Source organism: Bacillus sp. HNG (genome assembly GCF_003400205.1).
Lineage (GTDB): Bacteria > Bacillota > Bacilli > Bacillales > Bacillaceae_L > Ferdinandcohnia.
This window is the reverse complement of the sequence record NZ_QUQV01000004.1, coordinates 1-57,671: the sequence shown is the minus strand read 5'-3', so window position 1 is coordinate 57,671 and position 57,671 is coordinate 1. Positions and strand designations below refer to the sequence as shown.

Annotated in this window: 57 protein-coding genes and 1 riboswitch (1 of these 58 running past the window's edge); of the genes, 20 read left to right on the top strand and 37 right to left on the bottom strand. The window is 39.9% G+C overall.

From position 1 onward, the window contains the following. The 4 genes from DZB84_RS09060 to DZB84_RS09040 all read right to left on the bottom strand — a co-directional run. Positions 1 to 306, bottom strand: partial view of a sugar ABC transporter substrate-binding protein gene (locus DZB84_RS09060; protein ID WP_116351934.1) — the 5' portion only. The gene continues 771 nt to the left of window position 1, outside the view; 306 of the gene's 1,077 nt are visible here — the first part of the coding sequence; the start codon lies at positions 304 to 306; its stop codon lies off the left edge, out of view. A 160-nt stretch (positions 307 to 466) separates the two neighbouring features. Further along, positions 467 to 623, bottom strand: a riboswitch (SAM riboswitch). Between the two features lie 468 nt (positions 624 to 1,091). Beyond that, positions 1,092 to 1,919 (bottom strand): octanoyl-[GcvH]:protein N-octanoyltransferase, encoded by an 828-nt coding sequence (gene lipL / locus DZB84_RS09050; protein ID WP_116351932.1) that lies wholly within the window; start codon positions 1,917 to 1,919, stop codon positions 1,092 to 1,094. 99 nt (positions 1,920 to 2,018) lie between these two features. After that, positions 2,019 to 2,558, bottom strand: a complete 540-nt coding sequence (locus DZB84_RS09045; protein WP_116351931.1) for a CarD family transcriptional regulator — start codon at positions 2,556 to 2,558, stop codon at positions 2,019 to 2,021. Positions 2,559 to 2,697: 139 nt separating this feature from the next. Continuing rightward, positions 2,698 to 3,231: a CarD family transcriptional regulator gene (locus tag DZB84_RS09040; protein WP_116351930.1), complete on the bottom strand. Its 534-nt coding sequence runs from the start codon at positions 3,229 to 3,231 to the stop codon at positions 2,698 to 2,700. Between the two features lie 141 nt (positions 3,232 to 3,372). Between DZB84_RS09040 and DZB84_RS09035 the strand changes: the two genes are divergently transcribed. Continuing rightward, positions 3,373 to 3,801 carry a MarR family winged helix-turn-helix transcriptional regulator gene (locus DZB84_RS09035; RefSeq protein ID WP_116351929.1) on the top strand — a complete coding sequence of 143 codons (429 nt, stop codon included), beginning with the start codon at positions 3,373 to 3,375 and terminating at the stop codon, positions 3,799 to 3,801. A gap of 136 nt (positions 3,802 to 3,937) precedes the next feature. Here the strand turns inward: DZB84_RS09035 and pta are convergent, their stop codons facing one another. Further along, the gene (gene pta / locus DZB84_RS09030; RefSeq protein WP_116351928.1) at positions 3,938 to 4,909 is read right to left on the bottom strand and encodes a phosphate acetyltransferase; all 972 of its coding nucleotides are present in this window, start codon (positions 4,907 to 4,909) and stop codon (positions 3,938 to 3,940) included. A 297-nt stretch (positions 4,910 to 5,206) separates the two neighbouring features. Between pta and hemQ the strand changes: the two genes are divergently transcribed. The 3 genes from hemQ (at position 5,207) to gerQ (ending at position 7,153) form a co-directional block, all read left to right on the top strand. Next, positions 5,207 to 5,959 (top strand): hydrogen peroxide-dependent heme synthase, encoded by a 753-nt coding sequence (gene hemQ, locus DZB84_RS09025; protein WP_116351927.1) that lies wholly within the window; start codon positions 5,207 to 5,209, stop codon positions 5,957 to 5,959. Positions 5,960 to 6,174: 215 nt separating this feature from the next. Then, on the top strand, positions 6,175 to 6,597 hold the full coding sequence (locus DZB84_RS09020) for a cell wall hydrolase (protein WP_116351926.1): 423 nt from the start codon (positions 6,175 to 6,177) through the stop codon (positions 6,595 to 6,597). A 52-nt stretch (positions 6,598 to 6,649) separates the two neighbouring features. After that, positions 6,650 to 7,153, top strand: coding sequence for a spore coat protein GerQ (gerQ, locus tag DZB84_RS09015; RefSeq protein WP_116351925.1), 504 nt, complete (start codon positions 6,650 to 6,652; stop codon positions 7,151 to 7,153). 37 nt (positions 7,154 to 7,190) lie between these two features. Here the strand turns inward: gerQ and DZB84_RS09010 are convergent, their stop codons facing one another. After that, the gene (locus DZB84_RS09010; RefSeq protein ID WP_116351924.1) at positions 7,191 to 7,562 is read right to left on the bottom strand and encodes a DUF423 domain-containing protein; all 372 of its coding nucleotides are present in this window, start codon (positions 7,560 to 7,562) and stop codon (positions 7,191 to 7,193) included. 81 nt (positions 7,563 to 7,643) lie between these two features. On the opposite strand from DZB84_RS09010, the gene pxpB reads away from it, so the two are divergent. Genes pxpB through DZB84_RS08995 form a run of 3 tightly spaced genes read left to right on the top strand, consistent with a single transcriptional unit; the run spans position 7,644 to position 10,043 of the window. Next, positions 7,644 to 8,366 (top strand): 5-oxoprolinase subunit PxpB, encoded by a 723-nt coding sequence (gene pxpB, locus DZB84_RS09005; protein WP_116351923.1) that lies wholly within the window; start codon positions 7,644 to 7,646, stop codon positions 8,364 to 8,366. Beyond that, a complete protein-coding gene (gene pxpA / locus DZB84_RS09000) occupies positions 8,353 to 9,111 on the top strand; it encodes a 5-oxoprolinase subunit PxpA (protein WP_116351922.1) in 759 nt (252 codons plus the stop codon). Before pxpB ends, pxpA begins: the two co-directional genes overlap by 14 nt. 5 nt (positions 9,112 to 9,116) lie before the next feature. Continuing rightward, positions 9,117 to 10,043: a 5-oxoprolinase subunit C family protein gene (locus tag DZB84_RS08995; protein WP_116351921.1), complete on the top strand. Its 927-nt coding sequence runs from the start codon at positions 9,117 to 9,119 to the stop codon at positions 10,041 to 10,043. 85 nt (positions 10,044 to 10,128) lie between these two features. Here DZB84_RS08995 and DZB84_RS08990 read toward each other — a convergent pair whose 3' ends face one another. Further along, on the bottom strand, positions 10,129 to 10,416 hold the full coding sequence (locus DZB84_RS08990) for a YwdI family protein (RefSeq protein WP_116351920.1): 288 nt from the start codon (positions 10,414 to 10,416) through the stop codon (positions 10,129 to 10,131). A gap of 386 nt (positions 10,417 to 10,802) precedes the next feature. Then, positions 10,803 to 11,081: an HU family DNA-binding protein gene (locus DZB84_RS08980; protein ID WP_116351918.1), complete on the bottom strand. Its 279-nt coding sequence runs from the start codon at positions 11,079 to 11,081 to the stop codon at positions 10,803 to 10,805. A 259-nt stretch (positions 11,082 to 11,340) separates the two neighbouring features. Here DZB84_RS08980 and DZB84_RS08975 point away from each other — a divergent pair, with 259 nt between their 5' ends. The 8 genes from DZB84_RS08975 (at position 11,341) to DZB84_RS08945 (ending at position 19,081) form a co-directional block, all read left to right on the top strand. Continuing rightward, positions 11,341 to 11,619 (top strand): alpha/beta-type small acid-soluble spore protein, encoded by a 279-nt coding sequence (locus DZB84_RS08975; protein ID WP_116351917.1) that lies wholly within the window; start codon positions 11,341 to 11,343, stop codon positions 11,617 to 11,619. A 16-nt stretch (positions 11,620 to 11,635) separates the two neighbouring features. Next, the gene (locus DZB84_RS24870) at positions 11,636 to 11,776 is read left to right on the top strand and encodes a hypothetical protein (RefSeq protein ID WP_189655198.1); all 141 of its coding nucleotides are present in this window, start codon (positions 11,636 to 11,638) and stop codon (positions 11,774 to 11,776) included. Positions 11,777 to 11,881: 105 nt separating this feature from the next. After that, a complete protein-coding gene (locus DZB84_RS08970) occupies positions 11,882 to 12,886 on the top strand; it encodes a sugar-binding protein (protein ID WP_116351916.1) in 1,005 nt (334 codons plus the stop codon). Next, on the top strand, positions 12,883 to 14,352 hold the full coding sequence (locus tag DZB84_RS08965) for a sensor histidine kinase (protein ID WP_189655197.1): 1,470 nt from the start codon (positions 12,883 to 12,885) through the stop codon (positions 14,350 to 14,352). Before DZB84_RS08970 ends, DZB84_RS08965 begins: the two co-directional genes overlap by 4 nt. After that, positions 14,345 to 15,178 (top strand): response regulator transcription factor, encoded by an 834-nt coding sequence (locus tag DZB84_RS08960; RefSeq protein ID WP_317616389.1) that lies wholly within the window; start codon positions 14,345 to 14,347, stop codon positions 15,176 to 15,178. The genes DZB84_RS08965 and DZB84_RS08960 overlap by 8 nt, the downstream gene beginning before the upstream one ends. Before the next feature lie 641 nt (positions 15,179 to 15,819). After that, a complete protein-coding gene (locus DZB84_RS08955) occupies positions 15,820 to 17,091 on the top strand; it encodes an ABC transporter substrate-binding protein (protein ID WP_116351915.1) in 1,272 nt (423 codons plus the stop codon). A gap of 191 nt (positions 17,092 to 17,282) precedes the next feature. Next, positions 17,283 to 18,263: a carbohydrate ABC transporter permease gene (locus DZB84_RS08950; RefSeq protein WP_116351914.1), complete on the top strand. Its 981-nt coding sequence runs from the start codon at positions 17,283 to 17,285 to the stop codon at positions 18,261 to 18,263. Further along, positions 18,260 to 19,081 (top strand): carbohydrate ABC transporter permease, encoded by an 822-nt coding sequence (locus DZB84_RS08945; RefSeq protein ID WP_116351913.1) that lies wholly within the window; start codon positions 18,260 to 18,262, stop codon positions 19,079 to 19,081. Before DZB84_RS08950 ends, DZB84_RS08945 begins: the two co-directional genes overlap by 4 nt. Before the next feature lie 50 nt (positions 19,082 to 19,131). On the opposite strand, the gene DZB84_RS08940 is transcribed toward DZB84_RS08945, so the two are convergent. From DZB84_RS08940 to DZB84_RS08915, 6 genes are all read right to left on the bottom strand, one after another. Next, positions 19,132 to 20,793 carry a glycoside hydrolase family 13 protein gene (locus tag DZB84_RS08940; protein WP_116351912.1) on the bottom strand — a complete coding sequence of 554 codons (1,662 nt, stop codon included), beginning with the start codon at positions 20,791 to 20,793 and terminating at the stop codon, positions 19,132 to 19,134. 30 nt (positions 20,794 to 20,823) lie between these two features. Further along, on the bottom strand, positions 20,824 to 22,509 hold the full coding sequence (locus DZB84_RS08935) for a glycoside hydrolase family 13 protein (protein ID WP_116351911.1): 1,686 nt from the start codon (positions 22,507 to 22,509) through the stop codon (positions 20,824 to 20,826). Positions 22,510 to 22,526: 17 nt separating this feature from the next. Continuing rightward, positions 22,527 to 23,546 (bottom strand): LacI family DNA-binding transcriptional regulator, encoded by a 1,020-nt coding sequence (locus tag DZB84_RS08930; RefSeq protein ID WP_116351910.1) that lies wholly within the window; start codon positions 23,544 to 23,546, stop codon positions 22,527 to 22,529. 215 nt (positions 23,547 to 23,761) lie between these two features. After that, entirely contained in the window at positions 23,762 to 24,583 is an 822-nt protein-coding gene (locus tag DZB84_RS08925) for a carbohydrate ABC transporter permease (RefSeq protein WP_116351909.1), read from the bottom strand. After that, positions 24,583 to 25,443: a carbohydrate ABC transporter permease gene (locus DZB84_RS08920; RefSeq protein ID WP_116351908.1), complete on the bottom strand. Its 861-nt coding sequence runs from the start codon at positions 25,441 to 25,443 to the stop codon at positions 24,583 to 24,585. Before DZB84_RS08920 ends, DZB84_RS08925 begins: the two co-directional genes overlap by 1 nt. 108 nt (positions 25,444 to 25,551) lie before the next feature. Beyond that, entirely contained in the window at positions 25,552 to 26,853 is a 1,302-nt protein-coding gene (locus DZB84_RS08915) for an ABC transporter substrate-binding protein (protein WP_116351907.1), read from the bottom strand. 409 nt (positions 26,854 to 27,262) lie between these two features. On the opposite strand from DZB84_RS08915, the gene DZB84_RS08910 reads away from it, so the two are divergent. Both DZB84_RS08910 and DZB84_RS08905 read left to right on the top strand, forming a co-directional pair. Next, complete coding sequence (locus tag DZB84_RS08910) at positions 27,263 to 27,835, top strand: TetR/AcrR family transcriptional regulator (RefSeq protein ID WP_189655196.1); 573 nt, start codon at positions 27,263 to 27,265, stop codon at positions 27,833 to 27,835. A 98-nt stretch (positions 27,836 to 27,933) separates the two neighbouring features. Beyond that, a complete protein-coding gene (locus tag DZB84_RS08905; protein ID WP_116351906.1) occupies positions 27,934 to 30,162 on the top strand; it encodes a YhgE/Pip domain-containing protein in 2,229 nt (742 codons plus the stop codon). A gap of 67 nt (positions 30,163 to 30,229) precedes the next feature. Here DZB84_RS08905 and DZB84_RS08900 read toward each other — a convergent pair whose 3' ends face one another. The 4 genes from DZB84_RS08900 to DZB84_RS08885 all read right to left on the bottom strand — a co-directional run bounded on the left by DZB84_RS08900 (position 30,230) and on the right by DZB84_RS08885 (position 32,434). Continuing rightward, positions 30,230 to 30,448, bottom strand: a complete 219-nt coding sequence (locus DZB84_RS08900) for a DUF896 domain-containing protein (protein WP_116351905.1) — start codon at positions 30,446 to 30,448, stop codon at positions 30,230 to 30,232. 445 nt (positions 30,449 to 30,893) lie between these two features. Further along, positions 30,894 to 31,694, bottom strand: coding sequence for a DUF817 domain-containing protein (locus DZB84_RS08895; protein WP_116351904.1), 801 nt, complete (start codon positions 31,692 to 31,694; stop codon positions 30,894 to 30,896). Positions 31,695 to 31,737: 43 nt separating this feature from the next. Next, positions 31,738 to 31,947, bottom strand: a complete 210-nt coding sequence (locus DZB84_RS08890) for a helix-turn-helix domain-containing protein (protein ID WP_116351903.1) — start codon at positions 31,945 to 31,947, stop codon at positions 31,738 to 31,740. Between the two features lie 10 nt (positions 31,948 to 31,957). Next, entirely contained in the window at positions 31,958 to 32,434 is a 477-nt protein-coding gene (locus DZB84_RS08885) for a DUF2975 domain-containing protein (RefSeq protein WP_116351902.1), read from the bottom strand. Positions 32,435 to 32,713: 279 nt separating this feature from the next. Between DZB84_RS08885 and DZB84_RS24865 the strand changes: the two genes are divergently transcribed. Together DZB84_RS24865 and DZB84_RS08880 are read left to right on the top strand one after the other, a co-directional pair. Continuing rightward, complete coding sequence (locus DZB84_RS24865) at positions 32,714 to 32,860, top strand: hypothetical protein (RefSeq protein WP_189655195.1); 147 nt, start codon at positions 32,714 to 32,716, stop codon at positions 32,858 to 32,860. Positions 32,861 to 33,047: 187 nt separating this feature from the next. Further along, the gene (locus DZB84_RS08880) at positions 33,048 to 34,208 is read left to right on the top strand and encodes an ArgE/DapE family deacylase (protein ID WP_317616404.1); all 1,161 of its coding nucleotides are present in this window, start codon (positions 33,048 to 33,050) and stop codon (positions 34,206 to 34,208) included. Positions 34,209 to 34,274: 66 nt separating this feature from the next. On the opposite strand, the gene DZB84_RS08875 is transcribed toward DZB84_RS08880, so the two are convergent. The 18 genes from DZB84_RS08875 to DZB84_RS08790 all read right to left on the bottom strand — a co-directional run bounded on the left by DZB84_RS08875 (position 34,275) and on the right by DZB84_RS08790 (position 54,292). After that, positions 34,275 to 34,901: an NUDIX hydrolase gene (locus DZB84_RS08875; RefSeq protein WP_116351900.1), complete on the bottom strand. Its 627-nt coding sequence runs from the start codon at positions 34,899 to 34,901 to the stop codon at positions 34,275 to 34,277. A gap of 30 nt (positions 34,902 to 34,931) precedes the next feature. Further along, on the bottom strand, positions 34,932 to 35,291 hold the full coding sequence (locus DZB84_RS08870) for a cupin (RefSeq protein WP_116351899.1): 360 nt from the start codon (positions 35,289 to 35,291) through the stop codon (positions 34,932 to 34,934). Between the two features lie 101 nt (positions 35,292 to 35,392). Next, positions 35,393 to 36,352 (bottom strand): L-threonine 3-dehydrogenase, encoded by a 960-nt coding sequence (locus tag DZB84_RS08865; protein WP_116351898.1) that lies wholly within the window; start codon positions 36,350 to 36,352, stop codon positions 35,393 to 35,395. A gap of 25 nt (positions 36,353 to 36,377) precedes the next feature. After that, complete coding sequence (locus DZB84_RS08860) at positions 36,378 to 37,565, bottom strand: glycine C-acetyltransferase (RefSeq protein WP_116351897.1); 1,188 nt, start codon at positions 37,563 to 37,565, stop codon at positions 36,378 to 36,380. A 799-nt stretch (positions 37,566 to 38,364) separates the two neighbouring features. Continuing rightward, the gene (locus DZB84_RS08855) at positions 38,365 to 39,201 is read right to left on the bottom strand and encodes a MurR/RpiR family transcriptional regulator (protein WP_116351896.1); all 837 of its coding nucleotides are present in this window, start codon (positions 39,199 to 39,201) and stop codon (positions 38,365 to 38,367) included. Between the two features lie 60 nt (positions 39,202 to 39,261). Next, positions 39,262 to 40,209 carry a GNAT family N-acetyltransferase gene (locus DZB84_RS08850; protein WP_116351895.1) on the bottom strand — a complete coding sequence of 316 codons (948 nt, stop codon included), beginning with the start codon at positions 40,207 to 40,209 and terminating at the stop codon, positions 39,262 to 39,264. Positions 40,210 to 40,226: 17 nt separating this feature from the next. Then, positions 40,227 to 41,378, bottom strand: coding sequence for an exo-beta-N-acetylmuramidase NamZ family protein (locus DZB84_RS08845; protein ID WP_116351894.1), 1,152 nt, complete (start codon positions 41,376 to 41,378; stop codon positions 40,227 to 40,229). A gap of 44 nt (positions 41,379 to 41,422) precedes the next feature. Beyond that, positions 41,423 to 42,391 carry a carbohydrate ABC transporter permease gene (locus DZB84_RS08840; RefSeq protein WP_116351893.1) on the bottom strand — a complete coding sequence of 323 codons (969 nt, stop codon included), beginning with the start codon at positions 42,389 to 42,391 and terminating at the stop codon, positions 41,423 to 41,425. 12 nt (positions 42,392 to 42,403) lie between these two features. Beyond that, complete coding sequence (locus DZB84_RS08835; protein WP_116351892.1) at positions 42,404 to 43,324, bottom strand: carbohydrate ABC transporter permease; 921 nt, start codon at positions 43,322 to 43,324, stop codon at positions 42,404 to 42,406. 66 nt (positions 43,325 to 43,390) lie between these two features. After that, a complete protein-coding gene (locus DZB84_RS08830; protein ID WP_116351891.1) occupies positions 43,391 to 44,728 on the bottom strand; it encodes an ABC transporter substrate-binding protein in 1,338 nt (445 codons plus the stop codon). Positions 44,729 to 44,837: 109 nt separating this feature from the next. Beyond that, positions 44,838 to 46,001: an anhydro-N-acetylmuramic acid kinase gene (locus DZB84_RS08825; protein ID WP_116351890.1), complete on the bottom strand. Its 1,164-nt coding sequence runs from the start codon at positions 45,999 to 46,001 to the stop codon at positions 44,838 to 44,840. Positions 46,002 to 46,014: 13 nt separating this feature from the next. Beyond that, entirely contained in the window at positions 46,015 to 47,592 is a 1,578-nt protein-coding gene (gene nagZ / locus DZB84_RS08820) for a beta-N-acetylhexosaminidase (RefSeq protein ID WP_116351889.1), read from the bottom strand. Between the two features lie 17 nt (positions 47,593 to 47,609). Then, positions 47,610 to 48,326 (bottom strand): PIG-L deacetylase family protein, encoded by a 717-nt coding sequence (locus tag DZB84_RS08815; protein WP_116351888.1) that lies wholly within the window; start codon positions 48,324 to 48,326, stop codon positions 47,610 to 47,612. A 5-nt stretch (positions 48,327 to 48,331) separates the two neighbouring features. Further along, entirely contained in the window at positions 48,332 to 49,375 is a 1,044-nt protein-coding gene (locus tag DZB84_RS08810) for a serine hydrolase domain-containing protein (RefSeq protein ID WP_223254418.1), read from the bottom strand. Between the two features lie 17 nt (positions 49,376 to 49,392). Then, a complete protein-coding gene (gene murQ, locus DZB84_RS08805; RefSeq protein ID WP_116351887.1) occupies positions 49,393 to 50,316 on the bottom strand; it encodes an N-acetylmuramic acid 6-phosphate etherase in 924 nt (307 codons plus the stop codon). A 44-nt stretch (positions 50,317 to 50,360) separates the two neighbouring features. Further along, the gene (locus tag DZB84_RS08800; RefSeq protein ID WP_223254400.1) at positions 50,361 to 51,311 is read right to left on the bottom strand and encodes a GNAT family N-acetyltransferase; all 951 of its coding nucleotides are present in this window, start codon (positions 51,309 to 51,311) and stop codon (positions 50,361 to 50,363) included. Positions 51,312 to 51,402: 91 nt separating this feature from the next. Further along, the gene (locus DZB84_RS08795) at positions 51,403 to 52,377 is read right to left on the bottom strand and encodes an N-acetylglucosamine kinase (RefSeq protein ID WP_116351885.1); all 975 of its coding nucleotides are present in this window, start codon (positions 52,375 to 52,377) and stop codon (positions 51,403 to 51,405) included. A gap of 142 nt (positions 52,378 to 52,519) precedes the next feature. Continuing rightward, positions 52,520 to 54,292 carry a SpoIID/LytB domain-containing protein gene (locus DZB84_RS08790; RefSeq protein WP_116351884.1) on the bottom strand — a complete coding sequence of 591 codons (1,773 nt, stop codon included), beginning with the start codon at positions 54,290 to 54,292 and terminating at the stop codon, positions 52,520 to 52,522. Between the two features lie 259 nt (positions 54,293 to 54,551). Here DZB84_RS08790 and DZB84_RS08785 point away from each other — a divergent pair, with 259 nt between their 5' ends. Further along, positions 54,552 to 55,925 (top strand): dipeptidase, encoded by a 1,374-nt coding sequence (locus tag DZB84_RS08785; RefSeq protein WP_116351883.1) that lies wholly within the window; start codon positions 54,552 to 54,554, stop codon positions 55,923 to 55,925. A gap of 156 nt (positions 55,926 to 56,081) precedes the next feature. Here DZB84_RS08785 and DZB84_RS08780 read toward each other — a convergent pair whose 3' ends face one another. Beyond that, entirely contained in the window at positions 56,082 to 57,032 is a 951-nt protein-coding gene (locus DZB84_RS08780) for an aminoimidazole riboside kinase (RefSeq protein ID WP_116351882.1), read from the bottom strand. Positions 57,033 to 57,671: the final 639 nt, after the last annotated feature.

Sequence of the window (57,671 nt, the reverse complement as noted above, 5' to 3'; positions counted from 1 at the left end):
GAAGCCTTGGTTTACTGCTGCATCTACGTTTGACGACATTTTTGCAAGGTCTCCGTCAGATGTAAAAACCGTTGTTTCGCCTGCGAACTTTTTTACTTGTTCCTCAACACCCTCAATATATTGCGCTGAGAATGTTCCTAAGTTTTGCTGCATAATTAACGCAACTTTTTTGTTTGCTAATGGATGATCAGAATTCTTTACTTCTGTGCTATCCGTTTTCGTTGTTTCTTCGGCTACTTTCGGTTGGCAGCCAACTAGTACTGCAATAATTAATAATGTCGTAAATAATAGTTTTGATAATTTCATTTGTTTTTCTCCCCTTCTTTTGTATGTAATCTTATTTTTCACATCTGTTTACTCAAGTTGAAAGCCATCACACTCCTGTTTGTTGAGGCTTCTTTTTAGAGATGTAAAAAAGCCTCTTTCTTATCAGAAAGAGGCTTGAAGCATACAAAAGTCTTCGCACCTCTTATCTACCAGAAAGAATCATCCTTCTGTTGGAATTAGCACCGTGCCTTGCGGGTTGTTCACCCGGCGAACTAAGTCGCCCCATTTCACAATGGTATTACGGTCGGTTGCTGGGCGTCATCGGGCCAAATCCCTCAGCCTACTCTTGATAAGAGAAAATACAGCATACTATTCAATTATGCCTTGGCGTAATTGCGCGATTTTAGGCCCACACGAGGTGGGTCACAAAGACGTTGCCACAGGACGTGGCGCTCTTAGTCTTTGATCTTACTGCTCGAAATTTCCTTTGAAAAATCGAGGCATCCGCCGGAGGCTAACTTTATTCAGCCGGGATTGGATCACGGCTGAATAAAGTTTGAATTATCTTACTTGACGAGAATCATATCATGGTCAAAAACAAATTTCAATATTTTTATTATAAAAAATATTTTAATAGTGAGAAGGTAAGTAATTTGCTTTTTTCGTATCATGACGCATATGTCCCCGACTTACGCGCAATTATTACATTTAATACGCATTTCCTTCGAACTAAAGCGCAATTGTCAAAATTAAAGCGCAATTACGAGCCCACCAACCCCTTTTCCAACACAAAAAAAGGACCAGGAGAACCGTCCCCTGGACCCTTATAATACTTTGTTATTCCGTTCAAGCACTCGTAAAAGGTTTTGCTCGAATACTGGCATTTCTTCTTCTGTTAGCTGTGAGGCGAAGATTTTTTCACTTTCGTTTTTTAGGGTTTTAAGTAGCAGTAACATGACGGTTTGTACAGTTAGATTAGGATCAATCAATTCTGCCAAAGACGCCATCGTCTCGGGCTTCACATCTGGATAGACAAATTTCGTCGCTACCCCTTGCAGCCCCACCTCGTAAAATTGGCGAATGATTTCTGCTCGCTCAGATCCACTCCCTGTCACGCCTAAATATATTTGGACTGCCACCCCGTTACGAAGGCGACGCTGGGAGATTCCTGCAAACTTTTTCCCGTCTATACTTAAATCATAGCTTCCTGGACAATATGAACCGACAACCTCACGTGCTACAATGTCGACTTCATAGCCTTCGAACATTTTTCGAATCAACTCAAGCATTGTATCGTAGCCACGGTTGATATCAATGCCTTTTTCCGTTTCAGGAAAGATAAGCGAGATGTTTAGCACTCCCTCATCAAGAACCACTGCTAGTCCGCCCGAATTTCGTACGATTGCACGATAGCCCATTGACTCAAGGAGATTTATCCCCTCCTCAAGAAAGGGAAGTTTCGTATCCTGAATCCCAAGCACAATGGTCTGATGATGAACCCAGGCCCTTGCAGTAGCTGGTGAATCTCCTTTTCCTACAAATGCACAAAGTGTATCATCTATCGCAAACGATTGTAATGCATCAAATTGATAGCCTAAACTCGATTGATCTATAATCCGCCAGCTTGGCTGGTGTAAAAGACTTTCGGTCATACGTCATACTCCTATTACATAAAAAGTGCTTTTTTTAAAATCGTAATTGAACCGTAAAAAACCAGGCATTGCCTGGTTTTAACATTCCCTATTTTACCTTTAATTTACGAAATTTGCTACCTCGTGATGGGAGGTCTTGCTCATTTTGTGCGCAATCATACGATTAATATCTTTCTCAATGGCCTTTACCGTCGTATCCAACGTAATGGCTAACTCTTTAAAAAGTATTTTTTGAATATGAAGGAGAAGTCTACGGTCATGTTCAGACAACTTCTTATCAATTATTTCAAATTCATATTTTTTACTCATTAATGTATTTAAAACGCTCGAAATTTCTTTTCTGTCTCCAGAAGAAACGATTTCGGAATAATTTTTATGACGTTCAGACGCATGATCAATCCACTGAATTCCCGGTAGCTTAAACGAGTCCAATATCTCCTCTGACTCACTTTTTCCAATGATTGCTCGCATTAAATTGCGGTCATTGTCTACTGGATTTTGAATCGTCAAAGTACTATCCTCAATTGGGCTCATAATATAATAATTTCGAGTAATCCCAGAATATGTTTTCTCACAAATATCATCTATTCGACAAATCCCCTGATTTGAATAAATCACCAGATCCCCAATATTAAACATGTACCATGCTCCTATCCAATGGATTGTCAACTTAGTTGACTATACTTATCATACTCCATTTTACGAAAAATGTCAACTTGGTTGACATTTGAGCGTTATCATCTCTACGGGTTGCCATAAAGACAAAATCCCCTTAAAACTACTTTGTCGGTACCCTTTCACTTAATAAGAGCCCAATCTTATATTTAATGTTCCTTTCAACCTCATTTGCTATTTTCTCAAACGTAGTATCCAATGAAATCGCTAACTCTTTGTACAAGATATTTTGAATATGTAAAAGAAGTCTGCGGTCAGGCTCGCCTAACTTTTTATCAGCCATCTCTACTTCATATTTTCTACACATCAAAGTATTTACAATCCCCGCGATTTCCTTCCGATTACCAGACATGACAATTTCGTGATATATTTTTGTTCGTTCATTCCCCTTCTCAATCCAAGCAATGCCAGTGCGTTTAAAGGATTCTAGCATGTCTTCTGCATCCTGACGATTAATGATTCCTAGCATAAGAACTCTATCATTATCTACAGGATTACGAATGGTTAGATCGTTATCCTCAATTGGATGTAAAATATAATATTTTCGGGTCCTACCGTAATATGTTTCATCACAAATGTCATTTATTTTACAAATTCCAAGTGATGAATAGACAACCAAATCCCCAACTTTAAACATTTTTATGACCCCCATCCCACTGATTGTCAACCTAGTTTACAATAATTAATTTACCTTTTCTTTCACACTTTGTCAACTCAGTTGACAATATCTATCGTTTTTTGTATAGTAATGACGATTATAAAAACGGGAGTGGAATGTATGGATCCTGTACTTCAACAATTAGATCTCATTGACCTTATAAGTGAAAGGCATGGTCAACTTCGTGGAATTGCAGAAAAATTATGGAACGAGACTAGCGACATCGCGATTTCAAATTCCGAATGGTACATCATGTCGAGAATATATAAAAAGCAACCAACAATTGCATATGTTTCAAAAAATGTAGACATCTCAAGACAGGCTACTCATAAGTTTATAAAAAACATGAAGGCGAAAGGTCTTGTTAACGTAATGGATGTCGAACACAATAGAAAAGAAAAATCGATTGAACTCACACCATTTGGTGAGGAATGCTATGAGAAAAATGAGGCGCTTAAATCGAAAATTGAAAAGCAGCTCGCTGAAAAAATTGGTGATGAACAAGTCGAACTTCTTAAAAACGTATTAAAAATGGATTGGGAACTCTGATAGTTAGGTTAGAGTCCGAGGATGAGGGTTTACTGCCACTATTTCAGAAATACTGCCACTGTTTCAAAAATACTGCCACTAACTAAATACAACCACAAAAAATGGCCATGTTCCCTGACATGGCCATTTCTCATTCCTATAAAGCTTGTGCTGCTGTGATTAATGCAAGCTTATACACATCTTCATCATTACATCCGCGTGATAGGTCATTTACCGGCTGATTTAAGCCCTGTAAAATTGGACCTACCGCTTCAAAGTTTCCTAGGCGCTGTGCAATTTTGTACCCGATATTACCCGCTTCAAGACTTGGGAATACAAATACATTTGCGTCACCCTTAATCACGGAATCTGGTGCTTTTTTCTTAGCTACAGATGGAACAAATGCCGCATCAAACTGGAATTCTCCGTCCAATACCAATGCCGGATTCATTTCTTTTGCAATCTTAACTGCGTCTACTACCTTTTCCGTTTCAGGAGACTTCGCAGATCCCTTTGTTGAGAAGCTTAGCATTGCCACTCTTGGCTCAATATCGAACATTTCTGCTGTATTGGCACTCTCGATTGCGATTTCAGCTAAATCCTGGCTGTCTGGTGAAATATTGATCGCACAATCAGCAAATACATATTTCTCATCTTCACGAACCATGATAAACACACCAGAAGTCTTCTTCACACCTTGCTTTGTTTTAATAATTTGAAGAGCAGGGCGAACTGTATCTGCTGTAGAATGGGCAGCACCACTTACAAGTCCGTGTGCCTTACCAGTGTAAACAAGCATTGTTCCAAAGTAGTTCTCATCCTTAAGAATTTTACGTGCATCCTCTTCCGTTGCTTTCCCTTTACGTCTTTCAACAAATGATGCCACAAGTTGGTCAAACTCTGGGTAAGAATCAGCATCATAGATTTGCACTCCATCAAGTGAAACGCCTACTTCTTTTGCTTTGCTTTCAACCGCAGACTTCTCACCAATTACGACTGGCACAAGTACCTTTTCGCTTGCTAAACGGCTTACTGCTTTTAAAATACGCTCATCTAGTCCTTCAGGAAACACAATTTTCATGTCCTTTCCTGATACCTTTTCTTTTAATTGAGTAAATAAATCGCTCACATTTATACCTCCTAAATCTCGTGCATTTACATGCTTTTATGTAAATTGGGTCATCATCACCCTGCAAAACTGCCAACCATAAGGATACGGCTTTTTTCACAAAATGAAAACTAAAAAGCCTTAGAATTCTTGTGACAGTATTATGACACTATCTTCAATTTTCCCTACTACCTTACAAATTACTCACTCATGCTTATGTTCACAAAATTGTTCGGAGTTTACTAAGTTGGCTATAGGGGAAACTATGATATAGTAGTGGTTGAATACATAATCAATGTAATACGAGGAGTGATAGTAATGGCTGAAGCAGCACAAACGCTTGATGGCTGGTATTGCCTTCATGATTTCCGTTCGATTGATTGGACATCTTGGAAAACTCTTTCAAGTGACGAGCGCCAAGCAGCGATTCATGAATTTCTTGGTCTAGTGGAGAAGTGGAATAAGACTCAAAGCGAAAGTCAAGGAAGTCATGCATTATACACAATTGTTGGTCAAAAAGCTGATTTCATGATGATGATTCTTCGTCCAACAATGGAAGAGTTGAATGAAATCGAAAACGAATTCAACAAAACAAAGCTTGCTGAATACACAATTCCTACTTATTCATATGTATCTGTTGTTGAATTAAGTAACTATGTGGCAGGCGAAAGCAAAGAGGATCCATACCAAAATCCTTATGTACGCGGACGCTTATACCCTATCCTACCAAAAAACAAATATGTGTGCTTCTATCCAATGGACAAGCGCCGTGAAGGCAATGACAACTGGTACATGCTTTCAATGGAAGAACGCAAGGAGCTTATGAGAAGCCATGGTATGATTGGTCGCCAATATGCTGGTATCGTAAAACAAATCATCACTGGCTCTGTCGGCTTTGATGATTACGAATGGGGCGTAACCCTATTCTCCGACGATGTCCTTCAATTCAAAAAGCTCGTTTATGAAATGCGTTTTGACGAAGTAAGTGCACGCTATGGTGAATTCGGCGCATTCTTTGTAGGAAACATTCTAACCGAAGAAAAAGTTCCACAATTTTTACACATAAATTAAAAAAAAGAGAGGGCTTCCTCTCTTTTTTTTCATCCATATTCATAATCCTTTTTCCTCTCTCATACAATTCAATGATGAATCCACAAAACATATCCACCAGAAATCTAATAAAGTATCCCAAAAATGAATCTAGAAGTAGGAACCCATTTTTCACCTTATCAATAAGTTAATAAAGAGACTTTCGACAAGTCTTCTTTTTTAAGTGAGGTGAAAAAATGGCAGTAGTTGCGCACACGGAGGAAGATGTAAAGCTATTAGCAAGGCTATTGCGTGCTGAGGCTGAAAGTGAAGGCAGGCAAGGCATGCTATTAGTAGGGAATGTTGGGGTAAACCGTACGAGATCTCGTTGTCTGGATTTTAAGGACATTAACACCATTCGAAGAATGGTCTTTCAAAGTCCCGGTGGCTTTGAAGCGACGCAAAAGGGCTATTTTTACCAGGCTGCTCGACCAACTGAGATCGCACTTGCACGAAGGGTACTAAAGGGGGAAAGATTTCACCCTGCCAGGTTTTCATTATGGTTTTTTCAACCATCAGGAAACTGTCCGGCACAATGGTTTAACCAGTGGAACGTAGGACGGTATAAAGCACATTGCTTCTACCAACCTACTCAGGAGGATTGTCCTGGCGTGTTTTAAGGCAATTCGCCTTTTAGAAAAAAAGTAAAACATATTCTGAGGAGGGCTTACATTGAGTAAAGACAATCAACAATCGCAAAATCCATATGAAGCTTACGGGTATAACCCTCAAAGCTATGGACAGTATGGATTCTATATGGATCCACGCCAATTCGGATATACGTATCCGACCCAACAGCAACAAGGGGGCTTTCAGATGCCACAAACGCCAACTTTCCAAACGCCAACTTTCGCTCAAACGGGTGGTATCGCGCAAAATGTACCGGGGATGCTTCCACTTGAAGAATCCTATATCGAAAACATTCTTCGACTGAACAAAGGTAAGGCTGCGACTGTTTACATGGGCTTTGATAACACCAACCAACAAAAAGTATTTAAAGGACTTATTGAAGCTGCAGGACGTGACCACCTGATTTTAAGCGATCCACAAACAGGCATGCGTTACCTATTATTAATGGTCTTCCTACAATATATTACATTTGACGAAGAAATCGAGTATCAATATCCATTTGGCGGTGGAGCCCAACAAGGTCTAGTATCTTACCCACCACGCTAAAAAGAAAGGAGTGTCCGCGGACACTCCTTTTCACATACTATAAATGTTTGACGGCTGCCACCATCAATAAAACCCAGCCTAGTAAAAAGGCTACGCCACCAAGTGGAGTGATGGCACCTAGTATTTTAATTCCAGATACACTTAATACGTACAAGCTTCCTGAGAATAAAATAATCCCGACAAATATGCTCCAACCAGCTGTCGTAATCAGGCTTACCTGTGAAAACTTGTCCGCTAAAAACGCCACAATAAACAAGCCGATGGCATGAAACATTTGATACTGAACCGCTGTGTTCCATGTTTTTAAATATTTTTCAGTGATTTTTCCTTCTAATCCATGCGCACCAAAAGCACCCAGCGCAACCGCTAAAAATGCATTAATCGCTCCCAATATTAAAAATAGTTTCATTTTCGTTCTCCATCCTTTTTTGAAAATTCCTATTTCATTTTAACATATTCAATATAAGATAGTAGTAAGAGGTGTTTTGTTATGGACCTAGACATTTTACCTGTCGGAGACATGGCCTTACAGATTTTTTACAACAGACCGGCTTCAAAAGACTTGCAGAAACAAATCCAGCGAACGACTAAACAAATTGAGAGAATGAGGTTACAAGGGGTCGTTGAGCTTGTCCCTGCTTTTCAATCGATCACGATTTACTATAATCCCATTCTCACTTCCTATAAAAATCTTTCTGAGCAGGTTTCAGAGATTTGCAGAGGAATATCTCCAATCGAGAACGTCACTTTAAAAGAGGTAATCGTTATTCCAACCTGCTATGATGGCGAGGACCTTGAGCATGTTGCGCTTAGTTCAGGACTATCAACGGAAGAAGTCATCTCCTTACATAGCAGTGCTAGCTATCTCGTCTATATGATTGGCTTTTTACCAGGCTTCCCTTATTTAAAAGGGCTTTCAGATAGGCTTGCAACACCGCGTCTATCAAACCCTAGACTTAAAGTTCCCAAAGGGGCAGTTGGCATCGGCGGTGACCAAACTGGCATTTACCCACTCGAATCACCAGGAGGGTGGAATCTCATTGGTCGAACACCGGTACCATTATTTGACCCTAAAAAGAGAGAACCTTTTTTACTGAAAGCAGGGGACTTTCTACGTTTTACACCGATATCGGCTGATGAATATCTGGAAATTGAAAATCTCGTAAACGAAAATCGATACAGGGTCGAGGTGAAAATACTTGAGAACGATTGATTTGAATTGTGATTTAGGAGAAAGCTTTGGCGCTTATAAAATCGGCAACGATGAGCAGGTATTACCACATATCTCAAGTGCCAATATCGCTTGTGGGTTTCACGCTGGCGACCCACATGTAATGAATCAAACCGTCCAGCTTGCGAAAAAGTATGACCTTGCCATCGGGGCCCACCCTGGATTCCAGGACCTTGTTGGGTTTGGCAGAAGATCCATGGCAGTTTCGCCGTCTGACGTCTATGATCTCGTGATCTATCAAATCGGGGCCCTTTCTGCCTTTTGCCAGGTGCATGATGTGAAACTCACGCATGTAAAGCCACATGGAGCTCTCTATAATATGGCTGCAGTCGATACAAGCCTTGCAGAGGCCATTGCAAAGGCCATCGCCAATTTTGACTCTACACTTGCGTTATACGGGCTTGCCGGTAGCAAATTAATCGAAGCAGGGGAAAAATACGGTCTAAATGCCGTTTCTGAAGTATTTGCGGACCGAACCTATCAGCCTGGCGGAACCTTAACCCCAAGAACCGAGCCTAACGCCATCATTCACGACAGCAATCAGGCCATCAAACAAGTTCTGCAAATGGTGAAAGAGCAAACCGTCCAAACGATTCATGGCGAAGTCATTCCCATCAAAGCAGACTCAATTTGTGTTCACGGAGACAACATTCATGCCATTCAATTCGTACAGAAGTTACGTCAAGCATTAACCAATGAAGGCATTACAATTAAGGCAATCAGGTGATTTAAATGGGACAACCACTTTTTACCGTCCTTAAAAAAGGGCTATATACCACTTTTCAAGACTTAGGTCGCTATGGGTATCAACAATTTGGAGTCGTCACAAGCGGAGCAATGGATTCATATTCAAGCCAACTCGCAAATATTCTTGTCGGCAATCCAAGGGGTGAAGCTGTACTTGAAATTACTATGCTTGGACCAACATTACTTGTGGAGGCAGACACAATTTCAATCGCAGTATGTGGTGCTGATTTAAGCATGACCGTTAACGGAAATAAAGCTCCGTTATGGAAGTCCTTTGTCGTGAAAAAAGGGGACATGATCCGGTTTGGCAAACCAGTCTCAGGTACTCGTGCATACTTAGCGGTAGCTGGTGGTTTTCATGCCGATGAAGTACTGGGAAGTAAATCATATTACCCGAAGGCAAAGCTTGGAGCGGAAATAATTGATGGGGATATTCTTTACGGAACTAGGAGTCTTTTCCGAAAAAACACCGGGCTCACGCGTCATTTTATTCCAACATTTGAAAAAGAGGTTACAGTCCGCGCCATTCCGGGACCACATGACAATTATTTTACAAAGGATACGATCGAAAAATTCTTCACAGACCGGTATCGAGTTGTTCAAGGAGACCGAATGGGCTATCGATTACAGGGGACAACGCCGTTACAGCATAAAGACAAAGCTGAAATCCCATCTGACGCCATCCCACTTGGTGGCATTCAAGTCCCAAGTAGCGGAGAACCGATCATCTTATTAGCCGATCGACAAACGACAGGAGGCTATCCACGAATTGCAACCGTCATTTCTGTTGATATTTATAAAATTGCGCAACTGGCACCCGGTGGAACAATTCGCTTTGAGCGCTGCAGGATTGAAACAGCGCATGAACTCTACAAAAAAAGAGAAAAATTTCTTAAAAACCTTCAGGGATAACGTTATCCTGAAGGTTTTTTTATCATTTCTCGTTTTAGGATATCGGACAAAGCCAAAAATCAACTCAAAAAAGGAAACTCTCTACTTAAAAATCAAATAGAGAGTCTCCGTTTGCATCGTCTTCTTCTAATTTCGTTGCGTTTTGAATCGTCGTTGGTTGCATCGTCTGAATGGGCTGCACAACCTTCGGCATTGGCTGCACTGGCACAGTTTCAACCCGTCTTACCTCAGCTGGCGCCTCATCCAAAACAAGGTCACATAATGTTCGAATTGCCATTAACCGCTCTCTCACCTTTTGTTCGCTTGCTTCACTTTTTGCCATCTGTAATTCTTGGTGCATTTTATCTAAAATCTTACCGACAGATATATTCATAAATTTCAACTCCTATGCCCGAATGTCTACGTTGTAGGAAGGCTTCTGCTTCGTCTGTGGCCGCTTTTCTTCAAACTTCATACAATGTGCCCCAGAGGATCGAAATACCGTGATAGAAGGCATCGCCTGCGTTTTAAAGTTGAAGGCACGACATCCACGAGGAAATTTCGGGTCCCATGTCGTGTAAAAGTGTTTGCATTTTAAGCAATTGACTCTCTTTTGCATCCCTTCACTACCTTTTTGTAAAAATCGATACTCTCATTTTCCCATGTAGGAGGATGCGCGTCAAACTTACATTTTGTCAATCTAGTAATTTGGAGTCTAACCGAATGAAAAAACCCCTCAGATCATCTCTGAGGGGCATTTACGCAGATCATTATGTAAAATTACTTACCAGCAACTGCGTCTTTAAGAGCCTTACCTGGTTTGAATGCAGGTACTTTGCTAGCTGCGATTTCGATTTCTTCACCAGTTTGTGGGTTGCGACCTTTACGAGCAGCACGCTCACGAACTTCGAAGTTACCGAATCCGATTAATTGTACTTTATCTCCGTTGCTTAATGCATTTTGAACAGCTTCAAATACTGCATCTACAGCTTTTGTTGCATCCTTTTTAGATAGTTCTGCACTTTCTGCAACTGCACTGATTAGTTCTGTTTTGTTCATTGTTCAATTCTCCTCTCCAAATAAGCACATATTCTTTTTACCACTTTTTTCATAGGTTCGCAAGATATTAAGCGAAATTTCCCTATTAAACTGTTGGTATAAGCTATTACATCACTAGATTAGCCAAAAAACAAGCATTTCAAACTAATTTTCGATAAATATTTTAAAAAATTTCTTGTTACTACCAAGTTTTACCGAAATTCTAGTTTTTATACTTGGAAATACTATTAAAAAATAAAGTATGAAAGGAGGACTCAACATGGCACGAAGAAAACGTCGACCACTTGTTCCAGAAGCAAGAGAAGAACTTGACCAATTAAAAGCAAACGTCATGAAAAAGCAAGGGTATAAAACAGACCCAAGTAATCCCGACAACGTAAAATATGAGGTCGCAAGGGAACTAGGCATTCCACTAAATGATGAGTACAACGGCAACCTTACATCCAAACAAGCCGGAAAAGTAGGCGGAAACATTGGAGGCAATATGGTCAAAGAAATGATCCGTATGGCACAGGAAAACTTAAATAAACGGGGGTAAGGAGGCATTCTTAAATATGGCAAAAACGAAAAATCGTGTCGGTCAATCCAATCACAGTCAGTACAAGGTTGCAAAAGGACCAAAAGCAAGAGAATCTGGCTATGAGGCAAGCTATGAGTACACAACAGGTAATGAAATAGGAAAGAAAGATCAATAATTCTGAAACTGCCCAAAAACACATGGGCAGTTTTTTCTTTTACACCCCAACCAATTATCGCTAAAATGGATATACAAACGCTTTCAAACTGGAGGTGAATTCGCTTTGTCTGCCCTTTCTAAATTTCTATACGGCATTGGGGTGTTATTATTTCTCATTACTTTTTCACTTACTTGCTATTATGCCTATCAAATTTTCCATTTTGGGAACAATGCTGCAAAAGCTACAAGCGAAGCGCCTCGTTATCATTTCGTTCTTGTTCCACAAGAACTAGACAATGATTATTGGCGACTTGTTGAAAATGGAGCAAAAGTAGCTGCTCAGCATTTCAATGTGGTCCTTGAATACACCGGACCTAAACAAGCAAATACAGAAGAGCATCTTAAGACTCTGGAAATGGCCACTGCGTCAAGGGTGGACGGCATTTTAACACAAGGTCTTCAAGAAGATCAATTTACCCCACTGATAAATCAGATCGTTGAAAAGGGGATCCCTGTGATTACCGTTGATACCGATGCAGCAACAAGCAAGCGATACTCCTATGTTGGTACTGATAATTATTATTCGGGCTTTATTGCCGGTCAGGCGCTTATTCAAGATACAGGTGGGAAAGCAAATGTTGCGATTGTCACTGGACATTTCTACGCTTCTCATCAACAACTTCGTGTTCAAGGCTTTAAAGATGCGATTCAGAATGAGGAAGGGATTCAAATTATTGCAATTGAAGAATCAAATATCACTAGGGTTCGAGCCGCGGAGGCCGCTAACAAAATTCTTAAAGAACATCCAGAGATCACGGCTTTTTATGGAACAAGCGCCTTAGATGGAATCGGAATCGCACAGGTTGTTGAACATTATCAGAAACAAGATCAAATCTATATTATTGGATTTGATACCATTGAAGATACCCTTCACTATATGAAAAAAGGCACAATTGACGCTACCGTCATGCAAGAGCCTTATCAAATGGGATATCGTTCCGTTCAATTGATGATCGACTTAATCGAGGGACGAAACGTTCCGGATACGGTACATACAGAAACTAGAGTCATACGGCCCGAAGACCTGCCACTTGATTCAAAGCGTATCATAAGGATGGATCCATCATGATTATTCGAATCCGTACGAAATTACTTCTTTATTTTATGATTGTCTTTATTATTTTGAATGCGGTTGCCTTTTTGTTTTATAAAAGCAGTGAAAAAATCGTTTCTGAATATGATGATAGCTTTGAAAAGTTTCTGTTATTAAATGATATTTCACAGCAGGTTAATCTCGTCCATGAAAAAATGCAATCCTATATCGTCGAAGAGGAAGATACCTTCCTCAAAGACTATTTTCGCGCCAGAAAGAAGCTTTTAACCTATCAGGGGCAGTTGACCAATGAGCTTTCGAATGAAAATAACGCGATTACTCTATCGAATTATAAAAATATCATTAGTAGTTATATTGAAGCCACTGATCTAACGATTGGCATGTTCCAGAACAAAGAAATAAATCGATACTCCACACACCTAAATGAAGCAACGAAATTTGCAGGTTTTATTCAAGAGACAACGTTGTCATTAGTTAATAACGAACTAACCGATTATCAATTATTTTATGAAGAAATCGAAAAGCAGAACCGCTATTTTAATTTAATGGGGATGTCCTTGTTTAGTTCAACATTTCTATTAAGTTTGCTTCTAGCCATGTGGCTATCAGGCGGAATTACAAAACCAATTCGTCAATTATCCAAGGCAGCCACTGAAATTTCAGAAGGTAACTTTTCCGGTGATGAACTCAAGGTAACAACCAATGATGAGTTAAAATTATTAACGAACACATTTAATCAAATGAGGCTTAATATTCGTCAATTGGTAAGTGAGATCAAGGAACAATCAGAGCTTGATAAGCTACTGAAGGAATTGGAATTAAAAAGCCTACAAAACCAGATCAACCCACACTTCCTGTTTAATACGCTTAATACTGTTTCAAAGATGGCTTACTTGGAAGAGGCTCAAAACACCTCTCGGTTAATCGAAGCAATTGCTGCACTGCTTCGCTATAATTTGGGAGACTTACATAAATCTTCGACTCTCTTAAACGAAGTCAAAATTGTTAAAGAGTATTTCTATATCCAACGTACCCGCTTTGGCGAACGGATTGATTTTAAAATGGAGGTTGACCCGGATTGCTTAAACGTCGAAATACCATCGCTATCCCTCCAGCCCATCATCGAAAATGCATTTATTCATGGGATTGAATCGATGGAGGATGGTGGCATCATCAAGCTACATGTGTTTCGGGTGTCTGATCGAATATGTGTAGAGATTACAGACAATGGAGCAGGGATGGATAAAAACACACTAACTAAGCTTAGGCAAATAGCAGATGGAACTTCGCAAGACGATAGTGTCCCTCTTGAAAAATCAACCGGACATTCAACCGGAATTGGGATAAAAAATGTCATCCAAAGACTTCAGTTATTTTATAAGCGAATGGACGTTGTAGAAATAGAATCAATAAAAGATAGTGGAACCACATTTCGACTTTTGCTTCCTTATGATCAAAAAGGGGTGACAGATCATGATTAAAGTGATAATTGCTGATGACGAATTATTTGAACGGAAGGCGATTACAAAAATCATTCAAACCGAATGTACCGATGTTGAAGTCATCGGTGAGGCTCCAAACGGAAGAGTAGCCATTGAGAAAGCTACACAGCTCAAGCCAGACTTGATTCTTATGGATATCAAAATGCCCGGGATCGATGGAGTTGAAGCGGTTAAGCAAATTAAACAATTAGATCCTGACATTAAATTCATTATGGTATCCGCATTTAACACGTTTGAATATGCAAAAGAAGTGATGCAGCAAGGTGTGAAGGAATACATTTTAAAGCCAAGTCGTAAAGCTGATATCTTAGCTGCCATTGATAGAGTGAAAGCGGAGATTGTGCAGGAAAGAAGACAGGCCAATGCGCAAACCGAGCTTAAAAATCGAATGAAGGAATTACTGGTCCTCGCCCAAAAGGAAGGAATCACATCAATCAATGAGGATCATCCCCATTCAACCGAACTATGGAAAAACAATCAACTCCACGGGTTATTGTCAAAGGCCAAAAAATATATTGATTTGCGCTACTATGAATCTCTAACACTCGAGGAAGTAGCGGAATATGTGGAACTAAGTCCGTATCATTTTAGTAAGCTTTTTAAAGAAAAAATTGGAGTTACCTTCATTGACTACCTCACAACTGTGAGAGTTGATCATGCGAAAAAGGAAATGGATGACCCTAGTAAAAGCTTAAAAGAAATCTGTTATTCCGTTGGCTATAAGGACCCCAATTATTTTAGCAGGGTTTTTAAAAAATATACCGGTATGTCACCATCAGAATATCGAAGCATCACATTAAAATAACCTTACGAAATCAGCTTGAGATAAGCTGATTTCAGACTGTTGACAAACGCTCGCATACTGCGTTGCTTGCCTCTCTCGTCCGCTCATGAAGGCAACTTCTATTCGCGTCTTCGATCGGCTGCACGCCTTGTCTGACAAGCGTTTTCAAGTCAGTCTGAGGAAAGTAATGTATTACTAGATATCCTGAAAAAATCGTGTAGACAAAGTCAGTGCTGACTTTGTCTACACTCTGAAATCAGTTTGAGATAGGCTGTTTTTTTGATCAAAGAGTTTATAGTTGTCTAGCTCCAGGCGCCATCAGCTTTATGGTCTAAGCCAATCGCTTCAGAAGGTAAAATACACCTTCTGTCAGCGCTGGTCTTATGCTTGGACTTGCACAGGACAAGAAAGTCTGCGACAGCATAATCATCGCACGAAAAAAATGCATAGCATTTTCGAGGAAGTGCTGGCATTGACGTTCGTCACAAGCCGTAGTGGTTGTTAGTCGATGTTCCGCTAAAAGGGCGCCTTGCTCTTTCCTACCACCACAAAAAAGTGAAGGTATTCGCAAGAAAGTACAGATTGTAGTTTCTCTCCCTCCCTCTTATCCATGTTACATTTAAATTGTTAACGCTTCCAATAAAAACAAGGGGGATATTCGTATGAAAAAAGGTTTTCTTTTGTCACTTTTGTTTGTATTTGTTTTTGCAATGACTGCATGCAGCTCCGAACCCGGTTCAAAGGAAAAGGATGGAGACAAAGCAAAGTTAGATATCTTCAGCTGGTGGACAGGTGCTGGTGAGGAAGATGGATTAAAAGCTTTAATTGCTTTGTTTGAAGAAAAATATCCAGATGTGCCGATTGAAAATGCCGCTGTTGCAGGTGGGGCTGGAACAAACGCAAAGGCTGTTCTTGCTAGCCGGATGCAAGGGGATGATCCACCGGCTACATTCCAGGTTCATGGTGGAGCTGAGCTTAACGAAGGTTGGGTTGCCGCTGGAAAAATGGAACCATTAAACGACCTTTATGAAGCTGAAGGATGGAATGACAAATTCCCACAAGACTTAATTGATATGGTTAGTAAAGACGGTAATATCTACTCAGTCCCAGTGAACATTCATCGTGGAAACGTACTCTGGTACAACAAGCATGTGTTTGAAGAGAATGGTCTTGAGGCACCAACTACTTTTGATGAATTCTTCGAGGTTGCGGATGCGTTAAAAGCAAAAGGAATTACACCATTAGCATTAGGCGATAAAGAGCCTTGGACGGCTACCCACCTCTATGAAACAGTTCTATTAGGGGTTCTTGGTACAGAGGGTTATGGGAAGTTATGGACAGGGGAAATAGCCTTCGATGATGCAAAGGTTGTTAAAGCTACCGAAATTTTCAAGAAGATGCTTGGATATATTAATGAAGACCATGCCTCTCGTAACTGGCAGGATGCTTCTCAGTTAGTAGCTAATGGCGAAGCTGCTATGAACGTCATGGGTGACTGGGCGAAGGGTTATTTCGTTAATGACCTAAAACTAGTAGTCAATGAGGACTTTGGCTATATCCCAACTCCTGAAACGGATGGTATGTTCATGGTTATTACAGATACATTTGGATTACCAAAAGGGCTTTCAAATGCTGAAGACGTGAAGAAATTCTTATCTGTATTAGGTTCAACTGAAGGTCAGGATGAATTCAACCCGCTAAAGGGATCTATCCCTGCACGTGTAGATGCTGACGTTTCCAAATACGACCAATACGGAAAAGATACAATTGAAGATTTCAAATCTGCGAAGCTAGCACCAAGCCTAGCACACGGCTCTGCTGCTGCAGAAGGTTTCCTAACAAAGGTAAACCAAGCTGTTAACATCTTCGTTACACAGCTCGATGTCAACCAATTTACGGATTCACTTACTTCAGCTGCTGCGGAATTGAAATAACATGATGAAGGGGATGAGAGCTCTCTCACCCCTTCTTTTTAAAGGAAGTTCAAAAAGTCATCAAATGATAAGCTTCGAATCTCTGCGTCACTCGGTCTCTCCGGTCCTCGAGTCGCGAGTTCCTTGATTTTCTTGCTTCTGATTCATCAACTTTTTGAACAATTATCTTACTATAAAGAGGAGGATTATCTATGGAACTAGCAAAACAGTCGAATAAATCCACTCAAAAACAAGCAGAAATCCTTCCTAAAAAGAAACGTGTATTCAATAAAGATCAATTACTGGCCATCGCCTTCCTTTTACCTTCTATTCTGTTAATTACCATTTTTGTTTACGGATTTATCGGATGGACTGGATACGTTTCTCTTAGTAATTGGAATTCACTTGTTCCTGATATGTCGTTTGCCGGCCTGAAAAACTATCTTTACTTATTTGGCGACTTCCGTTTCCAAGCTGATTTGCGAAATACTCTGGTCTTTACCGTTTTGTTTATCGGGGTAGTGATCGTAATCGGCCAGCTTTTAGCCATATTACTAGACCAAAGTTTTTTAAAAGGGGAGTCCATCTTCCGAAACATTTTCTTTTTCCCAATGGCCTTATCCTTTGTTGTAACAGGGGTAGTCTGGCAATGGCTGTTAAATCCCTCCACAGGGGTCAACCTATTTTTAGAAAAAATTGGGCTAGATTCAAAGTGGTATACCAATACTGAGATCTTATTTGGATTTAATTGGGGAAAAATTGAGTTTGGAATTCCATTCGCAATCATCGCTGTCATCATTGCCGCCGTCTGGCAAATGACGGGATTCTCACTTGCGATGTATCTTGCGGGGCTCCGCGGAATACCTGAAGAAGTGAGAGAAGCTGCTCGCATGGACGGGGCAAAGGAATTTCAAATTTACACAAAGATCATCCTCCCCATCCTACGTCCAATTACGGTGAGTGTCGTCATTATCATGGCACATATCTCTCTTAAAATATTTGATTTAATCTATGCGATGACGGGTCCAGGGGCTAACTTTGTAACGGACGTTCCGGGAGTATACATGTTTGAAACAACATTCCGTGGTAATTATTATGCAAACGGGGCCGCTATTGCGATTATCATGCTCGTCTCTGTTGCTATTTTTATTGTTCCTTATTTGATTTCAAGTAGAAAGGGTGAAGCATCATGACCATAAAAACAATCACTCGGCCATTGCTTTACCTGGTGCTAATTGGCCTCAGCCTTTTTTATTTAATGCCCATTTACGTGATAATCGTGACAAGCCTAAAGCCACTTGATCAAATTTCATTAAGTGAGATGTGGAAATTACCTGCCACACTTGACTTTAGCAGCTATCAGCTCGCATTTGAAAAGCTTGTCCCAAATTTCCTTAATTCTATTTATTTAGTAATACCTGCAACTTTGTTGTCTGCCTTATTAGGCGCATTGAACGGTTATGTACTATCGAAATGGCATTTTAAAGGCGCTAATACGTTATTTACGTTGATTTTATTCGGGATGTTTATCCCGTATCAAAGCATTTTAATTCCAATGATTCAATTTTTACGAGAAGTCGGACTTTATAACTCAATTACAGGACTTATTTTTGTCCATGTGGTGTATGGGATTCCGATTACCACACTCATGTTTAGAAACTTTTACGCCAATATTCCTGATGAAATGATTGAATCAGCAAAAATAGACGGAGCCGGATTCCTGCGAATTTTTAGATATATTATGGTACCTCTTTCTATTTCTGGTTTTGTTGTTGTTGCCATCTGGCAATTCACAAATATTTGGAATGAGTTCTTATTTGCGGTTACGATTACAACATCAGACCAACAACCTATCATGGTCGCCTTACAAAACTTATCAGGCAGTCAGATTGTCCAATGGAACGTGCAAATGGCAGGAGCCTTACTTGCAGCTCTTCCCACCTTGCTGGTCTATATCTTCCTCGGCAAATACTTTGTCCGTGGCCTTCTTGCAGGTTCTGTGAAGGGGTAGCTTAGCCCATAACAAAAAACCCCTATGTCACTAAACATAGGGGTCTAAAATCACGCTAATCGATACACTCGCGCCTCATACGGTCTTAATTCAATCAAATCAGTTGCCTCATGGGTCTCAACAGGATAATTAGCTAGCATTAGCCCATCGTACGTAAACTCACCCTCAGGCACTCGACAACCCGCACTTTCAGAGGATAGATTCGTTACCACAATCACTTTCTCGTCACCAAGTGTTCGTGTGTACACATACAGTTGTGGATCTTCCTCTAACAATAAATCATACACACCGTAAGTGAACACCTTGTTACTCTTTTTGAGTGCAATCATTTTTTTATAAAAATGTATGACTGAATCGTTATCAGCCAACTGCTTTTCCACATTGATTTCAACAAAATTTGGGTTTACACCCATCCACGGTTTGCCCGTAGTAAAGCCAGCATTTAGATCACTCGACCATTGCATAGGCGTACGTGAGTTATCACGACTTGTCGCCCAGATTCCCTTCATAATTTCATCGTGCGAAACGCCTTCACTGCGCTTTTCCCGATACAGGTTTTTCGTTGCGACATCGTTATACTCGTCAATTGTCTGGAATTGAACATTTGTCATCCCAATTTCTTGACCTTGATAGATGAACGGAGTTCCTTGCATAAAGAAATACATTGTACCAAGAGCTGTTGCGCTTTGCTTCCAAAATTCCTGGTCATTTCCCCATGTTGAAACGACACGAGGTTGATCGTGGTTTTCAATAAACAATGCATTCCAGCCTTTGTTTTCAAGTCCTTTTTGCCATCTTGTAAGAACCTTTTTTAGACTAACGACATCCAGTTCTCTCTTTTCCACATCCCAAAGGCCTAGGTGCTCAAACTGGAAGACCATATTAAATTTACCTTGCTTCTCATCGACCCATTCGTCCGCGTCATCTGCACTTACACCATTTGCTTCCCCAACGGTCATAATGTCATATTTCGCAAAGGTTTCTTCTTTTAATTCCTGTAAAAATTCTTGGATACCCGGGCGGTTCATATGACCATCATAGGACGGAACATATTTTAAACCTTTTGGATTTGGCATATCTGGGAAACCAGGAACTTTTTTAATATGGCTGATGGCATCCACTCGGAATCCGTCAATCCCTTTATCAAGCCACCAGTTGATCATGCTGTATAACTCATGACGAACCTTTTTGTTTTCCCAGTTTAAATCAGGTTGCTTTGTTGAGAAAATATGCATGTAGTATTGCCCAGTTTTCTCGTCAAATTCCCAAGCTGGTCCACTAAAAATGCTTTCCCAGTTATTTGGTTCCTTCCCGTCTTTACCGTCACTCCAAATATACCAATCACGCTTTGGATTATCCTTTGAAGAACGAGATTCAATAAACCAAGGATGTTCATCACTTGTGTGGTTAATCACCAAGTCAATTATTAACTTCATTCCACGCTTATGAGTTTCCTCGAGAAGCTCATCAAAATCGGCCATATTTCCAAAGTCCGCCATTATGTCCTGATAATCACTAATATCATATCCATTATCGTCATTTGGCGATTTATAAACAGGACAAATCCAAATAACATCAATGCCAAGGTCTTTTACATAATCTAGTTTTGAAATAATCCCTTGTAAGTCACCGATTCCATCACCATTCGAATCCATAAAGCTTCTTGGATAGATCTGATAGGCGACAGCTTCCTTCCACCATACCTGCTTCATTTTTTATCCCTCTTCTTTTTGCATTTCTACTCAGATCGTTAACCGATATACTCTTGCCTCGTAAGGCTTTAATTCTATTTTTTCAATTGATTCATTTCGGTCTACTTCATAATTGCTAATCAATAATTCTTGTGTTTTGTAGCTACAATCTTCTGGTAGCTCAAATAATGATTTCTCTTTTGAAAAGTTCGTTACTACAAGTAATTTTTCATTGTCTAGTATTCTAGTATACGCGTAGATTGTTGGATGCTCCGGTAACAGCAAATCATAGGTGCCATACACCATAATCTCATGCTGTTTTCGTAGCTTAATCAATTTTTGATAATAGGTAAAAATAGAGTTCGGATCGCCAACTTGTTTCTCTGCATTAATTTCATGATAATTTGGATTCACAGATAGCCATGGTGTTCCTGTAGTAAACCCAGCATTTTCACTTTCATCCCACTGCATTGGTGTACGCGCATTGTCTCTTCCTTTTGCGTAGATTGACTGCATAATCTGTTCCGGTTCAACACCAGCCTCTACTTTTTCCTTATACATATTAAGAGTTTCGATATCCTTGTAATCGTCAATCGAATCGAACTGAACATTGGTCATCCCAATTTCTTCACCTTGATATATATATGGGGTTCCCTGCAACATATGCAAAAACGTTCCGAGCATTTTCGCTGACTCTGCCCAATATTCACCATCATCTGCGAACCTGGATACCATTCTAGGCTGATCATGATTGTTTAAATACAAGCTGTTCCAGCCAGAACCTTCAAGCCCCTTTTGCCATTTCGTAATATTTTGCTTTAAATCTAGTAAATTCAATGGACGTACATCCCATTTTTCAGTTGGGCCTGAGTCTAAATCCATATGCTCGAATTGGAAGACCATGTTGAGCTCATTCCGGTCTGCTCCTGTGTAAGCTTTGGCCTCATCGACCGTAACACCAGGCATTTCACCAACAGTCATAATGTCATATTTCGATAAAACCTGTTGATTCATTTCTTGTAAAAATTCATGAATGCGTGGTCCATTCATATAATACGGTGCACCAGACGCATATTTTTTCCCTTCTTGAAGCTCACCATCTGGCAATCCAGGTACCTTTGAAATGAAATTGATTACATCCATACGAAAACCATCAATTCCTTTTTCAAGCCAGAACGTCATCAGGTCATAGACTTCCTGACGAACCTTTGGATTCTCCCAATTCAAATCAGGTTGTTTTTTACTAAATAGGTGTAAAAAGTATTCATCGGTTTGTTCATCATATTCCCATGCTGAACCACTAAAGACAGACTCCCAATTATTCGGTTCCTTTCCGTCTTTACCAGGACGCCAAATATAGTAATCCCGATACGGGTTATCCTTGGACTTTCGTGACTGTTGGAACCATTCATGTTCATCGGAGGAATGATTGACAACTAAGTCCATCATTAGCTTCATTCCGCGTTCATGCATCTGTGAAAGCAATTCATCCCAATCGGCCATCATACCAAATTCCTTCATGATTTCGCGATAGTTACTAATGTCATATCCGTTGTCATCATTTGGGGACTCGTAGACAGGGGAGAGCCAGATAACATCAACGCCGAGATCCTTTAAGTAATCAAGCTTTTCCGTTATTCCCTTTAAATCCCCAATTCCGTCACCATTTGTATCGTTAAAGCTTCTTGGATAGATTTGATAAACAACACTTTCTTTCCACCATGCTTTGTTTCCCATTTCCTATTCCCCACTTTCTACTTAATCCGTGCACACGACTTTCGTTCAATTAACTTGGCCGGTATTGTAATCCGTTTCGGTAGGACATTCGGATCTTTTATTTTTTCAAGTAAACAACTTGCACCTTGCATTCCTAGCTGAAAAATATCAATATCCACTGAAGTGAGGGGAGGCTTTGAATATTGTGCAAGTAACACATTGTTGAAGCTTGTGATTGAAACATCCTCTGGCACTCGAATATTCATTTCCTCAAAATGACTCATCAACTCGATTGCGATAAAATCATCTGTACAAACCAATGCAGTAGGGGACTCAACAGATCTTAAAAAGGACTTAATTGCCTCTTTCCCTTTGCTTAGTGAACGTTTATGAACGATATAGTCCTCATTAAAAGGAATCCCTGACTCACTTAGAGCTTGTTTATACCCCTCGAGGCGGTCCAGCATAAACACGAAGTCGCCATCAAAACCAATAAACGCAATTTTCGTATGTCCCAATCCAATCAGATATTCCGTTACAACTTTTGTAATATATATATTGTCATTGTCAACATGGATAATACGTTCTGCTCCAAGCACTGGACGACCAATGACTGTAAAAGGAAAATCAATTTTCTGTAGATAATTAATGACGCGGTCATCCGTCCGAGAATAAAGGAGAATTAAGCCATCCACACGGCGACCTTGAACCATCCCCACAACTTCCTCAAAGATCTCTTCTTCAGTTCCAGCTGTTGAAAGGTACATTCCGTACTTATGCTCGCGGGCTTGAACACTGATTCCTCTAATGACTTCCGGGAAGAAGGGGTCTTGGAGCACATGGGATGCTGAGAATGGCATCACAACCCCAATTGTTGCCGTGCTTTTCACAGCTAAACTACGCGCTGTAAAGTTGGGATGATACCCGAGCTTTTCCATCGCTTCTCGTACGCGTATTTTCGTTTCTTCACTTATTCGAGGGTTATCCGCAATAACCCTTGAAACAGTGGATGGCGATACATTTGCCTCTTTTGCGACATCTTTAATCGTAATAGCCATATATACCCTCCATATCAGAAAAGCGCAAGGCGCCCGCCTATCGGAGAAAAGCATAAGACGAGCGCTGACAGAAGGTGTTTTTTACCTTCCGAAGCGATTGGCTTAGACCATAGAGCCGATGGCGCCTGGAGCTAGACATAGATAAACTCATTAATAATATTTAAACTATATTATCTTTATTTTAAAAAAGGGGGAGTCCCCTTGATTATCCAATTTTACTTTACAGAGCCTTCTGCAATCCCCTTGATAATGTGTTTTTGCATAAAGAAATACACAAGAATCACCGGAATAATCGCTATCGTTAAACCTGCAAGAGCTAAATGCCATTGTTTTGTATATTGACCAAAGAAGAAGAACATCTTCAACGGAATTGTATGCATTCCTTCTTGGTTAATTACAAGGGATGGTAATAAATAGTCATTCCAAATCCAAATGATATTTAAAATGGCTACCGTTACTGAAATTGGCTTTAACATCGGGAAAATGATGTGCCAGAAAATTTGCCATCTGTTTGCGCCGTCAATAGTAGCGGCTTCATCCAAAGATTTTGAAATCCCCTGAAGGGAACCATGATATAAGAAAATTGATAAACTACTACCAAAACCAAGATACATGAAAATAATGCCAAATCGATTTAATAAATCAAATTTACCAAACAGTGATACTAATGGAATCATGACTGATTGGAATGGAATTAGCATGGCCGCGATAAACAGGAAGAAAATCAGACCGCTAATTTTTCCTTTCCGACGGTTTAACGCATATGCTGCCATTGATGAAAAAAGAACAATCACTGCAACACCTAATACCGTGATTAGCACGGAGTTAAAGAAGGTGCGGATAAAATCAAGCTCTTCAAATGCTTGAACATAGTTATCAAATGTAAAAACATCCGGTAGTTTTAATGTATCTGTAAAAATTTCACGTTTTGTTTTAAATGAGTTTACGATCATTAAATAGAAAGGGGAGAGCCAAATGAGGCCAAGAACAATGCCTAATATTTCAAGCAAATATAAATTTCGTTTTTTACTTTTCATTACATTTCGACCTCCCGTTTCTTATTAATGTAAACCTGTGTTAATGAAATAGCTGCTACAATCAGAAAGAAAATAATCGCTTTTGCCTGTCCATATGCGTAATTATTTTCAGAGAATGCTGTTTTGAAAATTTCCATTGCTACCATTTGTGTTGAGTTATATGGACCACCGCCTGTTAAACTTAGGTTTTGGTCATAAAGCTTAAACGTATTTGATAACGTTAAGAACAAACTAACTGTAAACGCTGGTGCAACAAGAGGGAACGTGATATTTCTAAAACGCTGGAAGCTGCTTGCTCCATCGATTTCTGCTGCTTCGAGTAATTCTTGTGGAACACTTTCTAGGTAAGAAATATAGATGATCATGATATAACCTGACATTTGCCAACTCATGAGAATAACCAATGCCCAAAAACCAGTGGTATCCGTAGATAACCAACCTTTGAACGCTGCAATACCAGTTACATCTCCAATACTCGCAAATACCTTCATGAAAATAAATTGCCAAATAAATCCGAGAATTAGTCCACCAATTAAGTTAGGCATGAAAAAGATAGTACGTAAAATATTATTGGTTTTAAGCTTTTGTGTAACAAGTAAAGCTAATGATAGTCCGAAAAAGTTAATTAGGAAGATAGAAACAACAGAGAATTTCACGGTAAACCATAGGGAATCCATAAATTCTTTATCCTGAATTAGCTTTTGATAGTGTTCAAGTCCGACAAACTCGGTAATCTTAATTCCATTCCAGTTTGTAAAAGAGTAATAAGTTCCAAAAATTAATGGTACGATTACAACAACCGCAAGCGCCAATAAGGTTGGTGCTAAAAATAACCAATACCATAGATTCCGGTTTCGCATAATATAATTCCTCCATTTGCTCGAAATCCCGAAACATTTAGTGAGTCAACGTTTTGTTAAAAAGAAAACAAAGCAACGTTGTGCTGCCTTGTTTTCGATTGTAAAGTCTTATTTTCTTGAATCTTCCCAAGCTTTTTGAGATTCCTTCACAAGGTCATCCCAACTCATTTCACCACTGATATATTTTTGAATATTTACACCAAGCTGTTGCTCTCCCCAACCAGTTGGGTAGCCCATGAATACCCAAGGAATTGTTTTTCCTTCTGTTGAATACTCATATACTGCTTTTCCTAGTGGATCAGAAACTTTTGAAGCGTCAAATCCTTCATATGCAGGGATGAATTTAAAGTCTTCTAATACAGCTGTTTTTCCTTCTTCAGAAGTGTATAACCAATCTAAGAAATCTTTTGCTGCCTTCACTTCTGCATCATCTTTGTTACTGTTTACAGCCCAATACATTGGGACACCAACTGGGATTGAATCTTCTTTGTAGCCTTCAACAGGAATTGGGAGAATACTTACACCGTTATTTGCAAGCTCTTCATCAATACCAGCGATTGAACCATATACCCAGTTACCTTGTTGAATCATTGCTACACGACCAGTAGAGAATAGCTCTTCTACTTGCATTGCATAGTCTAAGCTTACTGTTGGTTGAACAGAATACTCATTTTGTAAATCTAATACTTTCTTAAATGCATCGCCATATTCAAACTCTACAGATTTAGAGTCGAAAGTTCCTAATACATTTCCTTCAAATTCAGGAGATAAGAATGTGTTTGATAAATGTAAGCCTGTTACCCATTTTTCTTTACCCGGTAGGGCAAACACTGCATCTAAACCTAATTCATCTTTCTTGCTATCTAATGTTTTAACTGCTTCTTCTAAAGCAGCAAATGTTGTAATCTCATCTGGATTGATTCCAGCTTTTTCGAAAACTGCAGTATTGTAAATTAATCCATATCCTTCTTGGTTAAATGGAAGTCCTAATACTTTACCGTCTTGAGAAACACCTTCAAGAGTTCCTTCTAATGCAGCATCAGCAGCAGCAGTGTCAGAAAGGTCTGCTAGGCTGTCCGCCCAGTCTGCAACGTCTTGAGGTCCACCAATATTATAGATTGTTGGCTCTTCTCCTGAAGCAAATTTTGAACGAAGTGCTGCACCGTAATCTTCTCCACCACCAACAGTTGTGATGTTAATTTTAACTCCATCATGTGATTCCTCGTATTGTTTTGCAACAGTTTCAAATTGATCCTTGAATTCTACTTTGAATTGGAAGATATCAACTGTAGTTGTTGAACCGCTTTCACTTTTGCTTGAGCCTTCTTCTTTTGAAGAACATCCTACAAGTGCAACACTTATTAAAATTAATAGTGCCATTAATGTAGGGATAATTTTCTTTGCCTTCATGGTAAAACCCCCATATGTTCATTTTTGAAAGGAAGGAACCGTTGCACAAATTAAGGAAATCGTTTGCATTAATTTAGATGTATTGTCAACTTTGTGAATCATACACAAAACGACAATACCATATTTCACACTGAAAAAACCTTGATACTACTACACTTACCATGTTATATCACATTTGCGCAACTTTGCGCAAACGGTTGCATTCCCTTTACAAGATTTATATTAGCATGACCAAAATATAATTTCAACAAAAAAGTTTAATCGTTTTCATTTTTTCTATTAAAACTATTATTAACGTGAACAATAAATGGATACTTGCAATGCAATTTTTCATGTGATATATTGTTCGTTGTCAATTAAATGACCAAATTCCTCATTTGGTCACATTACTAAAAATGGGGTGATCAAGGTGGCAATTGATAGAAGACAACTCATCATCGAAGCTGCTACAAAGTCATTCTCTTTATTCGGATACAAAGCGACGACAATGGACCAAGTTGCTAAGCTTGCGAATGTTGGAAAAGGCACGATTTATACCTTTTTTAAAAATAAAGAGGAATTATTCGACGAGATAGTCAGTACTCTAATAAGGGACATGAAGGTTGTAGCCGAAGAAGCGATGGACAAAAATAGTACCTTTTATGAAAATGCACACCGTGTGCTCTTTCGATTGCTAGAATTTCGTAAGTCCCACCAGTTAACAATCAAGCTATTTCAGGAAGAAAGAGATATTGGAACGCAAGCTGTTGTTGAAGTCGTTCAACGCGTCGAGCAAGCCATTATCAACTATATGAAAGGCATTATTCAAGAGGCCATTGACCGTGATGAGATCAAGCCTTGCAACCCTGAAATCACCGCTTTTGTCATGTTAAAGCTTTATGTTTCGTTAATTTTTGATTGGGAACGAAATCACGAGCCACTTGAAAAAGAAGAAATCTCAAATCTATTTAAGCTGTATTTCTTCAATGGATTGGAAAAATAGCCATATATCAAGGGTCCTCAAATTGAGTACCCATCTTATTTGGTTAAAAATGACCATTTGAACAAAATAGTCAATTATTTATTTAGGAGGAATTTTATATGAAGGGATCATCCTTTTCTGCTGAATTAAAAAGCATCCTTTCCAATCGAAAAATCCTTATTCCTATTTTAGCAGTCGCTTTTGTACCGGTTTTATATGCCGGAATGTTCCTTTGGGCATTTTGGGATCCATACGACCACATGGAGGATTTACCGGTAGCGATTGTAAATGAGGATGCAGGAGCTAATTTCGAAGGAAACGATTTACAGCTTGGAAAAGAGCTGACCGATAAGCTTTCGGATAACAACAATTTTAAGTTTCATATTGTGTCTAAGAAAGATGGATATAAAGGACTTGAAAACAGGGACTATTATTTACTAGTTGAGATTCCTGAAGATTTTTCATCGAATGCAACTACTTTGTTAGATAGCCATCCACAAAAATTAGAGCTTAAATATGTACCAAACGAAAGCACAAACTTTTTATCTTCACAGATTGGAGAAACAGCGATCGAAAAAATAAAGGCTGAAATCTCAAAAAACGTAACAGCCACTTACGCTGAAACGATGTTTGACAAGGTTCAGGACTTAGCAGACGGATTAACTCAAGCAAGTGACGGTTCTGAACAACTAGCTGAAGGTGCCGTGAAGGTTAATGACGGTTCAAAAACGCTAGAAGAAAATTTAGCCGTATTAGCCTCAAAATCAATAGAATTCACAGATGGGGTCAAAAAGGCGTCGTCAGGTGCAAGCGATCTTGCAGCTGGAACGGACCAAGTAAAAGCTGGGCTTGGCGAAGTGAATGAAAAACTTCCTTCTTTAGTAGATGGAACAAATCAAGTCCAAGACGGGGTTGCCCTTATGAAGGACGAACTTCCAAAGCAAATTGCTGAAGGCATAACCGCCCAACTTAACGAAAGTGTTGGACAGGTAGATGTTGGTCTTGATGAGCTAGAAACAAAGCTTAGCACTGGTCTTTCCACACAGCTTACAAATGGGATTGCAGCTAATCTGTCTGAAAAATTGGCAGATCAAATGATTGCATCTCAAACGCAACAAATGGGGCAACTAAAAGCTGCACTAATTGAAAATCAAATTATGGATGAGGCACATGCCTCTGCTTTTATCGCCCAAATGACACAAGGACAGCCAACGAGAGGCGAACTCCAAAGCCAACTTGAACAACAATTGGTCGAACAGCTTAAACCAAGCATAACAGCGGGAGTGTCTAATGGATTAGATCAAGGTTTTAGTCAATTCAAAACTGGTTTACACCAACAATTCGGTGCAGCAACAGCTGGCTTAGAAAACCAATTAGCTTCTCAAACCGCTCCTTCCTTTAACCGATTACTAGCAGGGCTACAACAGGTTAATGAAGGTCAAGTCAGCCTACAACAAGGAATTGAAAAATTATTTAACGGCTCGGTCGCTCTTCAAAATGGCGCCCAAGATTTAACAGCTGGTATGGGTCAATTAACAAACGGGGCTGCCCAACTACAAAATGGTGCCGGACAGCTTGCAGAAGGATCGAAGGAATTAGAAGAAGGTACGGTTCAACTAGCTGATGGTTCATCTGAACTTGCAGGGAAACTAGCAGAAGGTGCTGAACAAGCAAACTCTGTTGAAGCGAATGACGAAACCTATGACATGATGGGTGAACCTGTCACTGTCAAAAAACAAGAAATTAACACAGTTCCTAACTATGGAACCGGCTTTGCACCATATTTTATTTCACTCGGTTTATTTGTGGGTGCATTGCTCATGTCAATTGTGTTTAAACTTAAAGAACCTGTTATTCAACCGAAAAATGCATTCCGTTGGTTCTTTAGCAAATTTGGGGTGTTGGCAATTGTCGGCACCATCCAGGCAATTCTAGTGGATGTCATTTTACTAGAAGGATTAAAAATTGAGGTCGCTAGCATTCCATTATTCTTTATTACTTCATTGATCACAAGCTTTGTCTTTTTAACCTTAATTCAAATGCTTGTTACAATGATGGGTGACCCTGGTCGCTTTATTGCGATTGTGATCTTAATTTTACAATTAACAACAAGTGCTGGAACCTTCCCACTTGAATTAATTCCAAATGCACTTCAACCAATTAACGCACTGTTACCGATGACTTATTCGGTTCAGTCGTTTAAGGCGGTTATATCAAGTGGTGACTTTGCCTACATGTGGCATAACAACTTGATTCTCTTAACCTATATGGTTGCTTTCATGGCGATTACAATTGGGTATTTTGCCATTAAGATGAAGAAGGAAAACGTACAGGTTGAAATGAATTAAGGTACATGAAGAAAGCTAGGGATGCTCGGTCCCTAGCTTTTTGATTACGTATAAAAATGTATTTGTCTTATTCGTCAGATTTTAATTTCTTCACTTTTTCAGGTGTCACGTCATTTCCAAGTGGATCAAGCACCTTTAATGATGAGAAAGTATGAGTTACTTGACCGCGAATTTCACGCAAATAATCTTCACGTAGTACTTGTTGTTCCACTTTTTCCGCGGGTGTTAGTCCTTCTTCACGTGCTTTCTTCGCTAACTCATTGATCCGTTTTAAACCCTCAATCATATTATCGCTCCCTCTGATGTGCTTGAAAATTAGTTTCACCTTATTTTTACATAACATCCACGATTGGACTAGTACAATGTGCAGTCAACTTATGGGTCAGTGGGACATTTTAAGAAAAATATATTATGGCATTGAACTCGTAATGAAATGAATACACAACGTAACGAAAACTAAAAACACCATAAACCAATTGGATAGCATCATTAAATTTCTTATTATACTACTCTTATTTTTCAACATCATAATCAAGATAAAACCAATAATAATTGAAATGATCCAAATGATTATTCCTATTTTAGAAAATAAATAACTCGAATTCTTAACCCATAGTATTAAAATTACGGATTGAAATACTATTAATAGTAAAGAGATAAATTTCATTTGAAACGCCCTCAACTTTTCTTAATCTCCATTGAAATTCCATCTGTAATCATATGTTTCACATTCACCCTCGACCAACGGTTTGACCCGTAACAACCCTTGTAGAGTTTTTCCCCTTAACGAGTTTTAACGTCGCTACGATTAGAAAGCTAACAATCACTAATAAAAGCCATGAACTTACCTTTCCAAGATGAACGAGACTCCATGCTTCAGTTTGGTTTGGATATTGCCACGCTCCAAAAAATGTCGCAATATTTTCAGCTATCCATATAAAAAATCCAATAAGTACAAACGAAAGTGCGAGTGGCATACGGTAGCGAGTTCCACCAACCTCGTATGTAACCCATGATTTCCAAAAAACAATAATCACAAGAGCAGATAACCACCAACGGACGTCCACCCAAAAGTGATGGGTAAAAAAGTTTAAATAGATCGCCGCTGCGAGAGGTACCACTATCAAAAACGGTGGCCACTTAACTAGGTCCACCTTAAGCCTCCTCCACGCCTGGCAAAGATAACTTGCTACACTTGCATACATGAATCCGCTATACAAAGGCACTCCAAAAATTTTAAATATCCCTTCCTCTGGATATGACCATGACCCCATATGTGTCTTGAAGATTTCAAGCGCTAAACCAATAAGGTGGAACAAGGTAATAACTTTTAGTTCATCACGTGTTTCAAGCCCAGAGCGCACCATCACCCACTGCATGAAGAGACAAATGATAAGTAGCCAGTCGTACCTAGGTAAGAAGGGGAGTGAGATTACTTGAGTAATCGCCAATGAAGCAAAAATAACAACAGGAAACAAACAGGATAGGGCTTGCTCCCATCCAAAACGTACAAGCTGTCTTAAAGCTCTCATCAATTGTGCCTCCTTTTTTGTAGATGGGCATGGGGACAGGTATTCATTCATCACTCCGGAATTCTAAAATATCTCCGGGCTGACATTTTAATGCCTTACAGATCCCCTCTAAAGTCGAAAACCGAATCGCCTTTGCTTTACCATTTTTCAATATAGAAAGGTTAGCAATTGTTATTCCAACCTCTTGCGAAAGTTCTGTGACGCTCATTTTCCTTTTTGCTAACATCACATCAATATGAATGATAATCGCCATCATCTTCACCTCAGACTGTTAAATCGTTTTCTGATTTAATATTAATTGCTTCTTGTAGTAGCCGTTGGAGCACAGCAGCAAATATGGCAACAACCATTGATGCAAAGATAGGGACTATACCGAACACGACGAGACCTGGTGCATCTTCTAGCTTTGCTATGGGAAAAAGAAATGGCCAGATTACAACATATAATCCACTAAATGTCATCGCACAGAACTTGATTTTCTTTAAGGCCGTGACAGACAACCCTGAGAAGGCATGGTTCTTGTCAATATAGCTTATAAGTTTATAAGCCTGATACAATGCTACGAAAAACGGGATCCCAGATACATATATACCTATTAAAATCGGATAAAGTATATAGGCATCATCTTGATTTACTGGATTATCGACTAGTGAAAGCAACCCAAATATACCCACGGCTAGAACTAGGATTCCTATTATCAATAAAGCTAGCTTTAAAAAGAGCGTTGATCCTCGTTTCATAAAAAAACACCTCTTTAAATCATTTTCATATTGATTCTAATATAAAATTTATCGTTTTGCAATAAAATATTATTGATTATTATAAAAATAAACATTCCTCACAAAAAGGAATGCTCTACCTCGTACATTAGCATTTACCCATAAACAGGAAGCTATCTGAGTATTGATGCACGCGCTTTATTTGATGTTTATTAGAAGACTCTCCTTTAACGAATTCCCGAATTTATAACCGCTTTATGTAAATACTAAGCCTTGTAAATCAAATTTAGGAGGATTCGAATGCCACAAAAACAACCTAAAAAAAGTAATATGCAGACAGATGTTGCGGGAACCAATCCACAGAAAGTAAAACAAGAAATCCAAAAGGATGTCAGTCAAGGACAAGGTGACATAACCTCCCGCGAAGCCGGGGCAATGCGCGATTAACACCATTTTCTACTGTCAGACAAAGCCTGTATCAGTTTACTTAGTAATCAATGATACAGGCTAAAAGTCTTTGTTTAACTGACATGCCGCTAGCACTATCAGATGAAAAGCAATTTCGATATTTTCAATGCAGTCTTCGGGTAAAATAAAATTGTATTCTAATTAAGATAGATACAATTATGGAGGGATTCGTATTAAACTTTTTACAGAAGAGGAAAAGATAAAGATTTTATCTGACATCATAGCGATCAAATCGATTAATGAAAACGAAATTGAAGTGGCAAATTACTTGAAAGATTTATTTGCAGAATACGGCATTGAATCTAAAATCGTTCCAGTTACAGACACTCGTGTTAACTTAGTGGCTGAAGTTGGAAGCGGGAGTCCAGTCATCGGTGTTTCTGGTCATATGGATGTCGTTTCTCCTGGTGATGAAAGTGAGTGGACTTCAGATCCGTTCACATTGACGGAAAGAGACGGAAAATTATACGGACGAGGAACAAATGACATGAAAGCAGGTTTAATAAACCTTGCTTTAGTGATGATTGAACTCAAAGAGAATAATGAACTAAAAAATGGTACTGTCCGTTTTATGGCAACCACTGGTGAAGAAGTCGGTGGCGCAGGTTCAAAAAAATTATATGAAGAAGGCTATATGGATGATGTCGATTATCTATGGGTAGCTGAACCTTCTCATGACACGATTATTTACTCCCACAAAGGATCACTTAACTTGCGTGTAACGTCTATTGGTGAAGCAGCACACAGTTCTATGCCTGACCAAGGGTATAACGCAATTAATCCATTAATGAAATATCTATTAGAGGTAGACGAAAAGTTGAATGGCGATGGTCGAAAAAATGAAGTGCTGGATAAATTGGTTATGAGTACAACTATTTTTAATGCAGGGAATCAAGTAAACTCAGTTCCCGCAAAAGCAGTTGCTGAAATAAACGTGCGAACTATTCCAGAATTTAATAATGATGAAGTGATTGACATCTTCAACACAACCGCTAAAAAATACAATAAAAAGGGCTCTGACATTGGTGTTGAAGTAACAATGTCACTACCAAGCGTCTTCACTTCAGGACACTCTAAAATGGTTGAACTTGCTAAAGAACTCGGTAAAAAACATTTAGGATTAGAAGTTTCTGTTAAAGGTTCGCCTGGGGTGACAGATGCATCAAACTTATTAAGAGGTAAAGATGAAAACTTCCCTTTCATGATGTTTGGTCCAGGCGAAACAAAAATGGCACACAAAACAGATGAATATGTCTATAAAGATTACTACTTTGCATTCTTCGAAATCTATAAAGAGTTAATTTTAGGATTATCGAATGAAAAATGATATTTTTAACGATTAAGAGGTAACTACCATTTTGGGTAATTATCTCTTTTTGCTTTTTATTTAGATTTATTCTACGTATTCGTGTATTTTTCGAATAACTTCTTTATAAAAAGAAACTTGATGTGGAACGAATCTATCCCTATTCACTTTTTCGTTAATTTTTTTCTTTTTCCCATCATTCTTTATTTCAAATCCACTGATTTCGATTTCATCTTTTTCACCAAACCAAAGCTGGGAAAAATCAATAAATGTAGCTTTCACTATTCCAGAAACCTCTTCCACTTGAAGAGTAAAGTCATCAAGGTCATTTTTGCTCTTATATAAAAAAACGTTTGCTAATTCTTTATCAATAAAATCTTCTTGCACAACAGAATAATCAAGAACACCTAATTTTATTAACTCCTCAAAAGCAACATCTATCCCAAGTTCTTCTTTAATTTCTCTTACTCCATCCTCTACTGTTTCATCAGCTAACAAATGTCCAGCAGCAGTAATATCTAATAGATTAGGATAGTCCTTTTTATTTTTACTTCGAAGCTGTAAATAGATATAATCGATTCCCTCTTCATTACGAATAAACCAACAATGAAAAACTTCATGCCAGTATCCAATTCTATGTACATCACTCCGAGAAGCTACACCGATTAGGTTCTTATGATCATCAAAAATCTTTATTCTTTCTTGCTCTCCCATAAATTTCTCCCTTATCACTTATCCGTATTGTCAAAGCTTCTTTACCGGCATAAACAATGACGGACTCAGTTCTTCACTTTCAATGACAATCGCAGTTAATCCGGTATCTGTTTTCGTTTCGTGCCATTCATCCTGTTCCCAAAAAACAGCATCACTAGGCAAAACTTTCACATACTCATCTTTTTCATTTCGGACATATCCTACACCACTAACTATTAAAAGTAGTTGTGGCACTGTAGCTTGGTGGTACCCGACAATCCCCTTTTCCCCAAGATGCATACAACCAATATGGGCAGGTTTACTGGTTTGAATAATACGAGACATAACGAAATCAGAATCAAACTGTGGAATTTGTTTACCGCTACTTTTATCAAATTTATAAAATTCCATGATATGACCTCCTCTACCCGTAATTATTCCTTACAGCACATTGAATACCCTTCTTTTCCCATTAAAAAAGGAGTATGAATTTCTCCATACTCCTCATTTATTCATCCTGCGTTTTTTACAAACTTCATACTTAATTGATCAAGCATATCCTTTGTCATTGTTTCAAGATTGTACCTTGCCTTAAAGCCCCATTCTTCTTTTGCCGCTGTGGCATCAATTGAATTTGGCCAGCTTTCTGCGATGGCTTGGCGAACTGGGTCTACCGCGTATGTCATCTCAAACTTCGGAATATGCTTCTTAATTTCTGCCGCAATTTCCTCTGGCGCAAAGCTCATAGCTGTTACATTAAAGGCATTTCGATGCTTCAGCTTGCACTCATCAGCTTCCATCAAATCAATGATGGCTTGAAGCGCATCTGGCATATACATCATATCCATATATGTTCCTTCTGCAATATAAGAAGTATAGCTTTTGTTTTTCAGAGCTTCATAATATATTTCTACTGCATAATCCGTTGTACCGCCACCAGGTGGGGTTACATATGAGATGAGTCCTGGAAAACGCAAACCTCTCGTATCTACGCCAAACTTATGATTGTAATAATCACAAAGTAATTCACCTGAAACCTTGTTTACACCGTACATTGTCGTGGGACGCTGAATCGTATCCTGCGGGGTTCCATCCTTTGGTGTAGATGGACCAAAAGCGCCGATTGAACTTGGCGTGAAAAATTGGCAACGCAACTCACGAGCAACCTCTAATGCATTGACGAGTCCGCCCATGTTTAAATTCCATGCTAACAGCGGCTTTGCTTCTGCCGTTGCAGACAGCAATGCAGCTAAATGAATCAACGTATCAGCATCGTATTTTCTCGTAATGTCATACATTGCTTTTCCATCTGTTACATCTAAAAGCTCAAATGGACCAGATTGAACAACCTCACAATCCGTTTTTCGAATATCTGTCGCTACAACATTATCAGCACCATACACTTTGCGAAGCTTCGTGACAAGCTCTGACCCAATCTGGCCCAGGGCTCCGGTAACAATAATTTTCTCCATGATTCATTCCCCCGAGTTTGTCGACTTAGATAATGTTCATTTCCTTACCAACTTTTTCGTAGATGGCTACTGCTTGATCGAGCATTTCCTTTGTATGTGCCGCAGTCGGCATATTACGCACCCTTCCTGTTCCTTGTGGGACAGTTGGGAATACGATTGATTTAGCATAGACGCCTTCTTCAATTAATCTCTTACTGAATTCCTGTGTTTTCACTTCTTCCCCAACAATAACAGGTGTAATTGGAGTTTCGCTGTGACCAATATCAAAGCCGCGTTCCTTTAATTGCTGTTTGAAGTAGTTGGCATTATCCCATAGCTTGTCGTGAAGTTCTGTACTGCTCATTAAAATTTCGATTGCTTTTGTAGCAGCAGTAACATCAGCAGGTGTCACAGCAGTAGAAAATAGGAATGGTCTGCTTCGAACCTTCAACCAGTCAATTAACTCCTTTTTACCCGCTACATACCCACCAACAACACCAATGGCTTTTGAGAGAGTTCCAATTTGGAAATCAACTTTGTCGGAAAGACCAAAATGCTTAACCGTACCCGCACCTTTCCCTAATACTCCTGAACCGTGGGCATCGTCTACATATGTAATAAGGTCAAATTCCTCAGCGATTTGTACGATTTCAGGTAGTTTTGCAATATCACCATCCATGGAGAAAACACCATCAGTGATGACCATAACTTTGTTATATAAACCAGATCCAGTTGCCTCTTTTGCTTTTTTGCGTAAATCATCCATGTCGGAGTGGTTAAAACGGATGATTTTTGCTTTAGAAAGACGGCATCCATCGATGATTGACGCGTGATTGAGTTCATCAGAAAGAATCGCATCATTTTTATCCATAACAGCAGAAATAGCTGCCATATTACAATTAAATCCAGACTGATATGAGATAGCTGCTTCCGTGTGCTTAAACTCAGCAAGCTTTTCTTCTAGTTTTAGATGAAGGTCAAGTGTTCCGTTGATGGTCCGAACCGCACCTGCACCAACCCCATACGTATCAATTGCTTCCTTCGCTACCTCTTTTAAGCGCTCATCCGTAGCTAAGCCTAAGTAGTTGTTAGAGGAAAGGTTAATCAGTTCCTTCCCACTGATTTTGATGATAGGTCCGTTTGCACCTTGAAGAGGGTCAATCACATTATAAAGACCTTTCTTCTTTAAATCCTCCAGATTTTCATGCAAAAATGAGTCCAACACCTTCGACATGGAATATCCTCCTTTTGTATGTTTGCAAAACACAAATGTACTCTCTAAAAATACAACGTTGTTTTTACAAACCCTTTTATATCAACATTTATACTTTATACTTTACCACACTATTCATCAAATGTTTATACCCAGTGGACACTTTTTCTAATTATTATTATATTATTTGTTAGTTTTGAAATTGTGATACAAAAGGTCAGTTTTATGTTTCAGAGACAGGTATTATTTGAGTGTGCTTTTGGGGGATTTAAGGAAATGTCGAGGTATATAAGCAGGATTTGGATGGGGTTTTAGGAATTGGGATATGGGAGGGATTTTGGATAATAAAGGGAAACCATATAATATAAAGTTTAATATCACATGGCAATTGGATATTTCAGAAAAAAGCAATGAGATAAAAGTGAGATATGTAAAGACTTTTGGATATTTTTAGTAAAACCAATGATATAAAAGTGTTATATGACCGCACTTTTGGTTTTTTTAGGAAAAAACCTTCACATAAAGGCATGATATGACATAGCTTTTGGAATAAAAAGTAAAATAAGATAGCATAAAGCCTATTGGAATGCCATCAATTGGATTTTTCTAGGAGACCGACTAACCTCCAAGGCCTCTGGAGTGACACTAATTACCTTTTTCTAGGAGACTAACTACTCTCCAAGCCCGCTGGAGTGACACTAATTGGATTTTTCTAGGGAACTGACTACTCTCCACCATCTGGAGTACTTCCCTCAGAAGATTCGCCCCCCGAGCCTCTTCAACCAACAACCCCAAACAAAAAAAGAGACCATCTCTGGTCTCATTTTATTGGGTCATGCAAGATATTGATCATTTCTCGTGTTTCATCTAAATGTCTTACTGTTTGGTCGTACGCCTGAGAAGCGACACTCATAAAAAGAATATCGATCACGTGAAGCTGAGCGATTCTAGATGAAGTGGCACCACTTCGAAATGTTGGTTCCCTGGTAGCTGAAGTGTACAGCCGAATATCTGCCTGCTCAGTTACAAGCGAAGAACCATATTTCGTTAAGCTGATTGTACGGGCACCCTTTTTATTCGCAAGCTCAAGGATCTTTGCAACCTCAAACGTCTCACCTGAAAAAGATATCCCAACAACAGCATCATTTTCACCAGCATTCGCAACCAAAGTTGCGGCCATATGTACATCTGGAAATGCTGTTGCTTTTTTGTTTATTCGCAAAAACTTCTGTTGAGCATCCTGGGCAATGATGCTTGATGCGCCCACACCGAAAAAGTGAATCGTCCCGGCTCTTTTCAGGACTTCTACCGCTCGCTCAAGCTCCTCATTGTTTAGCAACTCGGCTGTTTCCCTTAGGGTTTGAACGCTATTGTCAGTCATTTTTTCAATAATGGACAATGTTGACTCATTCGGCTCAATATCGCGGAAGCCAGTTGCTTTTTTCTTTTGCAGGTCTCCTGCAATGCGCAGTTTCAAATCCTGAAATCCTTTTAAATCGAGTGATTTACAAAGTCGAATAACAGCGGCACTGCTTGTTGAGCTTCTTTTTCCAAGCTCACTGGCCGTTAATGTGATCGTTTCCTGCGGGTTTTCCAATATATATAAAGCTATTTTCTTTTCAGATGGTGGGAGGTTTTCATGCATTTCCTGAAGCATGACGAGTCCCCCGGTCATAAAGGACATTTTCATCAACTCTCTTTATTCATTCTACTATTATTATAACGACTTTTTCATAACATGGAACTTTCGTGTTACCTCGAATCCTGTTTTCTTATAAAGATACCCCGCTGAACTCTTCTCACCTGTCCAGAGGAACCAAGCCCCATGTAATCCTTCAGCACGCATATTTTTCAAGCATTCATTCAGTAAAATCTTGCCTAACCCTTTACCTTGTTGGTCTGGGTCGACTCCGAATGGGCCGAAGCGATCTGGAATTCCTTCATAGCCACCATAGATGCAAAAGCCTACTAAGTTTTCGTTGTCTCTTGCAATCAAAATGCGGTGGAGTGGCAGCCCCTGCAGGATTCCTTCTCGAATCGCACGTCCCCAATCAGGATTAAAAACGTTATTCGCAAATTGGATCACTTCATATAAATCCTTGTCTTCTGCCGTTAAAAAGGTGTAGCCTTCTTTTTCCCGTTTTGCTTTTAGTTCAAGCACATCAGAGGATGGAGTAAAGCCCACTAGGCTTCGATCCATCGCGACAGGTGAATATTGTTTTTCGAAGCCTTCTTTTAAGAGGAAGGAATAGCCTTCTGGATAGGCTTCTTCATCAAGTCCCGGGAGGATGTAATTCGGCGCATATGAAGCAAAGAATGCACTTTTCCGACCATTTGCTGCAAGGAATTCTAAGCCCTCTTTCATCAATTTTTCTCCGACACCTGACCGCCTGAAGTCTGGATGAACGAAAAAGAATGGAATCCAGCCGTTTTCTGGTTCTAGCTCGGTACCAGCCATCGGCAGCAATCTCCGTATTGCATATAAACAGCCAATGATTTTACCACCCTCTATAGCAACGCGTAATCCCAGCGGATCAAAATTTGCATCTAAAAGAACAAGATTTCGAAATCTTTTCTGTGTGAGTGGGTCTCTTAACAAGCACTCATTCCAAAGCTCGACAATCCCTTTTTCATCTCCTGATTGATAATAACGAAATGAAACCATAGGGCCCATCTCCTTCCTTATTTGTACAATAGATAAGGTTCTCTTTGTTTTTTAAAGGCTTCCGTTTCCGCTTCACAAGATTCTATAAAATGACTAGTCTTGCCATTCAAAACGAGTTTCTTAAGCTCTTTTGTCCCCGCTAAAAGATCAAACATATAGGTTTTCTTTTCACCAAATTGAAGAAACTCAAAATCATGAGGGTACATCTCAGCAATGGTTTCCAATAAGGCTAGACCTGTTTTCAGCGAGTGTATTTTTCTTCGATCTGTCACATGAAGCTGAATACCTTCGCATACCTTTTCCTTATGTTTTTGATAAGTTGGAACGAAGGAAATCGGTCGAGCAATCACGCCAGGTAGCTTTTTCTCATTAAAATATTTTGCCAGGCGGTAGCCATCGATATAGGGACTTCCTACATATTCAAAAGGCTTAGTTGTGCCTCTTCCTTCCGACAAATTTGTTCCTTCGACCAAGCAAGTTCCAGGGTACAACGTGCACATGTCCATTCCTGTGGTATTAGGCGAAGGTGGGATCCAAAATAGGTCTGTCTCATCATAAAACATATCACGATGCCAGCCTTCCATTGATATCACCGTTACCTCACAATCGATGCCAAATTCGTGCTTATACATGAGCGCCAGTTCTCCAACGGTCATTCCGTGGCGATTTGGAATCGGATAGAGACCAACGAAGGAGCGTACATCCTTTTCTACTAAATTCCCTTCCATTACGGTGCCAGTTATGGGGTTTGGTCGATCCAAGACAACAAATTGCTTTCCGAACTCAGCACATGCCTCCATGACATATGCCATTGTATAAATAAACGTATAATACCTCGCCCCAATATCTTGAAGGTCAAAGACAATCATGTCCACATTTTCAAGCATTTCCTTTGTTGGCTTTTTCGTTGCTCCATACAGGCTATAGACTGGAATTTTAGTATAAGGGTCTACAAAGGAATCAATCTTTTCTCCTTCCTTGGCACTTCCTCGAATTCCATGTTCCGGACCGTAAAGGGCAGTCACATGAATATCTGGATGCTCATGGAATAAATCAATGGTTGGTGTTAGACGCTGGTTAACCCCAGTCATATTCGTTACTACTCCAACACGTTTTCCTTTACATAGATTCACAGAGTTCTTTAAAAAGCGATCAAGCCCAATCTCCAAAGTCTCTTCCTCCTCTCCTCAAAAAAAGGAGAGATACTCTCTCCTTATTCCTTCACTCCACCGAGTGTTAATCCTTTTACAAAATGTCGTTGGAACAACATAAACACGATAATCATTGGGACGGATGCGATTGCTGCTCCACTCATTAGAAGCTTGAAGCTTGCCAAGTTTGCATCCTGTAATGTTTTTAATCCAACTGGCAATGTATATAGATTTGCATCGTTTAATACGATAATTGGCCATAGGAAGGAGTTCCAGACGTTCATAAATGTAAAGATTCCTAGAGCTGCAAGACCTGGTTTAGCAAGTGGCAGAATGATTTTCCAATACGTCTTCCATTCGCTTGCACCGTCGATTTTGGCCGCATCTATGAGTTCATCAGGAATTGAGTGCATAAATTGTCTCATTAAGAATACCCCGAAAACCATTGCAAGGTCTGGGAAGATAAGCGCCCAATGTGTATCCATAATCCCAAAATTCCGAACCATAATAAACAACGGCACTAGGGTAACCTGACCTGGTATCATCATTGTTGCGATAATTGACCAGAAAATGAGATTCCGTCCCGGGAACCGTTTTTTAGCGAGGACGTACCCCGCCATCGAGTCAAAGAGAAGAATTCCAATTGTTACGACGACTGCAATATAAAAACTATTAAAAAACCAGATGCCTACGTTATTTTTATTAAACAATGTCGTAAATCCTGAAAATGTATCTTTAATGATGTTATCCAAAACTTCTCGGTGATAGGTTGCAGCTTCAGCATCACCAGATTTTTGCGCATCTTTGGCTTTTCCCCAATGCTCAAAGTACTCTGTAATCCCCATCGGGTACATTTTCGGTGGGTTTGAATCAACATACGATACTTGACGTTCTAGTTCTTCATCCTGGTAACTACTTAGCTGCAAAGATGTACTGAAAACCCAATACAATGGTAAAAGGGAAACAATCGCGAAGATGGACAAGAGCACATAAATTATAAGCTTGTTTACTTTTTGAATACCTGTTGTCATTGTGTTTCCCTCCTAGTCATCGTACCGAAGTAAACGGAATTGAATAACAGAAAATAGTAGAATAATAAAGAATAAAATAACTGATTGTGCCGCAGCAAAACCAAATTCAAAGTCCCTAAAACCAGTTTTATAGATTAAGTGAACAAGGGTTTCTGTCGCCGTTCCTGGTCCTCCACCCGTCATCATAATGATTTGCGTAAACACCTGAAACGAACCAATGGTACTCAGTAAAACTAAATATAATGTTGAAGGTTTTAATAATGGCAATGTAATGTGAAACCATTTTTGAAAGCTATTTGCCCCGTCAATGGTAGCTGCCTCATATAAGGTATTTGAAATCGAACCCATTGAAGCAAGGTAAAGAATAATCCCAACTCCGAATGGAATTAAACATTGCATGATGATTAGAGCCCAAAGTGCGGATGAGGATTGACCCAACCAGTTAAGTGGCTCCATGCCAAACCACCCTAACACATAGTTAAATAATCCAAAATCATAGTTATACATCCAGCGCCATACCATCGCTACAATAACCATCGATGTAACGGTTGGTAAATAAAAGGCTCCCCGGAAGAAGCTTTGAGATAATTTTCCAAGAGGATGGATGAGAGAAGCAATGATAAGTGCACTTATTACGTTAAAAGGTACCGTTACAACTGTAAAAAGGAAAGTATTACCTAGCGCATCGTAAAAGGCTTCACTTTTAAACACCTTAATATAGTTGTCGAGACCTGCCCATTCACTCCCAAAAATTTTATATTCCTGGAAGGAGATGATAAACGCCCACACCACCGGGATCGCAATAAATGCAATAAACAGGATAAGTTTTGGAAGTAAAAATAAATATGCGGAATAGTTCTTTTTCATTTCTTTCCATATCTTAGACTTTTTTGTTAGTACTACTGCATTGGCAGCTTGATGAACGGGTTTCACCGCGATTCCCCCAATCTTTCATTTGGCAGTAGGCAGCCCAGCATGGACTGCCTACCTTGCCAATTACTACTCACCCAATAATTCATTAACCTTCTTCTCAGCCGCTTTCATTGCTTCCTCAGCTGTCTTTTCACCATTAAATACTAATTGAAGCTCTGTTTGAATCGCTTCGTCAATTTTCTTCCACTCAGGGTGACGTGGTAGCATCACGACTTGTGAAGACATTTCTTGTGCGCGCTTCATTTCTGGATTGTCCTTATATGGATCCATGTCTGCAGCACTCTTACGTGCAGGGAAAATTCCATACTCAGTTGCCATTGTAAATTGCTCATCAGTTGTTGAGATGAACTTAATAAATTCGCCAACCATTTCCTTCTTACCTGCATCTTCTTGGTGGAACATTGTCCAACCACCAACACCACCGATTGTTACAGGGTCACCTGATTTACCTGTTGGGTAGTTAGCAACTGCAAAGTTTGTTGGATATTTTGTTTGTGCTGAGCTGATTGCCCAAGTAGCCCAAGGTTGCATCGCAACAGTACGTTGCTCTTCGTTTGCCCATGCTTGGAATGTACCACCAACATCTTGACCTCCTAATGTTTCAGGAGCTACATTATGCTCTAATTTTAAATCTGCAAGCTGTTGAATTGCTTCTACTGCTTCCGGCTCTGTAAATGTGAATTTTGACATATCCTCATTCAATGGACTTCCACCATTGATGTAGAAGAATGGCCAAGCTTCATAATATCCAGGAAGGATATACGTTGAGAATCCGTATACATCGGTTTTACCATCGTTATCACGGTCAAATGTTAGCTTCTCTGCTGCTGCAAAGAATTCATCCCATGTCCACTCACCGTTTGCAGGAGGTTCAACTCCACGCTCTTCAAATAAATCTAAGTTTAATAGCATTGCATGTACGGTTAAAGAGTTAGGAACACCATATAATTTTCCATCAAATGTATAAGCATCAAGTGCATTTTCATAGAAGTCCTTTAGCTCATCTTCAGTAAATAAATCATCAACCGACTCAATGACACCTTGTTCTATATGGTCGATACTTACTGCACTACCACTTATGTCAACTGGTGCAACGTCTGGCCAAGATTGCCCTGCAATCGAAACGCCTAATTTATCAGGAAGTTCTGCCCATGGAACTTGAACTAATTCAACTTTTACACCTTCATGAGCTGCTTCGAATTCTTTAATTTTGCTTTCCATCCAGTGGAATTTGTTATCTTTGTCATCTGGCCAACGTGGTCCATCCCACACTGTGATTGTTCCTGTCCAAGCCTTATCACTATCCCCATCGCTGCCTTTTGTTGTGTTCTCTTTCTTGCTACATGCCGCTAACAATCCAATTACTAAAATACTTATAAGAAAAAGACTAAGCCATTTTTTCATTTTACTTTTCCCCCTTACGTATCTTTCATCATTGTTTTCATTGCAGTGCCAACACAAACTTCATTAAGTAGCTCTTGCCCTCGCCTCCCTTCAGATTTTTTTGTTGTTTTTATGCTAGAGCAATTTTCCCCATGATAACAGGGGTACTTGCTCCTGTTGCTGATGGAAGATTATTCGGTCGTTTGTTGATACATTGGTAGCCCAGTAATGCAAATACAATTGCTTCCTTGGCATCGGCTGGGAGTCCCAGTTCATCTGTGCTGCCTAGTTTGATGGATGGAGGCAGATGTTCTTGCAATCTTCTTCGTAGCGTTTGATTATACCAGCCACCACCACTTATAAAAATCTCATTGATTTTATAGGAATCTACATATCTCTTACTTTCGTCTGCGATTGTACGAGCCGTTAACTCCGTAATCGTCGCTATCTTATCCTCTGGTGCCAAATCGGCTTTTGTATTCCACAGGTCCTTTGCATACTCGAGACCGAACAGTTCGCGACCTGTACTTTTAGGTGCTGGCAACCGGTAATAGTCATGAACTAACAGCTCTTCAAGCCATTTTTCATTAACTTTTCCCTTTGCAGCTAGCTCACCATTTTTATCATAGGTTTGCTTTCCTTGTGTTGCCCATGTCGTAAATGCATCAATGAGCATATTCCCTGGGCCTGTATCAAACGCGAGTACTTGTGCATCACTGTCTGAAGGTGGTAAAACGGTTATGTTGGCAATTCCACCAATATTGGCGAGAATTCTACCATTTGATTTTGTCCGAAAAAGAAGATTATCCGCATATGGGACTAATGGTGCACCTTGACCACCAACCGCCATATCACGCGTTCGAAAGTCCCCTACCGTCATCACGCCTGTACGGTCCGCTATTACTGCGATATCCCCAATTTGTAAGGTTGATGTAAGGTTGTAGCCTTCTACAGGTTTACCTTCAGGCTGGTGAAAAATTGTCTGACCATGTGAGCTGATTAGATCCACGTCCTTCATCTCAAGACCCGCTTCAGCAACGACCTTGTTCGTCGCTTTCGCAAACAGTTCACCCAGAAGCATATTGGATAAAGAAATATCCTCGAGCCGCGCTCTATTAGGGTCACACAGCTCTAATATTCTATTTCTCATTGATTCCGAGTAGGGAAGTGTTGAAAAATGAATAAGTTTTACATGGATTTTTTGATTGTCACTTTCGGAAATGTTAACTAAAGCTGCATCAATACCATCAAGTGAAGTTCCTGACATTAATCCCACAACTACCTTTTCACTCACTTCAGCATCTCCCTTACTTTGGAATGGTAACTGGTAATTTCCCTGTTACCTTTTCTAGTCCATAGATTGCTTTTGCTGCCATCTTTAAAGCCGGGTATGGAAACTCATATGTGCAAATATAGGCTTGAACTTCTGGTAAAAATGCAAGATCATACGGACTTCTTGTCGCAACAACGACAACCGGTACGCCTATGTTTGCCAGTTCCTCGACTAGCTTTGTCTGTGCATCTCCTTTTTGAACAGTCAGGGTTCCAACTATAACCGCATCATAATGTTGGGCTTTTGCAGCTACTTCCTGAATTTCTTCGCCTGTCGCCGGGTTTGATAATTCAACAACCTCTGCTGTCTCATCTATCTCTTTAATGGCTTCACCGAGATACATCGAGGAATAGCGCTTATCCTCAACCTGCATCGTATATTTATTTTCAGAGTAAATGACTAGAACACGCTTATCCTTCAATGGCAAAATCTCATTGTATTTTACAATCGTAATTCCTTGCCTATAGATGTCATGTGCCAGCTGTTGATGCTCTTTCCCGCCAACAATTGACGGTACCTGACTTGAGCCAACCTCATCCCAGCTGCAATACTTTTCTTTCAATCTTGTCACTCTCGTAACAGCTGCTTCAATCTGAGCATCATCAACTTCCCCAGATTGCACCGCTGCAACGATAGCATCAATTGTTTCCTTTTGAAGGTGATGGAGATGCGAGACCATAATCAGATCAACACCTGCCTTAATTGCTTCAACCCCGCCTTTTGCCGTACCGATTGTATTAGCTATTGCATTCATTTCCATACAATCAGTTGTTACGACTCCATCAAATCCAAGCTTTTCTCTAAGTAGACCTGTGATTACTTTTCGCGACAATGTTGCAGGGACACCCGGTGTATCTTCAATTGCCGGAAAATATACATGTGCCGACATAATCGTATCTGCACCCGCTTTTATACTGTCGATAAAAGGCTTTAATTCAATTTGTTCCAAACGTTCGATGTTATGTGAAATCACAGGTAGATCTAGATGGGAATCGACATTTGTATCCCCATGTCCAGGAAAGTGCTTTAATGTTGTGATAACACCAGCTTCCTGCATTCCTTTCATGGCCATTCTTCCAAACTCGGAAACCTTATCCGCTGCTTCACCAAAGGATCTTACGCCGATGACTGGATTTTCAGGATTATTATTCACATCCATGACAGGAGCTAGATTCCAGTTGATTCCAAGTGCCTTTAGCTCTTTTCCAGTTGCTACACCTACTTGATAAGCATTTTCTGGCTCTCCTGTTGCTCCTAAAAGCATCGCTCCTGGAAAAATGGTTGTGCCTTCTCCTAGTCTTCGAACCACTCCATTTTCTTGGTCGATACAGATTAAGAGTGGATGCTCATGCCCCGCATCCTTTGCTACCTGTTGGAGTTCCTGGGTTAACGAAAGAATCTCCTGGGGTGTACCAATATTTCGTCCGAAAAGAATGATTCCGCCAACATGATGCTCACGAATCAGTTCTTTTATGTCATCGGAGGCTGTTATTCCTTTAAATCCAACGACCATCAGCTGACCGATTTTTTTTCGCAAATTTGTAATATCCATTGGAATCACCTCCACATCTATAATTCAAAGCCAGGTATACTTGGTCCTTTTCGAACATTTGCACCTACCGGGAACTTAAGGGTTTGTGCGTATGTTGTACGATTCAAGCAACCTCTCATTGTTCCAAGCGCCTTATAATAGTCGTAATATCGGAAATCAGTAGAATTCATAATAAACCAGTATTGAGACAACGCCTCTAAATAGGTTTCAAATTCGTCTGTTACATCTACATAAATATCCGGGACATATCCCTCCATGTCCTCCCAATTCTCACTATGCAGCATTCTTCGAAGGGAGTGTGGTGGAAGCCCTTCCATTTCAAATCCTGGCAAGGCCGCCTTTAACCAGGCTGATTCAACAAGTCGTGGACAAAGGGCATGATCAGGATGCATACTTTTTTCCCAGTGCGTAATAACAAGCGTCGGTTTAAGTCTTCTAAAAATGGTTGCAAGTTCGGTCACCGTTTCCTCATCTTCCTTCAGTTCTGCGTCCTTATAGGAAAGAGTAATGCTCTTGGCTCCCAATATTTCAGCTGCTTTTTCGGCTTCTTCTATTTTCTGAATCCTGTATTCTTCTACGCTAAGATGGGGTGGCGTGCCTTTTTCACCTGCAGTTAGGTGAAGGAAGGTGACCTCATGTCCTGCTTTGGCATATTTATGGGCGATGGCTCCCGCTTGAATTTCTCCGTCGCCACAGTGTGCACCAACAATCATCAAATGGATTTTTTCAGCCATCTTTTTTACCCCCTCGAAAGCTGCGCTTTAATTAAATTATGTAACCTTGGTCTTAACCTTAGAATTGGATCCTTCCTTCCAAAATGAACGCGGTTGGTCAGAAGGATGACATGTAACTGAATCTCTGGGTCAAACCAGATGCTTGTTCCTGTGAACCCAGTATGGCCGTAAGAGGCACTAGAGAATAGGTCGCCACAGCTTGAGAACGTTGGGCTTCTTAATATCCAACCTAAGCCCCTATATTCACGACTAAAAGTGGTGAAATTTTGCCTTGTTATGCGAATGGACTGCTCTGACAGAACCCGTCTCCCTTGAAATACCCCATTATTTTCAATCATCAAAGCATAGTTGGCGACATCGGAAATAGTGGAAAATAATCCAGCATGACCGCTTACGCCCCCCATACTTTCGGTGTTGTCATCATGAACAATCCCATGCTTATAATCCTGTAAGACTTCACTAAATTCAGTTGCCGCAAATCTTTCACGTTCATAGTTTGGTAGAAAACTAGTTTCACTCATATTTAATTTGTCAAATAACTCACGTTTTAGAAAGGTCTGAAAGTCCTCTTCTGTGACTTTTTCGATTATTTTATAGAGAAGAATGAATCCAAGGTCACTATAGATGACCTTTTCGCCCATTCCCGCAGCTAATTTTTCATCAAAAATTCGTTCTATGATTTGGTTAGTAGTTAAAGACTCTTTAAAGTACTCCCGATGTGCAGGTAATCCTGATGAGTGCGTAAGTAAATCTTTAATTGTAATAGGTGCTTTATTGTGTTTTGCAAATTCCGGTAAAAAATAAGCAACTTTATCATCAAGGTGTAGCTTTCCTGCCTCGATAAGCAATAAAATCGAGGGCAGGGTGGCCACCACCTTTGTCAGGGAAGCAAGATCAAAAATGGTATCAAGCTTCATTCGCTCCTTTTTCGGATAAACGACTCTATGTCCAATCGCTTCTTGAAGAATCCATTCTTTTTGATAGGAGATGTGAATGACAGCGCCTGGTATGTGCTGCAGGTCGATTTCCTCTTGTAGGAAAGCCAACACCCTATCCCTCATCCCCATCACTTCCCTTCATTTGCTAACTCGATTGCCTTCCTCGTAAATCCATTTGCTTTATCAATCACTTCATTGGCCTTTTCCAATGAGACACCTGCTAACACCATTACAATTGCCGGCTTTACTTTTTGGTTAGTTTGATTGAGGATTGTTTCGGCTTCCTGATACGTAATGCCCGTCACATCCATCACAATTCTTCTAGCTCGCTCAATTAGCTTCAGATTACTTGCATGGAGGTCGACCATTAAGTTTCCATAGACCTTACCAAGCTTGATCATTGCTGTTGTTGATAGCATATTTAAAATCATTTTTTGTGCTGTTGCTGACTTTAACCTTGTTGATCCTGAGAGAATTTCAGGTCCAACAATCACTTCGATGCTATGATGTGCATATTTACTTATTTCTGCATTCTGATTGCAGGCTAAGGAAACCGTAATTGCACCGAGATTCTGTGCGTACTGTAAGGCTCCGATGACATATGGTGTGCGACCGCTTGCCGCGATTCCTACTAAAATATCGTTTTTCGTAAAGCCTCTTTTTTCTAAGTCCCTTGCGCCACCTTCTAGGTCATCCTCTGCACCTTCAACTGCAGTAAACATCGCCGACTCTCCACCTGCCATAATTGCTTGAACCATTTCCGGAGGCGTACAAAATGTCGGTGGACATTCCGCTGCATCTAAGACTCCAAGTCGACCGCTTGTTCCTGCACCGATATAAAACAGACGTCCATTCTGTTTTAAAGTGGCATAGATGGCTTCAATCGCTTTATCAATTTGAGGAAGAACCATTCTAACGGCCTTTGAAACCGTTTCGTCCTCCTCATTCATTAGCTCAATAATTTGAGATGTCGTGAGTTGGTCGATATTTACGGACCTTTGATTTCGTTGTTCTGTTGTTAATGATGTAATATTAACCTTCAAATTCGCCACGCCTTTCCAACCTGTCTGGGTTCTTTTTCTTTCTTTAGAAAGGACTAAATCTGTTTACTATATTGCTGATATTGTTTCCAAACCTTAAAATCTATCTTTTTATAAAAGTCTAGTAATCCTGTCCAATCAATAATGATCGTGTTTATTTGCCTTTCTCTTAAAAAAGAAATACCTGCCTTTACAATCTCTAGCCCATAACCATTTTTTCTTTCCTCTTTATCAATCCCAAGTGGTCCGACACCGCCCACTCTTTCGTTGAACAGTGGCGCCCAATAAACATTAGGTCCGATTATTGGTGACTCAGGATCATTAATTCGGCAAAAGCCAATGATTTTGTTATTTTTACGAAATACAACAAATTCCCTACCCGTTCCACCATTTTCAAAATATTGTTTTGCTTCATACTCCCATCTTCCAGGAAAGCAACGATGGAGGAAGGAGACAAGTTCATCCTTATTTTCTATTAAGGCAACCTCGATATCCTTAGGTTTTTGAAAAACAAACTTTTCATCGGGGGCAAAGATCCTAATTAAGTCCGATTCAATACCAGAAGCTTGGTAACCTCTTTTTTCAAACCATTCTTTAGTGCCCTCAAATTGGAGTGGAATCCCGGGAAAGTAATGTGCCAGGTCACGACCAAGGAAAATGGTCTTACAACCCTGTTTTTCCAGCGCTTTTTCAGCCCTTTCTAATAAAGCGCTTCCAATTCCGTTTTTACGAAAATGTGAATCAACAAGTAAAGCCTGAATCCAACCGATTTCACGATTAGCAAGTGCTTCCGTTTTTTCCTGAACGTATTTGCTTATAATGAAACCAATGACCTGGTCCTGCTCATTTACAGCAAGGTACGAACCTGACGAAAGTACACTTGGATCTTGAATGCTATTTTGTTTAAAAAGCGTGTCTCTCATTGGGAAATCAGAACTAAGCTCACGATTCCATAGATTTATAACTTGTGATTCCCATTGCACATCCAACTGTAAAAATTTCATCATGGTTCCCCCATTAACATTTACAACCTATTTTCAAACCAATTATAGCAAATATTTATAAGTTTTGAAATAAAAAATCGTGATTAACATAAAATTATTGTACTATTATTTCATTTATATTGTTTTTAAAACTCACACCTAACTTGCCTCCTGCTTGAGCAACCCCGGCAGCAACCGCTCCTCCTACAGGTTCAATATGAGGTGTGACAAGTTTGAGTGGTAGAAAAGCTTCTTGTAAGTAAGTCTCAATGATTGGAATAAACAAATCACTGCGTGTAAATAACCCGCCCACAAGCACCACTTGAACTTCTCTTTCATTGAAAGGAAAAAGCTGATCGTACAAATGATGGATGGAGCTTGCTATCCTTCTTCCGGAGCCTCGGATGAGTTCCTTAGCCACTTCATCTCCTTTGTCAACCGCCTCTGTCACGTACTTACTTAATGGTGCAATTAAATCACGTGGATGTTTGGCACTATATACAATGGATACTAAATCTGTTGGATCCGTGATTTGAAAATGCTGGACGATTTTTTCTGTGAGTCCTGTTTTAGGACCTCTCTTGTCATAAGCCTTAAAAATAGCATGTAATGCTTCCCTACCAAGTTCGTAGCTACTGCCTTCATCATCAATCAAATAACCCCAACCACCAATACGTTTTCGTTCACCTTGATCATTTACACCAAAGGTGATTGAACCGGTTCCACAAATTTGGACAATCCCTGGTGCCCCAAAGGTTCCTGAATATAAAGCATTGACTCCGTCATTATCGATGATGATCGTTGCTTGGGAAGGTGCGAGTTTACCAAGGATGGCCTTAATAATCTCCTTTGCTTCAGGTCGATCTACACCCGCTATTCCAGCAAAAATGGTATGTAGGTTAGTAAAGGCATCTTTATTCTGATTTTCTAAGGACGAAAACAAGGACTCAAATTCTTTTTCAATGCTTTCGAGGTCAGCCCCATTCTGGTTGGTCGCCCCAACCTGAGCCACAGCGTATACATTCCCACACTCATCAGCAATAATTCCTTTCGTCTTCGTTCCTCCCCCATCAATCCCTAAAACATACATATTTTAGCCCCCAACTTTCAATTGGTTGTTAACTTTATTATACGTTATAGAAATTAAATTTCAATATATTTTAATTAATTATAAAATATTATTTCATAAAATAAAAAACTGCCGCCCTTTTGGAACAGCAGTTTCAGATATTTTATTCTTTACTTAAAATAGACGTACTTTCCAACGACATATTTGGATAATAGGAAGTTAAAATCCTATCAAACTCATACCCTAACGTTGTGCCAAGATAATAGGCACCGTATTGACTCATACCGACACCATGGCCATTTCCGCCCCCGTAGAACGTGACGCCGTTCTCTTCATCAAGTTCAAATCCAAAGAAGGCTGAAGGCAGGATGGTGTAGTTATCTAGTGTGCCTGTGTAGTCTGAGCTTCCTGCAGTAGCACGATGCAAGACAACAGTTTCTCCTTTTGTAAATGCATTAGTTGGTCTGATGGTGAAACGAATATTATATTCTTTTATGATTTTGTACGTCCCTGTTGTACCTTCGATGACAAGCTCCATGATGTTTCCACCGTCACCTCGTTTTGCTACATACATATCAACGAACTCCCCAATTCCTTCTGCTGGGATTGGCTGACTGACAAATTCTCCTGCTTCATTTTGCGTTAACACAAACTTAGAATCAGCTGCTTGTCTACTTGCAAGATTTGCATTGATTGTATTCTCTAGTTCTTCTTTAGAAAGGCTTACCTTCCATCTAAACCATGGAGAATTTCCGTCGTATCCTGTATGAGATAAGGTTTTATAGAATTCAAGAATTTCCTCTTCATTTTGTGTATCAATTTCTAGCATTTTACTAGGATCATTCGGATCAAATGTATGGCTTTGTGCAATTAAGTAAGGTAATACCTTACTTGGGAACGTCCCGTCAGCTTCAGCCCATACCTGATGCTTTGATGCACCATAACCCCCTGAAGTTGAATAATATCGTGCATCTACTAAACTACCATCTTCACCTAACATAATAACTCCTGCTGTTTCATTCACAGCCTGAGTTGTTGCAGCATTTTCAGGTGTATTGTTATAAACCTGACTCATCACACTATCCAGTACAAAGAATCCATCCTTCGCAAAACGATCGCTTAAATAGTCTCCTAATGCATAGGTTCTAGCCGCTACAGCCTGTGCTTTTAGTGCATTTAAACCAAAGTATGCAGGCATTTCACTTGGAACCACTTGATATAGATACTGCTCAAAATCAACTTCATTGATTAGATTTAATTTGTCTCCAGTTGCGGATGTCGTAATTTCAAAGAACCCACGATATGAAGGGTCACCACTTGCTCGTGTGATATTGTCAACTTTAATTTTGCTCCCTTCATCAGTAAAGGCATAAAGTCTGTTCGTTGTTGAATATAAAACCTCACCTGTAGCACTTGTTACAGTGATTTCATTTTCAGAAGGTGTGAACGTAATTTTCTCGTTTGCTGGGACTACGAATGTTTCCTCTCCAACTTTATCAACGATTTCAAGCCCCGCTTGAGAGCTTAATACAATTGTATCGTGGTCAACTGTCGCAAAGCCTGATGTCATTATCCCAACACGCATTGTTTCAATCAGAGTAGGTCCATCAATAAAAATTTTTGTGATTTCATCTTTGTGATTCACCCGAATTGTTACATTTTCCGCACCAACTCTTACATCAGCAAGTGATTTTTGGTATACTCGATTCTTTCCTTTTAGTGTTACATCATAATTCTTCGCAAGCTTTTTAGTGCCTTGAAGCTCTAGTTCTAAGGCTCCGTTTTCTGTGTCCTTCGCCATCACTTTTTCTGTGTATTCAACCCATGATCTGTTATCCTCGGCTGCTGAAGCTTGGCCCGTTTGAGAAAAAAGACCAGTAATAAGAACAATCATTACCAAAGCGCTTACAAAGATACGTCCCTTTCTAATCAGCAAAATAATTCCCCCACTCCCCTAATATTGTTTAGAACTAGCAAGCTTTTCCTTAACGCACAATCAGAAAAAATGTACTAGTTTTACTTACATACTCATTTCTTTAAATGATTAAAATTTACCTTCATACTTTTGTACCATTTTATGAAATAAAATTTTAGTTCTTTTGTTTTACTTTTCAAAATCTAGAAACATTCCATTGCCTTTTTAATTGATGTAAAATAATGACATAGAGCTGATTTACGAAAAGGAGGAAACAGCTTTGAACGAAAATATCAAAACTTATCTAAAAGAAAACCGAGAATCACACTTACAGGAGCTTTTTAAGCTACTTTCAATTCCGAGCATTAGTGCATTGCCTGACCACAAGGAGGATGTCAACCGTACTGCAGAATGGGTTGCTGAAGCACTTCGTAAAATTGGGATGGAAAATATCAGTATCCATCCAACGAAAGGACATCCCGTTGTATATGGAGACTGGCTGCATGCTGAAGGCAAACCAACTGTCTTAATTTATGGGCATTATGATGTTCAGCCGGTTGATCCCCTTCATTTATGGGACAGCCCTCCGTTCGAGCCGGAAATTCGCGATGATAAAATTTTCGCACGTGGAGCAAGTGATGATAAAGGGCAAACCTTCATGCATTTGAAGGCGTTAGAGACCATTTTTAAGACGGAAGGAACATTGCCACTCAATTTTAAATTCTGTATCGAAGGTGAGGAAGAAATCGGAAGCCCGAACCTCCCTGCTTTTGTTGAGGAAAATAAAGAGTTACTCGCCGCTGATGTCATTGTTATTTCTGACACAAGCATGAACGAACGTGGAAAACCAACGATTTGCTACGGCGTACGAGGACTGGCAGGTCTTCAAATTGATGTAAAAGGTTCAAACAGCGACTTACACTCCGGTCTATACGGTGGTGGTGTACATAACCCAATTAATGCGCTTGTTCAATTATTGGACACCTTCCATAATGAGGACGGAAAAGTGACTGTTGAAGGGTTCTATGAGGATGTGCAGCCATTAACAGACGAAGAAAAGCAAGCATATGAAGCGTTGAACTTTGATGAGGAAAAACAACGTCAAGAGCTTGGTGTTCCTGCTCTTTATGGTGAAAAGGGTTATAGCTATCTTGAGCGAACATGGGTCCGTCCAACCCTTGATATTAATGGCATTTACGGTGGATTCCAGGGTGATGGTATCAAGACTGTTATTCCATCAGAAGCTCATGCAAAAATCACATGCCGTCTTGTTCCAAATCAGGATCCTGATGTGATCGTTGAACACCTTAAGCAACATATTGAGAAAAACAAACCAGTTGGTGTTGAAGTTACCCTTCAGCTTTTTGATCAGGGTGCACCATATGTGACACCATTTGACCATCCAGCGATTCAAGCAGCAAGCCGCGCTTATGAGGAAGTCTACAAGGTGCCAACATCATTTACTCGTGGCGGTGGATCATTGCCGATTATTGCGACCTTGGACGAAGTTCTACATGCCCCAATTGTATTGATGGGCTTTGGACTTCCAACTGAAAACTTCCATGCACCAAACGAGCACTTCCATCTTGAGAATTTTGACAAAGGCTTGGAGACTTTGTGCACGTACTGGTTTGAGTTAGAGAAATCCTTGTAAGAGAAAAGGTGGATCCCAGAGTTGGGGTCCACCTTTTTTTGAGTTGAAGCATGCTAAAGCACAATTATTAAAATTAACACGCATATACCTAGGATTTTAGCGCAATTCGGATGAGATAATGCGCAATTATCGTTCCTTAATCCACTTGACTGCACCTTATTTTCCTGCTAAAAACGCTTGAACCTGCTCAATCGTTGGCAAGGCGCTCATAGCTCCTTTTTGCGAAACTGCCAGCGCACCAGATACACTGGCAAAAGAAGTGATTTCATTGATTTCGTCTAATGTATAGTCTGTTATCTTTTTATCTCTCTTACTAAACTGGTATAGCAATCCAGACACGAACGCATCTCCCGCACCTGTCGTGTCAACGCTTTTTACTTTCTGGGCTTCCACAAAAATAGCCTCACCCTTGTAGAATGCATGTACTCCATCCTTACCAAGTGTAATGAATAAAAGCGGAATGTCATACTCTGCTAATCTTCCAACACCGCGTTCAATATCCGTTTCACCCGTAATAAACTCTAACTCCACCTCTGATAATTTAACAATATCGGCCTCACTTAGCACTGATACTATTTTCTGTTTCGCTATGTCGAGATTCTTCCACAGCATGGGTCGTAAATTCGGATCATAGGACACAACTAGGCCGTTTTCCTTCGCCAGTTGAAGTGCCTTTTTCGTCGCGGCTTCCGCCGGGTCGTCTATTAACGAAATCGAACCGAAGTGGAACACATTATGCTCATCAAAAAAGGACGCAGGAATCTCCTCAGGAGTTAAAAAGCGGTCCGCACTTTTTTCAATATAAAATGAAAACTCCCGCTCCCCTTCTTCATCAAGTGTTACAAACGTAAGAGCTGTGCGAGCTTCCTTTGAAAGATACATGGCCTCTGTTTGCACGTCGTAATTTTCCAAGGTCTGTTTTAAAAAATTGCCAAGAACATCGTCCCCTACTTTACCTATGAAAGAGGACTTCGCACCAAGCATCGCTGCTCCAACCGCTACATTTGCCGGTGCTCCCCCTGGGCTTTTTAAAAATTTCATATTGTCTTGGTCAAGTGGAATGAAATCAATTAAAGCTTCACCTAAACAAATGACTCCCTGTTTCATCTTCTCACTTCCTTTCGTTATTATTAGACTGCTTAAACCTTGTTACACCCTTGATCATTTTTTGCTTGAGCATGCACTTCGAAACCACTCTTTCGGTACATGCTTGGGACTATTTGCGTTTGAGCATGTACTGTGAAACCTTTCTTACGGTACACGCTTAGATCTTTTTCCCCTGAGCTTGTACCGCGAAACCTCTCTTACGGTACACGCTTGGATCTTTTTCGCCTGAGCATGTACCTTGAAACCTTTCTTACGGTACACGCTTGGATCTTTTTCACCTGAGCATGTACCGCAAAACCTTTCTTACGGTACACGCTTGGATCTTTTTCGCCTGAGCATGTACTGTGAAACCTTTCTTACGGTACACGCTTAGATCTTTTTCCCCTGAGCATGACCGCAAAACCTTTCTTACGGTACATGCTTGGGACTTTTTCACCTTAGCTTGTACCGCGAAACCTCTCTTGCGGTACACGCTTAGATCTTTTTCGCCTGAGCTTGTACCGCGAAACCTCTCTTACGGTACACGCTTAGATCTTTTTCCCCTGAGCTTGTACCGCGAAACCTCTCTTACGGTACACGCTTGGATCTTTTTCGCCTGAGCATGTACCTTGAAACCTTTCTTACGGTACACGCTTGGAT

Bases quoted from the DNA above. Each gene is read 5' to 3' on its own strand.
- lipL (WP_116351932.1), bottom strand. From the start codon at position 1,919: ATGACCGAAAGTCTTTTACACCAGCCAAGCTGGCGGATTATAGATCAA.
- DZB84_RS09045 (WP_116351931.1), bottom strand. From the start codon at position 2,558: ATGTTTAATATTGGGGATCTGGTGATTTATTCAAATCAGGGGATTTGT.
- DZB84_RS09040 (WP_116351930.1), bottom strand. From the start codon at position 3,231: ATGTTTAAAGTTGGGGATTTGGTTGTCTATTCATCACTTGGAATTTGT.
- DZB84_RS09035 (WP_116351929.1), top strand. From the start codon at position 3,373: ATGGATCCTGTACTTCAACAATTAGATCTCATTGACCTTATAAGTGAA.
- hemQ (WP_116351927.1), top strand. From the start codon at position 5,207: ATGGCTGAAGCAGCACAAACGCTTGATGGCTGGTATTGCCTTCATGAT.
- DZB84_RS09020 (WP_116351926.1), top strand. From the start codon at position 6,175: ATGGCAGTAGTTGCGCACACGGAGGAAGATGTAAAGCTATTAGCAAGG.
- DZB84_RS09010 (WP_116351924.1), bottom strand. From the start codon at position 7,562: ATGAAACTATTTTTAATATTGGGAGCGATTAATGCATTTTTAGCGGTT.
- pxpB (WP_116351923.1), top strand. From the start codon at position 7,644: ATGGACCTAGACATTTTACCTGTCGGAGACATGGCCTTACAGATTTTT.
- DZB84_RS08995 (WP_116351921.1), top strand. From the start codon at position 9,117: ATGGGACAACCACTTTTTACCGTCCTTAAAAAAGGGCTATATACCACT.
- DZB84_RS08990 (WP_116351920.1), bottom strand. From the start codon at position 10,416: ATGAATATATCTGTCGGTAAGATTTTAGATAAAATGCACCAAGAATTA.
- DZB84_RS08980 (WP_116351918.1), bottom strand. From the start codon at position 11,081: ATGAACAAAACAGAACTAATCAGTGCAGTTGCAGAAAGTGCAGAACTA.
- DZB84_RS08975 (WP_116351917.1), top strand. From the start codon at position 11,341: ATGGCACGAAGAAAACGTCGACCACTTGTTCCAGAAGCAAGAGAAGAA.
- DZB84_RS24870 (WP_189655198.1), top strand. From the start codon at position 11,636: ATGGCAAAAACGAAAAATCGTGTCGGTCAATCCAATCACAGTCAGTAC.
- DZB84_RS08965 (WP_189655197.1), top strand. From the start codon at position 12,883: ATGATTATTCGAATCCGTACGAAATTACTTCTTTATTTTATGATTGTC.
- DZB84_RS08960 (WP_317616389.1), top strand. From the start codon at position 14,345: ATGATTAAAGTGATAATTGCTGATGACGAATTATTTGAACGGAAGGCG.
- DZB84_RS08955 (WP_116351915.1), top strand. From the start codon at position 15,820: ATGAAAAAAGGTTTTCTTTTGTCACTTTTGTTTGTATTTGTTTTTGCA.
- DZB84_RS08950 (WP_116351914.1), top strand. From the start codon at position 17,283: ATGGAACTAGCAAAACAGTCGAATAAATCCACTCAAAAACAAGCAGAA.
- DZB84_RS08945 (WP_116351913.1), top strand. From the start codon at position 18,260: ATGACCATAAAAACAATCACTCGGCCATTGCTTTACCTGGTGCTAATT.
- DZB84_RS08940 (WP_116351912.1), bottom strand. From the start codon at position 20,793: ATGAAGCAGGTATGGTGGAAGGAAGCTGTCGCCTATCAGATCTATCCA.
- DZB84_RS08935 (WP_116351911.1), bottom strand. From the start codon at position 22,509: ATGGGAAACAAAGCATGGTGGAAAGAAAGTGTTGTTTATCAAATCTAT.
- DZB84_RS08930 (WP_116351910.1), bottom strand. From the start codon at position 23,546: ATGGCTATTACGATTAAAGATGTCGCAAAAGAGGCAAATGTATCGCCA.
- DZB84_RS08925 (WP_116351909.1), bottom strand. From the start codon at position 24,583: ATGAAAAGTAAAAAACGAAATTTATATTTGCTTGAAATATTAGGCATT.
- DZB84_RS08920 (WP_116351908.1), bottom strand. From the start codon at position 25,443: ATGCGAAACCGGAATCTATGGTATTGGTTATTTTTAGCACCAACCTTA.
- DZB84_RS08915 (WP_116351907.1), bottom strand. From the start codon at position 26,853: ATGAAGGCAAAGAAAATTATCCCTACATTAATGGCACTATTAATTTTA.
- DZB84_RS08905 (WP_116351906.1), top strand. From the start codon at position 27,934: ATGAAGGGATCATCCTTTTCTGCTGAATTAAAAAGCATCCTTTCCAAT.
- DZB84_RS08900 (WP_116351905.1), bottom strand. From the start codon at position 30,448: ATGATTGAGGGTTTAAAACGGATCAATGAGTTAGCGAAGAAAGCACGT.
- DZB84_RS08895 (WP_116351904.1), bottom strand. From the start codon at position 31,694: ATGAGAGCTTTAAGACAGCTTGTACGTTTTGGATGGGAGCAAGCCCTA.
- DZB84_RS08890 (WP_116351903.1), bottom strand. From the start codon at position 31,947: ATGGCGATTATCATTCATATTGATGTGATGTTAGCAAAAAGGAAAATG.
- DZB84_RS08885 (WP_116351902.1), bottom strand. From the start codon at position 32,434: ATGAAACGAGGATCAACGCTCTTTTTAAAGCTAGCTTTATTGATAATA.
- DZB84_RS24865 (WP_189655195.1), top strand. From the start codon at position 32,714: ATGCCACAAAAACAACCTAAAAAAAGTAATATGCAGACAGATGTTGCG.
- DZB84_RS08875 (WP_116351900.1), bottom strand. From the start codon at position 34,901: ATGGGAGAGCAAGAAAGAATAAAGATTTTTGATGATCATAAGAACCTA.
- DZB84_RS08870 (WP_116351899.1), bottom strand. From the start codon at position 35,291: ATGGAATTTTATAAATTTGATAAAAGTAGCGGTAAACAAATTCCACAG.
- DZB84_RS08865 (WP_116351898.1), bottom strand. From the start codon at position 36,352: ATGGAGAAAATTATTGTTACCGGAGCCCTGGGCCAGATTGGGTCAGAG.
- DZB84_RS08860 (WP_116351897.1), bottom strand. From the start codon at position 37,565: ATGTCGAAGGTGTTGGACTCATTTTTGCATGAAAATCTGGAGGATTTA.
- DZB84_RS08855 (WP_116351896.1), bottom strand. From the start codon at position 39,201: ATGCTTCAGGAAATGCATGAAAACCTCCCACCATCTGAAAAGAAAATA.
- DZB84_RS08850 (WP_116351895.1), bottom strand. From the start codon at position 40,209: ATGGTTTCATTTCGTTATTATCAATCAGGAGATGAAAAAGGGATTGTC.
- DZB84_RS08840 (WP_116351893.1), bottom strand. From the start codon at position 42,391: ATGACAACAGGTATTCAAAAAGTAAACAAGCTTATAATTTATGTGCTC.
- DZB84_RS08830 (WP_116351891.1), bottom strand. From the start codon at position 44,728: ATGAAAAAATGGCTTAGTCTTTTTCTTATAAGTATTTTAGTAATTGGA.
- nagZ (WP_116351889.1), bottom strand. From the start codon at position 47,592: ATGGATATTACAAATTTGCGAAAAAAAATCGGTCAGCTGATGGTCGTT.
- DZB84_RS08815 (WP_116351888.1), bottom strand. From the start codon at position 48,326: ATGGCTGAAAAAATCCATTTGATGATTGTTGGTGCACACTGTGGCGAC.
- DZB84_RS08800 (WP_223254400.1), bottom strand. From the start codon at position 51,311: ATGATGAAATTTTTACAGTTGGATGTGCAATGGGAATCACAAGTTATA.
- DZB84_RS08795 (WP_116351885.1), bottom strand. From the start codon at position 52,377: ATGTATGTTTTAGGGATTGATGGGGGAGGAACGAAGACGAAAGGAATT.
- DZB84_RS08780 (WP_116351882.1), bottom strand. From the start codon at position 57,032: ATGAAACAGGGAGTCATTTGTTTAGGTGAAGCTTTAATTGATTTCATT.